Source organism: Streptomyces sp. 549 (assembly GCF_030124175.1).
Taxonomy (GTDB): domain Bacteria; phylum Actinomycetota; class Actinomycetes; order Streptomycetales; family Streptomycetaceae; genus Streptomyces.
Genome location: NZ_JASKMT010000032.1, coordinates 1 through 56,246 on the forward strand (window position 1 = coordinate 1; position 56,246 = coordinate 56,246).

General features: G+C 71.9%; 54 protein-coding genes, 1 tRNA gene and 1 pseudogene (1 of these 56 running past the window's edge). 31 read left to right on the forward strand and 25 right to left on the reverse strand.

All coding sequences use genetic code 11. The features are described from left to right. Positions 1–168: 168 nt before the first annotated feature. Entirely contained in the window at positions 169–1,386 is a 1,218-nt protein-coding gene (locus tag QNO07_RS24430; protein ID WP_283994531.1) for a helix-turn-helix transcriptional regulator, read from the reverse strand. 538 nt (positions 1,387–1,924) lie between these two features. Continuing rightward, positions 1,925–2,728: an exodeoxyribonuclease III gene (locus QNO07_RS24440; protein WP_283994533.1), complete on the reverse strand. Its 804-nt coding sequence runs from the start codon at positions 2,726–2,728 to the stop codon at positions 1,925–1,927. Between the two features lie 26 nt (positions 2,729–2,754). Between QNO07_RS24440 and QNO07_RS24445 the strand changes: the two genes are divergently transcribed. The 6 genes from QNO07_RS24445 (at position 2,755) to QNO07_RS24470 (ending at position 8,568) form a co-directional block, all read left to right on the forward strand. Then, positions 2,755–3,231: a GNAT family N-acetyltransferase gene (locus tag QNO07_RS24445; RefSeq protein WP_283994534.1), complete on the forward strand. Its 477-nt coding sequence runs from the start codon at positions 2,755–2,757 to the stop codon at positions 3,229–3,231. Between the two features lie 436 nt (positions 3,232–3,667). Continuing rightward, positions 3,668–3,778: a keywimysin-related RiPP gene (locus QNO07_RS24450; RefSeq protein ID WP_283994535.1), complete on the forward strand. Its 111-nt coding sequence runs from the start codon at positions 3,668–3,670 to the stop codon at positions 3,776–3,778. A gap of 543 nt (positions 3,779–4,321) precedes the next feature. Beyond that, entirely contained in the window at positions 4,322–5,773 is a 1,452-nt protein-coding gene (locus QNO07_RS24455; protein WP_283994536.1) for an asparagine synthase-related protein, read from the forward strand. A 58-nt stretch (positions 5,774–5,831) separates the two neighbouring features. Then, positions 5,832–6,086: a lasso peptide biosynthesis PqqD family chaperone gene (locus tag QNO07_RS24460; RefSeq protein WP_283994537.1), complete on the forward strand. Its 255-nt coding sequence runs from the start codon at positions 5,832–5,834 to the stop codon at positions 6,084–6,086. A 165-nt stretch (positions 6,087–6,251) separates the two neighbouring features. After that, positions 6,252–6,668: a lasso peptide biosynthesis B2 protein gene (locus QNO07_RS24465; RefSeq protein WP_283994538.1), complete on the forward strand. Its 417-nt coding sequence runs from the start codon at positions 6,252–6,254 to the stop codon at positions 6,666–6,668. Positions 6,669–6,687: 19 nt separating this feature from the next. Continuing rightward, positions 6,688–8,568 (forward strand): ABC transporter ATP-binding protein, encoded by a 1,881-nt coding sequence (locus QNO07_RS24470; RefSeq protein ID WP_283994605.1) that lies wholly within the window; start codon positions 6,688–6,690, stop codon positions 8,566–8,568. 134 nt (positions 8,569–8,702) lie between these two features. Here QNO07_RS24470 and QNO07_RS24475 read toward each other — a convergent pair whose 3' ends face one another. The 7 genes from QNO07_RS24475 to QNO07_RS24505 all read right to left on the reverse strand — a co-directional run bounded on the left by QNO07_RS24475 (position 8,703) and on the right by QNO07_RS24505 (position 15,914). Then, positions 8,703–9,947 carry a cytochrome P450 family protein gene (locus QNO07_RS24475; RefSeq protein WP_283994539.1) on the reverse strand — a complete coding sequence of 415 codons (1,245 nt, stop codon included), beginning with the start codon at positions 9,945–9,947 and terminating at the stop codon, positions 8,703–8,705. After that, complete coding sequence (locus QNO07_RS24480; protein ID WP_283994607.1) at positions 9,944–11,197, reverse strand: cytochrome P450; 1,254 nt, start codon at positions 11,195–11,197, stop codon at positions 9,944–9,946. Before QNO07_RS24480 ends, QNO07_RS24475 begins: the two co-directional genes overlap by 4 nt. A gap of 23 nt (positions 11,198–11,220) precedes the next feature. Further along, a complete protein-coding gene (locus QNO07_RS24485) occupies positions 11,221–11,829 on the reverse strand; it encodes a GTP-binding protein (RefSeq protein ID WP_283994540.1) in 609 nt (202 codons plus the stop codon). Further along, on the reverse strand, positions 11,810–12,166 hold the full coding sequence (locus tag QNO07_RS24490) for a DUF742 domain-containing protein (RefSeq protein ID WP_283994541.1): 357 nt from the start codon (positions 12,164–12,166) through the stop codon (positions 11,810–11,812). The genes QNO07_RS24485 and QNO07_RS24490 overlap by 20 nt, the downstream gene beginning before the upstream one ends. Next, positions 12,163–12,621 carry a roadblock/LC7 domain-containing protein gene (locus tag QNO07_RS24495; protein ID WP_283994542.1) on the reverse strand — a complete coding sequence of 153 codons (459 nt, stop codon included), beginning with the start codon at positions 12,619–12,621 and terminating at the stop codon, positions 12,163–12,165. Before QNO07_RS24495 ends, QNO07_RS24490 begins: the two co-directional genes overlap by 4 nt. After that, on the reverse strand, positions 12,618–14,522 hold the full coding sequence (locus QNO07_RS24500) for an ATP-binding protein (protein WP_283994543.1): 1,905 nt from the start codon (positions 14,520–14,522) through the stop codon (positions 12,618–12,620). Before QNO07_RS24500 ends, QNO07_RS24495 begins: the two co-directional genes overlap by 4 nt. 333 nt (positions 14,523–14,855) lie before the next feature. Next, positions 14,856–15,914 carry a helix-turn-helix transcriptional regulator gene (locus QNO07_RS24505; protein WP_283994544.1) on the reverse strand — a complete coding sequence of 353 codons (1,059 nt, stop codon included), beginning with the start codon at positions 15,912–15,914 and terminating at the stop codon, positions 14,856–14,858. Here QNO07_RS24505 and QNO07_RS24510 point away from each other — a divergent pair. From QNO07_RS24510 to QNO07_RS24580, 15 genes are all read left to right on the forward strand, one after another. Beyond that, complete coding sequence (locus tag QNO07_RS24510; protein WP_283994545.1) at positions 15,913–16,266, forward strand: hypothetical protein; 354 nt, start codon at positions 15,913–15,915, stop codon at positions 16,264–16,266. The genes QNO07_RS24505 and QNO07_RS24510 overlap by 2 nt on opposite strands. An 87-nt stretch (positions 16,267–16,353) precedes the next feature. Then, positions 16,354–16,542, forward strand: a complete 189-nt coding sequence (locus QNO07_RS24515) for a lysine biosynthesis protein LysW (RefSeq protein ID WP_283994546.1) — start codon at positions 16,354–16,356, stop codon at positions 16,540–16,542. Then, positions 16,539–17,423 carry a RimK family alpha-L-glutamate ligase gene (locus tag QNO07_RS24520; protein ID WP_283994547.1) on the forward strand — a complete coding sequence of 295 codons (885 nt, stop codon included), beginning with the start codon at positions 16,539–16,541 and terminating at the stop codon, positions 17,421–17,423. The genes QNO07_RS24515 and QNO07_RS24520 overlap by 4 nt, the downstream gene beginning before the upstream one ends. A gap of 41 nt (positions 17,424–17,464) precedes the next feature. Continuing rightward, positions 17,465–18,094 carry a PLP-dependent aminotransferase family protein gene (locus QNO07_RS24525; RefSeq protein ID WP_283994548.1) on the forward strand — a complete coding sequence of 210 codons (630 nt, stop codon included), beginning with the start codon at positions 17,465–17,467 and terminating at the stop codon, positions 18,092–18,094. Continuing rightward, positions 18,091–19,410, forward strand: coding sequence for an aminotransferase class I/II-fold pyridoxal phosphate-dependent enzyme (locus QNO07_RS24530; protein ID WP_283994549.1), 1,320 nt, complete (start codon positions 18,091–18,093; stop codon positions 19,408–19,410). Before QNO07_RS24525 ends, QNO07_RS24530 begins: the two co-directional genes overlap by 4 nt. Then, positions 19,403–20,452: an N-acetyl-gamma-glutamyl-phosphate reductase gene (gene argC, locus QNO07_RS24535; protein ID WP_283994552.1), complete on the forward strand. Its 1,050-nt coding sequence runs from the start codon at positions 19,403–19,405 to the stop codon at positions 20,450–20,452. The genes QNO07_RS24530 and argC overlap by 8 nt, the downstream gene beginning before the upstream one ends. After that, positions 20,449–22,308: a M20/M25/M40 family metallo-hydrolase gene (locus QNO07_RS24540; RefSeq protein WP_283994555.1), complete on the forward strand. Its 1,860-nt coding sequence runs from the start codon at positions 20,449–20,451 to the stop codon at positions 22,306–22,308. The genes argC and QNO07_RS24540 overlap by 4 nt, the downstream gene beginning before the upstream one ends. Continuing rightward, positions 22,305–23,177: a thiamine pyrophosphate-binding protein gene (locus QNO07_RS24545; RefSeq protein ID WP_283994556.1), complete on the forward strand. Its 873-nt coding sequence runs from the start codon at positions 22,305–22,307 to the stop codon at positions 23,175–23,177. The genes QNO07_RS24540 and QNO07_RS24545 overlap by 4 nt, the downstream gene beginning before the upstream one ends. A gap of 89 nt (positions 23,178–23,266) precedes the next feature. Continuing rightward, positions 23,267–24,217, forward strand: a complete 951-nt coding sequence (locus QNO07_RS24550) for a transketolase family protein (protein ID WP_283994557.1) — start codon at positions 23,267–23,269, stop codon at positions 24,215–24,217. A gap of 93 nt (positions 24,218–24,310) precedes the next feature. Further along, a complete protein-coding gene (locus tag QNO07_RS24555) occupies positions 24,311–25,564 on the forward strand; it encodes an ATP-grasp domain-containing protein (protein WP_283994559.1) in 1,254 nt (417 codons plus the stop codon). After that, positions 25,561–26,889: an amidohydrolase family protein gene (locus QNO07_RS24560; protein WP_283994561.1), complete on the forward strand. Its 1,329-nt coding sequence runs from the start codon at positions 25,561–25,563 to the stop codon at positions 26,887–26,889. The genes QNO07_RS24555 and QNO07_RS24560 overlap by 4 nt, the downstream gene beginning before the upstream one ends. Continuing rightward, positions 26,886–28,232: an MFS transporter gene (locus tag QNO07_RS24565; protein WP_283994563.1), complete on the forward strand. Its 1,347-nt coding sequence runs from the start codon at positions 26,886–26,888 to the stop codon at positions 28,230–28,232. The genes QNO07_RS24560 and QNO07_RS24565 overlap by 4 nt, the downstream gene beginning before the upstream one ends. A gap of 55 nt (positions 28,233–28,287) precedes the next feature. Next, positions 28,288–29,232, forward strand: coding sequence for an NAD-dependent epimerase/dehydratase family protein (locus tag QNO07_RS24570; protein ID WP_283994564.1), 945 nt, complete (start codon positions 28,288–28,290; stop codon positions 29,230–29,232). Beyond that, positions 29,232–29,579 (forward strand): putative quinol monooxygenase, encoded by a 348-nt coding sequence (locus QNO07_RS24575; RefSeq protein WP_283994565.1) that lies wholly within the window; start codon positions 29,232–29,234, stop codon positions 29,577–29,579. The genes QNO07_RS24570 and QNO07_RS24575 overlap by 1 nt, the downstream gene beginning before the upstream one ends. Next, the gene (locus QNO07_RS24580; protein ID WP_283994566.1) at positions 29,576–30,853 is read left to right on the forward strand and encodes an ATP-grasp domain-containing protein; all 1,278 of its coding nucleotides are present in this window, start codon (positions 29,576–29,578) and stop codon (positions 30,851–30,853) included. Before QNO07_RS24575 ends, QNO07_RS24580 begins: the two co-directional genes overlap by 4 nt. A gap of 78 nt (positions 30,854–30,931) precedes the next feature. On the opposite strand, the gene QNO07_RS24585 is transcribed toward QNO07_RS24580, so the two are convergent. Further along, positions 30,932–31,534 (reverse strand): DUF2867 domain-containing protein, encoded by a 603-nt coding sequence (locus QNO07_RS24585; RefSeq protein WP_283994609.1) that lies wholly within the window; start codon positions 31,532–31,534, stop codon positions 30,932–30,934. Positions 31,535–31,638: 104 nt separating this feature from the next. Here QNO07_RS24585 and QNO07_RS24590 point away from each other — a divergent pair, with 104 nt between their 5' ends. Beyond that, the gene (locus QNO07_RS24590) at positions 31,639–32,196 is read left to right on the forward strand and encodes a TetR/AcrR family transcriptional regulator (RefSeq protein ID WP_283994568.1); all 558 of its coding nucleotides are present in this window, start codon (positions 31,639–31,641) and stop codon (positions 32,194–32,196) included. A 249-nt stretch (positions 32,197–32,445) separates the two neighbouring features. On the opposite strand, the gene QNO07_RS24595 is transcribed toward QNO07_RS24590, so the two are convergent. The 3 genes from QNO07_RS24595 to QNO07_RS24605 all read right to left on the reverse strand — a co-directional run bounded on the left by QNO07_RS24595 (position 32,446) and on the right by QNO07_RS24605 (position 33,919). Continuing rightward, positions 32,446–32,634 carry a CYTH domain-containing protein gene (locus tag QNO07_RS24595; protein ID WP_283994569.1) on the reverse strand — a complete coding sequence of 63 codons (189 nt, stop codon included), beginning with the start codon at positions 32,632–32,634 and terminating at the stop codon, positions 32,446–32,448. A 106-nt stretch (positions 32,635–32,740) separates the two neighbouring features. Next, positions 32,741–33,622: a barstar family protein gene (locus QNO07_RS24600; RefSeq protein WP_283994571.1), complete on the reverse strand. Its 882-nt coding sequence runs from the start codon at positions 33,620–33,622 to the stop codon at positions 32,741–32,743. Positions 33,623–33,631: 9 nt separating this feature from the next. Further along, complete coding sequence (locus QNO07_RS24605) at positions 33,632–33,919, reverse strand: hypothetical protein (RefSeq protein WP_283994572.1); 288 nt, start codon at positions 33,917–33,919, stop codon at positions 33,632–33,634. Between the two features lie 403 nt (positions 33,920–34,322). On the opposite strand from QNO07_RS24605, the gene QNO07_RS24610 reads away from it, so the two are divergent. Then, positions 34,323–35,900 (forward strand): DHA2 family efflux MFS transporter permease subunit, encoded by a 1,578-nt coding sequence (locus QNO07_RS24610; protein WP_283994573.1) that lies wholly within the window; start codon positions 34,323–34,325, stop codon positions 35,898–35,900. A 198-nt stretch (positions 35,901–36,098) separates the two neighbouring features. Here the strand turns inward: QNO07_RS24610 and QNO07_RS24615 are convergent. From QNO07_RS24615 to galU, 7 genes are all read right to left on the reverse strand, one after another. Beyond that, a tRNA-Ala gene (locus QNO07_RS24615) sits at positions 36,099–36,171 on the reverse strand. Positions 36,172–36,287: 116 nt separating this feature from the next. After that, the gene (gene sepX, locus QNO07_RS24620) at positions 36,288–37,391 is read right to left on the reverse strand and encodes a divisome protein SepX/GlpR (protein ID WP_283994574.1); all 1,104 of its coding nucleotides are present in this window, start codon (positions 37,389–37,391) and stop codon (positions 36,288–36,290) included. 173 nt (positions 37,392–37,564) lie between these two features. Further along, entirely contained in the window at positions 37,565–38,146 is a 582-nt protein-coding gene (locus QNO07_RS24625) for a GNAT family N-acetyltransferase (protein ID WP_502961926.1), read from the reverse strand. 38 nt (positions 38,147–38,184) lie between these two features. Then, on the reverse strand, positions 38,185–38,703 hold the full coding sequence (locus tag QNO07_RS24630; RefSeq protein ID WP_283994576.1) for a MogA/MoaB family molybdenum cofactor biosynthesis protein: 519 nt from the start codon (positions 38,701–38,703) through the stop codon (positions 38,185–38,187). Further along, positions 38,700–39,188 carry a cyclic pyranopterin monophosphate synthase MoaC gene (gene moaC / locus QNO07_RS24635; protein WP_283994577.1) on the reverse strand — a complete coding sequence of 163 codons (489 nt, stop codon included), beginning with the start codon at positions 39,186–39,188 and terminating at the stop codon, positions 38,700–38,702. The genes QNO07_RS24630 and moaC overlap by 4 nt, the downstream gene beginning before the upstream one ends. Positions 39,189–39,409: 221 nt before the next feature. Next, positions 39,410–40,750, reverse strand: a complete 1,341-nt coding sequence (gene glp, locus QNO07_RS24640; protein WP_283994579.1) for a molybdotransferase-like divisome protein Glp — start codon at positions 40,748–40,750, stop codon at positions 39,410–39,412. After that, complete coding sequence (gene galU, locus QNO07_RS24645; protein ID WP_283994581.1) at positions 40,747–41,658, reverse strand: UTP--glucose-1-phosphate uridylyltransferase GalU; 912 nt, start codon at positions 41,656–41,658, stop codon at positions 40,747–40,749. The genes glp and galU overlap by 4 nt, the downstream gene beginning before the upstream one ends. An 89-nt stretch (positions 41,659–41,747) precedes the next feature. Here galU and QNO07_RS24650 point away from each other — a divergent pair, with 89 nt between their 5' ends. Continuing rightward, the gene (locus QNO07_RS24650) at positions 41,748–42,350 is read left to right on the forward strand and encodes a 5-formyltetrahydrofolate cyclo-ligase (protein WP_283994582.1); all 603 of its coding nucleotides are present in this window, start codon (positions 41,748–41,750) and stop codon (positions 42,348–42,350) included. A 90-nt stretch (positions 42,351–42,440) separates the two neighbouring features. On the opposite strand, the gene QNO07_RS24655 is transcribed toward QNO07_RS24650, so the two are convergent. Next, positions 42,441–45,164: a penicillin acylase family protein gene (locus QNO07_RS24655; RefSeq protein WP_283994584.1), complete on the reverse strand. Its 2,724-nt coding sequence runs from the start codon at positions 45,162–45,164 to the stop codon at positions 42,441–42,443. Between the two features lie 296 nt (positions 45,165–45,460). On the opposite strand from QNO07_RS24655, the gene QNO07_RS24660 reads away from it, so the two are divergent. The 6 genes from QNO07_RS24660 to mscL all read left to right on the forward strand — a co-directional run bounded on the left by QNO07_RS24660 (position 45,461) and on the right by mscL (position 51,578). Beyond that, the gene (locus QNO07_RS24660) at positions 45,461–47,017 is read left to right on the forward strand and encodes a potassium/proton antiporter (protein ID WP_283994586.1); all 1,557 of its coding nucleotides are present in this window, start codon (positions 45,461–45,463) and stop codon (positions 47,015–47,017) included. A gap of 352 nt (positions 47,018–47,369) precedes the next feature. Continuing rightward, on the forward strand, positions 47,370–48,623 hold the full coding sequence (locus QNO07_RS24665) for an MFS transporter (RefSeq protein WP_502961927.1): 1,254 nt from the start codon (positions 47,370–47,372) through the stop codon (positions 48,621–48,623). A gap of 66 nt (positions 48,624–48,689) precedes the next feature. After that, positions 48,690–49,022: an FmdB family zinc ribbon protein gene (locus QNO07_RS24670; protein WP_283994589.1), complete on the forward strand. Its 333-nt coding sequence runs from the start codon at positions 48,690–48,692 to the stop codon at positions 49,020–49,022. A 161-nt stretch (positions 49,023–49,183) separates the two neighbouring features. Then, positions 49,184–50,032 (forward strand): S-methyl-5'-thioadenosine phosphorylase, encoded by an 849-nt coding sequence (locus QNO07_RS24675; protein WP_283994592.1) that lies wholly within the window; start codon positions 49,184–49,186, stop codon positions 50,030–50,032. Between the two features lie 220 nt (positions 50,033–50,252). Continuing rightward, positions 50,253–50,927 carry a hypothetical protein gene (locus QNO07_RS24680; RefSeq protein ID WP_283994594.1) on the forward strand — a complete coding sequence of 225 codons (675 nt, stop codon included), beginning with the start codon at positions 50,253–50,255 and terminating at the stop codon, positions 50,925–50,927. Between the two features lie 117 nt (positions 50,928–51,044). Beyond that, entirely contained in the window at positions 51,045–51,578 is a 534-nt protein-coding gene (gene mscL / locus QNO07_RS24685) for a large conductance mechanosensitive channel protein MscL (RefSeq protein ID WP_283994596.1), read from the forward strand. Positions 51,579–51,707: 129 nt separating this feature from the next. Here mscL and QNO07_RS24690 read toward each other — a convergent pair whose 3' ends face one another. Both QNO07_RS24690 and QNO07_RS24695 read right to left on the reverse strand, forming a co-directional pair. Next, positions 51,708–51,977 carry a hypothetical protein gene (locus QNO07_RS24690; protein WP_283994597.1) on the reverse strand — a complete coding sequence of 90 codons (270 nt, stop codon included), beginning with the start codon at positions 51,975–51,977 and terminating at the stop codon, positions 51,708–51,710. After that, positions 51,974–52,468, reverse strand: coding sequence for an AMP-binding protein (locus QNO07_RS24695; protein WP_283994599.1), 495 nt, complete (start codon positions 52,466–52,468; stop codon positions 51,974–51,976). Before QNO07_RS24695 ends, QNO07_RS24690 begins: the two co-directional genes overlap by 4 nt. A gap of 180 nt (positions 52,469–52,648) precedes the next feature. On the opposite strand from QNO07_RS24695, the gene QNO07_RS24700 reads away from it, so the two are divergent. After that, positions 52,649–53,992 carry a P1 family peptidase gene (locus QNO07_RS24700; RefSeq protein ID WP_502961928.1) on the forward strand — a complete coding sequence of 448 codons (1,344 nt, stop codon included), beginning with the start codon at positions 52,649–52,651 and terminating at the stop codon, positions 53,990–53,992. A gap of 364 nt (positions 53,993–54,356) precedes the next feature. Here the strand turns inward: QNO07_RS24700 and QNO07_RS24705 are convergent. Both QNO07_RS24705 and QNO07_RS24710 read right to left on the reverse strand, forming a co-directional pair. After that, positions 54,357–55,133: pseudogene (locus QNO07_RS24705) on the reverse strand (SAM-dependent methyltransferase); the annotation flags it as partial. Positions 55,134–55,322: 189 nt separating this feature from the next. Beyond that, on the reverse strand, positions 55,323–56,246 hold the 3' portion of the coding sequence (locus QNO07_RS24710; RefSeq protein ID WP_283994601.1) for a PTS fructose transporter subunit IIABC. The gene runs 1,095 nt beyond the window's last position; only the last 924 of its 2,019 coding nucleotides appear in the window; its start codon lies beyond the right edge, outside the window; the stop codon is at positions 55,323–55,325.

Genomic DNA, 56,246 nt, shown 5'->3' on the forward strand with positions numbered 1-56,246 from the left:
GCATGGTCACACCACCACTACGACCTCACCGCTTGACATCCAACGTCCAGGGATGTCTGACCCCGCGAGGTTCCCGGCCTGGCGGCCTGACGGACAGCCCGCCAGGCGGAGGAGGCCCGGCCTGAGCTTCCCCCGCTGTCCGGGAGGTGGCCGGGGGCTTTCGTGCGTTCAGGCGGCCTGGTGTTCGGCCAGGAGCGCGGCCACTTCCGGCACGTCCGCGTAGTCCTCCAGACGCCGCAGGATGACCCGGACCCGCTCCGCCGTCCGCTCCGATGCGACGTCGGACGCGATGGTGATTACGCGATCCGCCACCGCCGCCGCTTCCTCCGGCTCGTTCGCGTCGGCCAACGCCACGGCGAGCCAGGAGAGGTACAGCGCGAGTTCACGGGTGTGGGTCGCGTCGTAGCCGCCGAGCACCTCCCGGAGCAACGGCACCGCGCGAAGGGGCTTGCGCAACTCCGTGTAGACCCTGGATTCCATGACCCGGAGTTCCCCTGCGTCGACCCAGTAGAGGTACGCGGGGGACTCCGTGCCTTCACTGTCTTCGCTGAGCGCCTGCCCGGCTTCGCCCAGCGCGCGCATGGCCCGCTGACCGTTGTCCGTGCCTCCGGCCTTCGTGTGCGCCCAGGCCACCCGGTCCAGGTAGAGCGCGCGGGCCTTTGCCGGAGCGTCCGGCCCCGCGTCGTTCAGCGCGGCTTGTGCGAGCGTCACGCCTTCGGCTTCGCGGCCGGTGTTGCTGAGCTGGTAGGCGAGTGACCCCGCGATGTTGCCGGCCAGGGTGTGGTCCTCCGCCTGCCGTGCCGCGCTGATCCCTAGCCGGTAGATGCGTTCGGCTTCGTCGTGCCGTCCGGCGTCGCTGGCAATCCACCCGGCAATCTGGGCCAACTCGCCAATCTGCCGGAGGAGTTGGCGCCCAACTTCGCCAGTGTGGGACCCCTCCCGGTACAGCTTCACGGCGGAGCGGAGTTCCCGGAGCGCGGGCCGGATCAGGTCGCCCCCGGCTAGCACGTCATCCGCAAGCCGGAGGCCGTGAACACGCTGCTGAAGGTCGACAACCTGGCCCATGCCGACACGGCGCCCGTCACGAGCACTGAGGGGCGCCAGCGGGTCGCCTTCGGGCAGGAAGTCCGCCAGTGTCGGTAAGGGCGGTTCAGTGGGGGCCTGGGCGGCGCTGAGCGCCCCCACGGGCACGCCCAGGGCCGCAGCGAGGAACGGCAACCACTCACGCGGCTTGCGCTTACCGGTCTCCCAACGGCTGACCTCCTGCCGTCCGACCGGTTCACCGACCACGCCAGCGGCCCGGCAGATCTCACGCGCTAGCCGTGCCTGGCTCCATCCGTGTGCTTCCCGCTCCCGCCGGATATTGGCCCCGATATCGCTGCCCATGTACCGATTGTGGCCGACAGTTGGCCTACGCGTGGCCGCTAGTCCTAGATCCACTTCGGGCGGAGCCTGGGGCACATGACGGAACCGCAGCGATACCCATCCGTGCCGGTCGAACTTCCCTACGTGGAAGCCAGGTTGGAGCCTCAGCCGGTTGACGGTTGTCCGGGTTGCGCTGAGCTGGCGAAGGTCCGCGAGTGGGCACGTGCGAGCGACGACCAAACGACCATCACGGACTGTAATGTCCTGCTGGCCAGGCACCCCAACGGGCACTGATGACCTCCGCCCCGGAGAAGCCACGTAGCGCTGTCGCGAATCCTCAGCGGACGCCCCTGCCGCCCGGCGACTACTGCGGCTTGTGTGCTGGCCACCGCGCCATCTGGTGTGACGGGTGCTGCGGCTTCGAAGGGTGCGAACTCTGCGCATGGACGTACAAGCGTCCATGCCCTGCCTGTGTCGGCGGGAACGCGGAGCCGACCCGCTGGTGAGCCCCCACCCTGGCCGACCGACACCCGCACATGACGCAAGTCACATCACGGATTCAGTGATCGAAGACGACGGTAACCGGCGCATGGTCTGACCAGCGCTCTTCGTGGGACGCGACCTTCTCCACATACGCCTTCACGGCCCGCTTCGCGATGCCGGGCGTTGTGCAAACTAGGTCGATGCGCCAGCCGCTGTCGTTGTCGAAGGCGCGGCCTCGGTAGGACCACCACGAGTAGGGGCCGTCCTGGTCGGGGTGGAGGGCGCGCACCACGTCGACGAGTCCGCCGTCCGCCGGGTCGAGGACCCGGCTCAGCCACTCCCGCTCCTCGGGCAGGAAGCCGGCGTTCCTGCGGTTGGCCTTCCAGTTCCGCAGGTCCGCCTCCCGGTGGGCGATGTTCCAGTCGCCGCACACCAGCACCTCGCGGCCACCGGCGGCCGCCCGCTCGCGCAACTCCTTGAGGTAGGGCAGGAACGCCGCCATGAAGCGCTCCTTCTCGTCCTGCCGCTCGGTGCCGGCCTCACCGGACGGCAGGTAGAGGCTGGCCACCGTCAGTCCCGGCAGGTCCGCCTCCAGGTAGCGGCCCGAGTCGTCGAACTCGGTGACGCCGAAGCCCGTCCTGACCTCGTCGGGTTCGCGCCGGGTGAGCAACGCCACTCCGGCTCGGCCCTTCGCGGCGGCCGGGGCCCATGCCGCGTGCCAGCCGGCGGGCTCGCGCACGTCCGCGGTGAGCTGTCCGACCTCGGCACGGACCTCCTGTAGGCAGACCACGTCGGCGTCCGTGGCCGCCAGCCACGGCAGGTAGCCCTTCTTCGCGGCAGCCCGCAGACCGTTCACGTTGACGGTTGTCACTTTGAGCATCCCTGCACCCTACATACGATGCGGTCATGCACCTCGCGACCTTGCGCTACGACCACCCCGACGCCCAGAAACTGGACGCCGAGGTCCAGCAGGAGTACGCCGAGCGGTACGGGGACGAGGGCGACAAGACGCCCCTGGCCCCGGAGATGTTCCAGCCGCCGAACGGCCTGTTCCTGCTGGTCTACGACGGCCGGGGCCATCCCGTCGCCACTGGTGGCTGGCGTGCGCAGGAGCGCAACGACGAGGGCTACTCCGACGGCGACGCGGAGATCAAGCGCATGTTCGTGGTCCGCGAGGCCCGCGGCCAGGGCCTGGCCCGCCGGGTGCTGGCGGCGCTGGAGGACGACGCCCGGGCCGCCGGACGGGTCCGCATGGTGCTGGAGACGGGCACCATGCAGCCGGAGGCCATCGCCCTGTACACGTCGAGCGGCTACCTGCCGACCCGCAAGTTCGGCCTGTACCGGCACGAGCCGCTGAGCCGCTGCTACGCCAAGCCGCTCTGACCCGGACTCCGCAGGTTCCGCCGCCGGCCCGCGCGTGCGGGCGGTGGAACGAACTCGGCCGTCATCCAGGGACTTTCCCGTCGCCTCCCACGGCATCTGCGTACGACGCCTCCCGTCGATTCCACTCCTACCAGCAGAAAAACGCGTTCCACTTGTGACGGCAATGCGCAAGTGGGCATTGAAAATGCGCCATCTGCGCCGGGGTGCGCCCCGCGCACCGTTGCGACCACCCGATCGCACACCTAACGTGGGGCGTGGCTCCGGAACAGCGGAAGAGAATTCGTTGTGAGTCGGCCTGCTCGGGAAGTCGGACACCCGGCGGATACCGACAGGAAGACTCGGACGAAATTCCACAGAAGGAATCTCTTCGCCGACCCGGATTCCATCGCAGACGTCTGCACAGTCCCAGCCCCGAATCTGGAAGGGAAAAGCAACGATGCGCACCTACGAGCGTCCCACGCTGGCCAAGGCAGGAAGCTTCCGCAAGACGACCGGTCTCGCCGGTTCGGGTCCGAAGGACCTGCTGGGCGGCAAGCAGGCACTCTGACACGGTCGTTCGCTCCGCCCCCGGGTGACGCCCCGGAACGGCGGCGACTGAACGGGCGGCACTTCGCTCGTTGAGCCGGGTGGCGGCTGCCGGCCGCCACCCGGCTGCCTCTCCCGGCATCCGTGACGACCGGAGGTGCGTGCGCTCGTGGGGCTCTCCCCGTCCTTGACCTTTCCGCCGCTGTGGTTCGCCGTACTCCCCGACAGCGACGCGGCCACCGAGATCGCCGCACGGGCGAGAGCCGGCGCCACCCAGGAAATACCGCACTCATCGGGAAGGCCGTGGCTGGTGGGCCGCTGGCCGCAGGACTTCCTCACCCTCGGCGTAGCCGGCGAATCAAGGGTCGCCGTACTCGGTGAACACGCAGCAACTTCCACGCAGATCGAAAAGGCAGCGGCCGCAGCCTATTCACCGGAGGCACTGAATGCGCTCGCCTCCCGCTTGACCGGCAGCTTCCATCTCACCGCCAGCATTTCCGGCGACGTACGCGTACAGGGAAGTGTCACCGGCCTGCGGCGCATTTACCACGGACGGTCGGGACCGGTGGCGATCGCCGGTGACCGGGCGGACGTCGTGGCCGGCCTGCTGGAACGTGAACTCGACGAGAAGCGACTCGCCGCGCACCTGCTCACCCTGGGCCTGCTGCACCCGCTGTCCGGCCGTCCCGTCTGGCACGGCGTGGAGGACCTCCCCGGCACGCACTGGCTGAAGCTCACCGCGGACGGCCGGACCCGCCCGGTGCGGTGGTGGACACCGCCGCAGCCGGACCTGCCGCTGCGGGAGGGCGCCGAACGGTTCCGGGACGCCCTGACCGCCGCCGTCGAACTGCGCACGCGGGGCAGGCGGTTGCTGACGGCCGACCTCGGCGGCCTGGACTCCACCGCGGTCTACTGCCTGGCGGTCCGCGGCGACGCCCGCGTCGTCTCGTACACCGCCGCCACCCACGACGCGCTGGGGGACGACGTCCACTGGGCCCGCCGGACGGTCGGCGCGCTGGGGCAGTCGGAGAACCACCACGTCGTTCCGGCCGAGCGCATACCGCTGACCTTCGACGGCCTGGCGGAACTCGACGACCACCTGGACGCGCCCTCCCTCATGTCGGTCGACCGGAACCGCCGCATGAGCCTGCTGCACCTGGCCGCCGAGCAGGGATCGCCGCTGCACCTGACCGGTCTCGGCGGCGACGAACTGCTCGCCGGGGCGGCGGCCCGCCTGCACGGCATGGTCACCACACACCCGCGAACCGCCGTTCCCCTGTTGCGCGGCTACACCGCCAAGTACGGCTGGTCCCGCCGGCGGGTGCTGCGGCAACTGCTCGACCGGCGCCCCTACCGGTCCTGGCTGCGCCAGGTCGCCGCCGATCTGCGGGCCCCGCAGCAGCATCCGCTGGAACCTCTGCTCGCCTGGTCGACGGCCCCGCGCCTGCCCCCGTGGGCCACCGGCGACGCAGCCGAGGCGGTCCGCGAGCTGATCAACGCGGAGGCCGACAGCGCCGAACCGCTGGGCGGGGGCGGTCACGGGCTGCACCGTGAGCTGGTCACCATGCGGCTGGTCTCCCAGTTCGCCCGTCACATCGGCCAGATGGCCGCCCCGCTGGGTGTGGCCTGCGCGGCACCGTACTACGACGACCGGGTCGTCGAGGCGGCCCTCGCGGTCGACGACCGGGAGCGGATCACGCCGTACCGGTACAAGCCGTTGATCGTGGAGGCGATGCGCGGCGTCGTGCCCGAGGAGAGCCGAAGCCGCGCGACCAAGGCGAACGCGACGCTCGAGGAGGAGGCGGGCCTGCGCGAGCACCGCGACCAGCTGCTGGCGCTGTGCGAGCAGTCCCGACTGGGAGAACTCGGGCTGGTCGACGTCCCCACCCTTCGGGAGTGGGCAGGCCGTCCGCTGGCCGCCGAGAGCGAGAGCGAGCTGCTGCATCCCACAGTCGCCTGCGAGGTCTGGCTGCGCTCCCACGAGAGCCGCCGGACGTCCCCCTCGACCGTCACCTGAGGCGCCCGGGACCCCGGGACGCGACGCACGCCCGACAACCCGACAGAGGAGGAGCACGGTGTTCAGTCTGCGGACCGGCGTACTGATGACCGAGACGGAGTACGGCATGGCGTTGCTCGACGAGGGCAGCGGTGACTACTGGACCCTCAACCCCACCGCCGCCGCCGTGGTCAGGGCGATGCTGGACGGGCGGACAGTCGCCCAGGCGGCGGACGCGCTGGCCCGGGACTACGACGTGGACCGCGAGGCGGCCGAGCAGGACGCGACCCTCATCCTCGGTCAGCTGCGGGAGGCGGGGCTGGCCGGAACCTGACCGCTCGTCGTCACCACCCGCCGGGTCGCGGTGCCGACCGCCACCGGCTCACCCGTGCACTGCGGCACGGCCCGAAGCCCGCCCCGCGAACGGCCTCGACCACCGAACCGCCCTGGCCGCGGCAACGAACGCGCCCCCGGCCACGAGCAGAGGAGGAAGGCAGAGATGTCCACCCCGGAAGCGGTTCCCCACCGCCCCCGCACCGTCCCCCCGGGACGGCGTGCCGCCACCAGGCTGGCCGTGGGCTGCGCGCACCTGCTGGCCACGCAGCCGCCGCGCCGCATCCGTGCGCTGCTCGCGCTGCTGCGGCGCGGGGCCCGGCCGGCGACTCTGGACGAGGCCTCCGCGGCCCACAGCACGGTCGTGGCGGTGAGCCTGTCCTGCGGCGGACAGCGCGGCTGCCTGCCCCGCTCCCTCGCCGTCGTCCTGCTGTGCAGGATGCGCGGGCGGTGGCCGGTGTGGTGTGTCGGGGTGCGCGCCAGGCCCCCGTTCGCGGCCCACGCCTGGGTCGAGGCGGAGGGCGTACCCGTCGCGGAAGGCTGCACCCGGGACTACTACCAGCGCTTCTTCACGGTGGAGTGAGGCGGTGACCGCGCCGCGAATGTCCCAAGCGCGGGACGCGGAGCACCCGCCCGGCGGCCGGCACGGTCGGCGCGCCCTTGTGCGGCACCTTCGCCCGCAGCGCGCCGGCATTCTCCTCGGCACCGCTCTGGGGCTGCTCGGCAGCCTGGTCGGGCTGGTGCAGCCGCTGGCGGCGAAACGCCTGGTGGACGATCTGGGCGCCGGCGAACACGCCGTCGGCCTGCTCGTGGCGTTGAGCGTGCTGGTCGTGCTCGGTGCCGGACTGGCCGCGCTCGGCCAGTACGTCCTGGAGCGCACCGCGGAGGCCGTCGTGCACACCGCCCGCCGACGGCTGGCCTCGCGGCTGCTGCGACTGCGCCTGTCCGCGGTGGAACGGACCGAACCCGGTGACCTCATCTCCCGGGCAACCTCCGACACGACGCTGCTGCGCCAGGTCGCCACCCAGTCCGTCGCCTCGGCCGTCACCGGCTCGCTGGTGCTGGTGGCGACGGTCACCCTGATGGGGGTGCTCGACGTGGTACTGCTCGGCGTCACGTCGGGCGCGCTGGCCCTGGTGGCGGTGGCCGTCGCCGTCGTGGCGCCGCGCATCGGTCGCGCCACCCGGCAGACGCAGGAAGCGGTCGGCGGCATCGGCGCCGAGTTGGAGCGGGTCTTCGGCGCCTACCGCACGGTCAAGGCGTCCGGTGCGGAGCAGTACGAGATCGCCCGCCTGCACGAGGCCGCCGGGCGGGCCCGGCGGGCCGGAGTCCGGGCCGCGCGGTGGGAGGCCCTGTCGAACTCGTCCGGCGTGGTCGCCGTCCAGACGGCGTTCCTGCTGGTGCTCGGGGTGGGTGGCGCACGGGTCGCCTCGGGCGCCATGAGCGTGTCCACTCTTGTCGCCTTTCTGCTCTACCTGTTCTCGCTGGCGCCCCGCATCCACCAACTCGTGGACTGCGTGGCCCAGTTGCAGACCGGCATGACGGCTGCCGCGCGCATCCAGGACGTCGAGGACCTGCCGGTGGAACACTCGCGACCAGCGAACGAGACCTCGCAGCCCGGGCAGCCGACGCGGCGGCCGGAGGACGCCCGCGTGCCGGGCGCACCGCCCGCCGACGGTGTTCCCCCTCCCCCTGACGCCCGGCCTCCGGCGGCCGTCACCTTCGACAGCGTGAGCTTCGCCTACCGTGCGGGGCTGCCGGCAGTGCACCGGGAGGTCAGCTTCACCGTCCCGGCCCTGGGCATGACCGCGTTCGTCGGGCCCTCGGGAGCCGGCAAGACCACCGTCTTCTCCCTGATCGAGCGCTTCCACGAACCGGACGCCGGCCGTGTCCTCCTCGACGGCAGGGACGTACGGCAGTGGCCGCTCGACGAACTGCGCGCCTCCATCGGCTACGTGGAGCAGGACGCCCCGGTACTTGCCGGCACCCTCCGGGAGAACCTGCTCTTCGGCCTGCTCTCCGTCACCGAGGAACGACTGCACCACACCCTGCGCCAAGCCCGGCTGGACACCGTCGTCGCCCGCCTGCCGGACGGCCTCGACACGCCTGTCGGCCACCGCGGCGGCAGTCTCTCCGGGGGCGAGCGGCAACGGGTGGCCATCGCCCGTGCCCTGCTGCGCAGTCCTCGCCTGCTGCTGCTGGACGAGGCCACCTCGCAGCTCGACGCGGCCAACGAGGCCGTGCTGCGGGAGACCGTCGCCGAGGCCGCCCGCAGCACCACCGTGCTCGTCGTCGCCCACCGGCTCTCCACCGTCACCACTGCCGACCGCATCGTGGTCATGGACGGCGGGCGGGTCAGCGCGGTCGGTACGCACGCCGAACTGCTGGCGTGCGACGGCCTCTACCGCCGGCTGGCGGCCACCCAGTTTCTCGCGGCCGACCGGTTGAGCCCCGCCGCTCCCGCCCGGCCGGACACCGGCTGAGCGGGGAGCCACGCGCTCGGGGCCCGCGGGCGACGCGCGGGCGCGGAAGTCCGCGAGCGGCGGTCGGCCGTCGCGGTACCGTCCGGGACCGGACGGTACCGCGACGGCGGGTACGCGCGTCACGCGGGTGCCCGTCAGCCCTGCGTGGGGCCGTTCAGCAGCACCGGCAGCTCGAACAGGTCGTTCTGGGTGAGCGCCGGCTTGTTGCGCAGCTCGGCGTCCGGCACGGCGAGCGCCATGCGCGGGAACCGGGCGAACAGCGCAGGCAGGGCCACGCCCGCCTCCAGGCGGGAAAGCGGCGCTCCCGGGCAGACGTGCGGGCCGTGGCCGAACGCCATGTGCCGCACCGGCGACCGCGTCACGTCGAACTCCCCGGCGGTCGGGCCGTGCTGCTTCTCGTCCCTGCCGATCGCCACATAGGACGTGATCAGCGCGTCGCCCTGCGGGATGACGGTGTCCCCCACCTGGACGTCCTCGGTCGCGAACCGGATGAGCACGTGCGAGGTGGGGGTGTCGTAGCGCAGGGTCTCCTCCACGACCGCGTCCCAGGACACCTCGCCGTCCAGGACCAGCTTCAGCTGGTCGGGCCGGCCGAGCAGGGCGCGGACCGCGTTCACGATGAGGCTGATGGTCGTCTCGTGACCGGCGGCGATCATCAGCTGGAGGGTGTTCACCAGCTCCTCGTCGGTCAGCGGCTCGCCGCCCTCGTCGGCGAGGATCAGCGCGCTCGTCAGGTCGTCTCCGGGGTTCTGCTTCTTCTCCGCGACGACCTTGCCGAACAGCCCGCCCAGCTCGCCCAGCACGCCGAGGACCTCGTGCGGCGGTGTCTGGGTACTGAAGAACTTGTCGTACAGCTCCTGGAGGCGGGGCAGGTCGCCGGTGTCGATGCCCATGAGTTCACTGATCACGCCCATCGGCAGCGGGTAGGCGAACCCGGCCTTGAGGTCGACGGGACTGTCCTGCGGGCCCGCCCCCAGCGCGTCCAGCAACCGGCCGGTGATGGCCTCGATGCCCGGGCGCAGCCGCTCGACCCGCCGCGGGGTGAGGGCCTGCGCCACCTTGGTGCGCAGCCGGCGGTGCTCGGCGCCGTCGACGGTGAGCATGCTGCGGCCCGGGTTGGCCAGGCCGATCAGCGGCCAGTCGGCGGGTATCTCACCGCGGCGGAAGGCCCCCCACACCTGGATGTCCTTCACCAGCCGGCTGTCGGTCATCAGCTGCCGCGCCTCGGCGTGGTGCGTCACCGCCCACACCGGCACACCGCCCGGCAGTTCCACCCTGGCGAGTGGGCCGGCCTCGCGCAGCGCCGCGCCCTCACCGGCCAGGTCGCGGACGAGCGGGTCGAGCACGATGGGGGCACCGGACTGGGCGGGACAGGTCATCTGACGCCTCCTGAGGCGGGGGTCGGGGTGAAGTGGACGGGCAGCGCCGACATTCCGCGCAGCCACGGAGAGGGACGGCGGGTCAACTCGGTTGCCGCGACGGTCAGATCGATGTCGGGCAGCCGGTCGAGCAGCACCTCGATGCCGGTGCGGGCGATCGTCTCCGCGATCTCCTGCGCCGGGAACGGGCAGCGGTGCTCACCGTGGCCGAAGGAGAAGAACGCGCTGTTGCCGCCGGTGAAACCGCCGTGTGCGGAACGGTCGTTGTGGATCTGCGGGTCCGCGTTGGCCCCGGCGAGGCCGAGCAGCACCAGGTCGCCGCGCCGCACGTGCCGGCCGCCGAGCTGGGTGTCGCGGGACGCCCAGCGCCCGGCGACGTTCTGCGTGGGGGTGTCCTCCCACAGCACCTCGTTCATCGCCTCGGCGATGCTGTGCCGGCCGCCGGACATGGACGCGGCGAACCGGTCGTCGACCAGCATCAGCCGCAGCGAGTTCCCCACCCAGTCGGCGGTCGGCTGGTGGCCCGCCGCCGACATGACCATGAGGTCCTGGAGGATCTCCTCGTCGGAGTAGCCCGCCTCGGACGTCAGCATCCGGGAGACCACGTCGGCACCCGGCCGGGCCCGCTTGGCGGCCACCAGCCGCTGCATCGACCCGACGAGGTGCTGCTGGCCCTTCAGCGCGTCCGCGCCGCCGTCGATCATGTCGTTGAGCGCCTTCGCGAGGCCGGGCCCCTCGGCGTCGGGGAAGCCGTAGAGGCGGGCCAGGACCATGATCGGCAGCAGCATCGCGTAGTCGCCGATCAGATCGGCCTCACCGGTGCCGCAGAACCGGTCGATCAGACCGTCCGCGAACCGCTCGCAGTGGCGCCGCAGTTCGATGGTGTCCACGCCGTCCAGGGCCTCACTGACCATGGCGTGGCGGTGCTGGTGCGCCTCGCCGACGGTGTAGAGGATGGACGGCTGGCGGCGGCCGATCATCGGCAGCAGCGGCCAGTCGGCGGGGATGTCGTCCCACTGGTTCCACAACTCGGAGTCGCGGCTGAACAGTTCGGGGTCGCCGGTGACCTGGTGCAGCTCGCGGTAGGCGATCACCAGCCAGGCCGGCACCTCGCCCGGCAGCATCACCGGGACCACCGCGCCGTGTTCGCGGCGCATGCCGCGGTACAGCTCGGCCGGTTCGACGAGGAACTGCGGGCCCCACAGCGGCACGGCGGACCCGTGCGCGGGGCAGCCCGGCGGAGGCGACATCGCGGAGGAGGCGGAGGGCGTCGTCACGGTGTGGTCTCCCGGGCGGAGGAGAGGGCGTGCAGGTGCTCGACCAGGGTGATCAGCACGTTCTTGCTGGACTCGCGGGACCGGGCGTCGCAGTCGACGAGCGGCACGCGCTCCGACAGGTCAAGTGCCTCCCTGACCTGCTCGGCGGTGTGCGGCGGGCCGCCGAAGTCGTTGCGCGCCACGATGAAGGGCGTGCCGAGCTGCTCCAGCCGGTCGATGGCGTACCAGGAGTCGGCGAGCCGCCGGGTGTCGACGAGCACGACCGCGCCGAGCGTGCCCGCGAAGAGGCGGTCCCACAGGAACCAGAAGCGTTCCTGGCCGGGAGCGCCGAACAGGTACAGCACGGTCTGCTCGTTGAGGCTGATCCGGCCGAAGTCGAACGCGACGGTGGTGGACGTCTTCGCCCGCACCCCGGCCAGGTCGTCGACGCCCTGGCCGGCCTGCGTCATCGTCTCCTCGGTGTTCAGCGGACGGATCTCGCTGACCGAGCGGACCATCGTCGTCTTGCCCACACCGAAGCCGCCGACCACGACGATCTTCAGCCCGGTGTCGGCGGTGCTGCTGAGCGGAGGACGGACGGCTGGTTCAGAGGTTGCGGAGTCCAACGAGCACCTGCTCCAGGATGGTGGGGTCGGGTAGTTGCGCCCCGGGGCCCGCGGGGCGCGGGTGGCGGGCGGTGATGCGTCCGGTGGCCTGGAGGTCCGACAGCAGGATGCGCACGATGCTCACCGGCAGCCGCAGGTCCGCGGCGATCTCCACCACCGCGACCGGGGTCCGGCACATCCGCAGGATCGCGGCGTGCTCGGACTGCATGCCGGGCGTCGGGTCGCACTCGCTGACGACCAGTGTGACCAGGTCGAAGGCCGCCGAGTCGGACCGGCTGCGGCCTCCGGTGAGCGTGTACAGCCGGTCGGGGTCCTCGTCCCGGCCCGGCCGGCTCATGCCTGCCCGCCGCCCGCGCCCGGTTCGCGCGGTGGCGTACTCAGGTACTCACCCAGCTGCTCGACGAGCTCGTTCATGTTGTGGCCGATCAGGCCGACGTCGGCGTCCTCGTCGGCGATGACGGCCAGGTGTGCGCCCTCGCCCGCCTCCACGATGAACAGGATGCCGCCGTAGAACTCCGTCATGGCCTGGCGGACTCCGCCGGTGCCGTCGCCGAACTCCACGGAGGCACCCTGGGACAGGCTCTGGATGCCCGCCGCGATCGCGGCGAGCTGGTCGGCCTGGTCGGCGGACAGCTCCGGGGTGTGGCACAGCTTCAGACCGTCCCGGGAGAGCACCAGGGCGTGCCGGGCCCCGGCGGTCCGCTCCAGCAGGCTCTCCAGCAGCCAGTCCAGTTCGGCGGCCGTACCCGTGCCGGGCAGGTGGTGCGGTGCCCGTGGGGATGGTGCAGTCATCGGGGGTCGTCCTCCGGTTGAGAAGAAGCCGGTTCAGTGGCGGGTGCAGCGGGTGAGTCGGGTGCTGCGGGTGCGTAAGGGGCTGGGGACGTGTGAGGTCCTGGGGACGCGTGGGGTGCTGCCGGTGCCGTCGGAGGCGCGGACGACGCGTCGAGTGCGGACGCGCCAGGGGTGGACGCGTCAGGGGTGGACGCGTCAGGGGTGGACGCGGACTCCGGGTCGCCGGTGCGGGCGGGGTCGCCGGTGCGGCCCTTGAGTGCGCGGCGGAAGGTGCCGAACCGGGCGGCGGAGTCGGCCGCGGTACGCCCGGGCTTCGCGGCGTCCGGGCGCGGCAGGGCGACGGGCTGCCGGGCGGTGGCGAGCGTACGTCCCCGCCGCCGCTTGGGCAGGCCGCTCTCGCCGTACTCCGGCGGCCCGTCCAGGTCGGGCGCCGGCGCGTGCGCCGGGTCGGGCTCGCCGCCCGAGGCGGCGGACCGCCGCGGCAACCCGCCCGGGGTGGCGGGGGTGCCGTGCGCAGGCGTGCCGTGCGCGGGGGTGCCGTGCGCGGGGGTGCCGGAGGCGGGGGTCGCGGGCGGGGTGGTGCCGCTGCGGCTGGGCAGCGGGGACGAGGGCAGGTCCGGCCACGGTTCGCGCGGCGCGGGCAGCGGTTCCGGGGCCCTGGCGGTGGCCGTGGCGGACGAGGCGCCGCGCTGGCGCGGCAGTCCCTCCGCCACGGTCGGCTGGCCAGTCTCGGCGCCCGGCCGGGCCTCCACCGACCGGGCTTCCACCGGCCGGGGCTCCACCGACCGCGGGCGGCTGTCCCCGGCACGCGGCCGGGTGATCAGCTCCTGCGGCACCCGGACCAGGACGCCGGTACCGCCGCGGGCCGACGGGCGGAAGGACACCGTGAGCCCGTGCTTGCGGGCCAGGCAGCCCACGACGGCGAGACCCAGCCGCGTCCCCGACAGCGACGTCAGGTCCAGCGGCTCCCCGGACACGGCCCGTTCCGCTCGGCGCAGTGCGAAGTCGCTCATCACCAGTCCGCTGTCCTCGACGGTGATGACCACTCCCGCGGGCACCTCCTCCACGTACACGTGGACCTCGGCGGTGGGCGGCGAGAAGTTGGCGGCGTTGTCGAGCAGTTCGGCCAGGGCGTGCATGACGCCCTCGGCGGCGTGACCGGCGATGGCGACCTCGGTGGTGGAGTGCAGCCGCACCCGCTGGTAGCCGGCGATGCGCCCCATGGCGCCGCGCATGATGCTCTCCATGACGATGGGCTTCGCCCAACGCCGTCCGGAACGTGCGCCGGTGAGCACCGCGATGCTGTCCGCGAGCCGGCCGGCCTGCGCGGTGCGGTGGTCGATGTGCAGCAGGTCCCCGAGCACCGCCTCGTCGGAGTGCCGGTGCTCCATGTCCCGCAGGTCGGCCAGCATGCCGGTGGCCAGCGCCTGCATGCGCCCGGCGGCGCTGGCGCAGGCCGCCATGGCCGACGCCCGACCGCTCTCGCTGCGGCCCAGTTCCTCGGCGAAGTTGCGCAGCAGCAACCGGTGTGACTCCAGCGGCGGCTGGGCGAGGTCGGCGAGCGCCGTCTCCGCCGAGGTGCCCTCACGCAGCCGCTCCACGAGTGCGGGCACGGTGCGCTCGGCGAGGCGCGCCGACTCGTGCTCCAGGTCGGCGATGTCCTCCCGCAGTTGCTGCGCGCGCTGGCCCTGCCGGACCACGGTCACCGCGGCGGCGCACAGCAGTACCGCCACCGCTCCCGCGGCCGATGCCACGGGCGTTCTCATCGAGGCCGGGGAGAGCAGCACCGCCACCGCGACGCCGGCTCCGGTCACCGCGGCGGCGACGAGCAGGGCGAGCAGCGGCGGCTTGAGCGGAGGCCGCTCCGTCCGCCGACGCGCGGGCAGGGTGTGCGCTGTCATCAATCGTTGTCCTCGTGGACGGAAGGTGGCAGAAGTCGACTCGTCCAGACCCGCTTCCGCTCAATTCGGAGCCACTATAAGTGAATTCCCGAACACAGCGCCCTGTGATGGATCTTCCTTCGATCACAGGGGCCCTCGGGCGCACCACGGGCGTCCGCCCCATCACATCCGGGCAGCGACTCACGCCGCTGCACGCCCGGTTCACAGGACCGACCTCACAACAGACCTACCGGCCTGAGACGTTGCGCGACGCGCAACGCCCACGCGCCCGGCCACGCCCCCGCGGGGCCGGGCGCGCGTCGGCGTGCGCGCTCCCGCGCGGACGCCCCGAGGTCAGCAGCTGCGGACAGCGCCCGGCGACGCGTCACCCCGGGCCCGGCCGGGCGGGGGCGGGGGAACCGCCGGGTGGTCGGGCGAGGGCGGGTCGAGAAGACCGGCCTGCGCGATGAGGTAGGCGAGTTGGGCCCGGCTGTTGCTGCCGAGGAGGTCGGACGCCTTCTTGATGTGCGTGGCGATCGTCCGGGTGCTCATACCCAGCCGGCTGGCGATGGCCGAGTCCGTGTAGCCGTCGACCATGAGGCGCAGCACGTTCAAGCGCGTCGCCTCGGTGAGGAGTTGCGGGCGCTGGTGCTCGGTCCTGTAGGTGACCGGTTCCGCGCGTTCCCACACATGCTCGAAGATCGACGCCAGGTAGTGCACGACACCGCTGTCCCGGATCATGACCGCGGACATGTGGCGGGCGCCCTGGCTGTCGGGAATGAAGGCCAGGGACCGGTCGTAGACGATCAGTCGGTCGAAGACCTCGTCGACGGTGCGCACCTCCACGCCGGCTTCCGTGACGCGCTTGACATAGTCGAGCGTGGGGCCGTGGGCCCGCACGGTGTGCTGGTACAGCGTGCGCTGGGCGATACCGCGGTCAGACGCCTCCAGCGCGCGGGGAAGCGCCTCCGCCAGCATCTCCGCGGGGTGCCCACCTCCGGGCTGGGCAGTGAGTACCTCACGCTCGCATGACTGCACGGCGTGCTCCAAGGCAGCGCTGATGACCGAGGGTCCGCTCAGTCGCTGGACGGAGGTGGACATCTCCTGCCGTATGCGCCGGTAGACGTCCTCCACCTGCAACATCACGGTGCGCATGGCGTTGAGCGCCTGCTGCTGCTCCATCATCGCCCGCTCCACCGGATGGGCCAGCGCCGCGGCTGCGACGTCGGGAGGCACCGGAACGAGTGTGCCCTGGTCGTCAGCGGCGGGCGTCAGAAGGCCCAGCACCTCCAGGCACGAGGGTGCCTCCCCCTGCGCTGAGCCGGTCGCGAGTGCCGCCTCGTAGTAGGTGAGGCCCTCGGGGCAGACAGTGGTGCGGAGCTGCGCACCGGTCTGAGAACCCTCAAGGCGCATGTCCGAACTGCCCGCTATAGAACACAATGTTTCCCCCTCCTTCATGATTCTGCAATGCCTGATCCTGATGCCTGTGATCACTTCACGCAAGCTCCGTGCCCGGTGCATGCTTCCTGTAACGAAGCCAGCGAACAGCTGGCCATTCGGAACACTGGGGGGACCAGAAGTGAAGTCCGATGCATTTTTGAACGCCATGAGAGCGCTCGCTGCCACCGCGCTCGCCACCATCGCGCTGGTTGGTTTCTCCGCCCTTCAGGGGGGCGTTGAGGGCAGCGATGTGACCAACCAGGCAACCACAACGTCGCTGGTCAGCAAGGCCGTCGTTCTGGGACATCAAAGCTGGGGCCCATGAGCCGTCTCGCGAACCGCGACTTCCGCGCGGTTTGAGGACCACGCTTCGCATCAGGACGCATGCCGATTTTTGCAAGGAGATTCCATAATGACCACCGCCATTGCGGCACCCAAGTGCCTTGTGTGCGACACCGAATTCGCGGTTCAGGCCGACTGGGAAAAGGGTGAGATCACCGAGTGCGCCGCGTGCGGCCAAGAGCACGAGGTGGTGCAGAAAACTGACGGCCTCGTCCGTCTGGACCTGGCACCGGAGATCGAGGAGGACTGGGGCGAGTGACCCAGCACGCAGAGGTCCTTGTCTCGGCGACCATGCTGAGGCCCGACGAGAAGCTTCTTCTCCAGGCCTTGCGCGCCGAGGGACTGGCAGCGGCTCCGCTGCTTCGGGAAGACCTTGCGGGGGTGGTGGCGGGCGACACGCGCCCGCCCGGCCTCGCACTCATCAGGAACCTGTCCCACCGCGACGCCGTCAGCGTCTCGCGCAGGCTTGAGCACAGCGGCGTGACCACGCTCAACCGTGCCGCAACCATCGAGACGTGCAACGACAAGGGGCTCCAGTCCCTGGTCTTCGCGCGGCACGGCATTCCGCACCCCCTCACCCTGCACGCCTTCAGTTACGACCAGGTGCGTGAGTCCGTGGCGCGGCTCGGCCTGCCCGCCGTCGTCAAGCCCGTCAGCGGCTCCTGGGGGCGCGGCGTCACGCGGATGATCAACCCCGAGTGCGTGGACGCGTGGGTGGGTGGTCGGGAGTCCACCGACGCCGCGGGCAAGCTCTTCCCGGTCGTCGTGCAGGAGTACGTCGACAAGCCGGGCCACGACCTGCGCGTGGTGGTCGTCGGCCGGACGCCCGTCGTCGCGATCCAGCGGGTCTCGCCCGACTGGCGCACCAACACGCACCTCGGGGCGGAGGTGCGCCGGACCGAGATCACCCCGCGGATCGAGAAACTCTGCGCGCAGGTCGTCGACGTCCTCGGTGACGGCTTCTACGGGGTCGACCTCGTCGAGGACCGGACCACCGGGGAACTGCTGGTCCTCGAGGTCAACGCCAACCCCGACTTCGCCCGCTCCTCCGCACAGCACGGCGTGAACGTGGCCCGCCACCTGGCCGCGTACGCCGTGGAGTTGCTCGAACCCACCACCGCCGCGCCGCTCTCCGCCTGAGGCGGAGACACCGGAAGAGCCCGGAGACACCGGAGAAGACCATGGAACTGTTCGACACCTCGACGGTGCTCACCCGCGTTCTCACGTCGGGCGTGGTGATGAGCATCGAGAAGAGCGACCGGGAGCTGCCCGGCCTCGAACGGCTGCTCAGCAAGCAGACCGGCCGCGCCAAGGCGGCCCTGTTCAACAGCAGGACCGGCGCCCTCCACGGCGCCCTCGCCGGCCAGGGCGTCGGACACGGCGACGCCGTGTCCGTGACCACGACCGACCGCACGACGCTCGCGTTCCTCGCCTGGCTCGGCGTCACGGTCACAGCCGACGGCCCCGCCGCGTACGACCACGTCTCGCTCACCACGGAGAACGCCGACCGCCTGCCGCAGCTCGCCTCGGCTGCCACCGCCCCCGCGCTGGTGGTGGACCTGACCGGCCTCGGCTTCGGGCCCGCCGCCGCCGTACTCACCGACGACACCGCCGTCTGGGCTCGCGCCGAGCGACTGAAGATCTTCGGCGCATACGACCTCCGGACCATGTGGACGCAGGAGGAGGCCGACGCGGACCTGGTACCCGGCGTCCAGTTCAACTACCGGCTGAGCCCCCTGGTGGCCGCCTGCGCCCGGATGGCCCTCACCCAGGCGGCCATGCCGGCCGCCGCCCACGGAGCACGCTCATGATCACTGACTTTCCGGCAGCGCCGCTGCCCCTGCCGTCCGAGGCGGAGCTCGACGAGGAGCTCGCCGCGCTGGGCGGTGACGCCCTGATCCCCAAAGCCCTGCGCCGCACCCTCTTCCCCGTCATCACCAAGGAGGACGTGTTCAACCTGATGCTGGCCCAGCGTCAGGACCCGCAGAAGGTCGTCAGCGACTTCGCCGACGCCTACCGCGACTACGTCGGGGCCAACCACGCCCTGCCCACCGCGAGCGGCACCTCCAGCCTGCACATGGCGCTTGTGGGCGCCGGCGTGCAACCGGGTGACGAGGTCATCGTCCCGGCGTTCACCTTCATCGCCACGGCCCAGGCGGTCGTCGCCGCGCACGCCGTCCCGGTGTTCGTGGACATCGACCCCGTCACGTACTGCATGGACCCGGAGGCCGCCGCCTCGGCGATCACCGAACGCACCCGTGCGCTGATGCCCGTACACGTCCACGGCCTCCCGGCCGACGTGCCCGCGCTGCGCGCGCTCGCCGACCGGCACGGCATAGCCCTGGTCGAGGACGCCTCGCACGCCCACTCGGCGAGGATCGGCGACCGGGTGGCCGGGTCCCTCGGCGACGCAGCCGGACAGAGCCTGATGGCCGACAAGAACTTCCCGCTCGGCGGCGAGGGCGGTATCGCCTTCTTCAGCACCCCTGAAGCCCACGACCGGGCCGTCACGTACCTGGAGCGGCACGGCATCGACTACGGCATGTCCTGGATCGCCGCGGCGTTCGGCGCCAGCCAGCTCAGGCGGCTGCCGTACTACGACCGGATCCGCGCCCGCAATGCCGCGCTCCTCGGCGAGGCCCTCGACGGGACCGGCCTGTTCAGCCCGCCGCACGTCCCGGACGGGCACGTCCACGCGTACAACATGTACCGGATCACCCTGCGGCCGGAGGCCGCGGGCCTCGACGACCTGCCCGTGCACGCGGTCAAGGAGGCCGTACACGAACTGCTCGTCGCGGAAGGCGTGCCCGCCCGCGAGTGGCAGAACACCCCCATTCCGTGCCACCTGCCCTTCCGGTCCCGCGACGGCTTCGGCAACGGCTACCCGTTCTCGCTCAACCCCGGCGCCGTGCGGGACCACCGCCCGGAGGACTTCCCGGTGACCCTCGGCATGCTCGACAGCACCCTGGTGCTCTGCCGTGAGCTGCGCTCACCCGTCGAGTACGAGCGCGCCCTGCGGTACGCCGACGCCTTCCGCAAGGTGGCCCGACGGCCCGACGCCATTCGCAAGCGCGTCGAGGCCGGCGACTACCGGCGCCCGTACGAGAAGGCGGCCCGCCTTGGCTGACAACGACAAGAAGGTACGGGTCGCCGTCGTCGGCGCCAGCGGCTACACCGGCGGCGAAGTCGTCCGGCTGTTGCTGGAGCACCCCGGCGTGGAACTGGCCTTCCTCTCCGCCGAGCGCAACGCGGGTGCCGCGCTCGGCTCCGTGCACCCCTGGCTGCGCAACCACCCGGCCGCCGCCGGTCTCAGGTTCCGGCCTCTGGCCGAGCTGGAGGACGTGGACATGGCCTTCGGCTGCCTGCCCACCGGCGCCCTGCCCGAGCAGCTGCCCGTCATCGCGGAACGGGCCGAGCGGGTCCTCAACCTCGGCGGCGACTTCCGGCTCCGCGAAAGCGGGGACGTCGAGTCGTACTACCCGAAGACCGCTGGGAACCCGCCGCAGGAGGACTTCGCCTACTACGTACCGGAGTTGAGCCCCTCCGTCCCGAAGAGCCGGTTCATCAGCCTGCCCGGCTGCATGGCCGTCGCCTCCGTCTACGCGCTCTACCCGCTGTTCGCCGCATCCCTGGTCGAGCACCGGGTCGTCGTCGACGCCAAGACCGGTTCCACCGGCGGCGGACGTGGCAGCGGCGAACCGCCGGCCGAGCGCAGCGGGAACTTCCGCGTGCACAAGCTCCACGGCCACCGCCACGCGCCCGAGATCAGCCAGGCCATAGCCGAGTTCACCGGCACAGCCATGGACCTGCGGTTCGCCACGCACAGCCTGGACGTGTCACGCGGCATCATGGTCACCGCCTACACCGACCTCCGGCCGGGGGTCACCCCGCTGGACGTCAAGCGGGCCTACGCCAAGGCCTACGTCGGCAAGCCGTTCGTGCGGGTGCGCACCGCGCCCAGGGCGCCGCAGGACTTCCCGATGCTGAAGGCCGTCGTCGGCTCCAACGTGGCCGAGGTCGCCGTCGCCGTCCGCGACGGCCAGTGCGTCGCGGTGGCCGCGCTGGACAACCTCGTCAAGGGCGCCGCCGGCCAGGCCATCCAATCCATGAACCTGATCTGCGGCTTCGACGAGACCGCGGGCCTGCCCACCACGGCGGTGTCACCATGACGGCGAAACCCCTGTACGTGATCAAGGCCGGCAGCGCGACCCTCGACGTGGGGGCCGTCCACCGGGAGGTCGCTCTGCTGGTGACCCGCGGTGCCCGGGTGCTGCTGGTGGCCGGCGGCGCGACCGGAATCGAGCGGCACTACCGGTCCGCCGGACGCCCTATGCCCCAACTGCGGCTGGCCAACGGCGACTCGGTCCGCTACTGCCGGCCCGAGGAGATGCGGCATCTGGTCGACGCGTACGAGCAGGTCACGCTGCCGTCCGTCGAGCAGGGCCTCGCCGCACACGGACTGCGGGTGTTCACCGCGGTCGCATCGAGAGGCGGCCTGGTCAGCGGTCGCGCCAACAGGCCGCTCAAGGCCCTCAACGCCGACGACCGCCCAGTGATCGTCCGCGACCACCGGGCCGGGGTCCCCTCGGATGTCGACACCGTCCAACTGGCCGCGCTGCTCGACGCGTACGACGTGGTCTGCGTCTCCCCGCCGGTACGCGACGAAGCCGGCGGTACCCCGCTGAACGTGGACGCCGACGTCCTGGCCGCCGTGCTGAGCAACGCCCTGGACGCCGACCACCTGCGCCTGGTGACCGGCAGCGCCGGGCTGCTGACCGACCCCAACGACCCGGGCTCCACCCTGCTCGACGCCTACCCGGGCGACGGGGCGCGGTACGCCGGCGGCAGGATGCGCCAGAAGGTGCGGGCCGCCGAGATGGCCCTCTCCGGCAGCGCCGACGTCGCCATCGCCGGCCCGCACACGATGGCCGAACCGGAGAACTGGACCCGCTTCTGGCGCACCCGCGAGCCGGGGGCCGACCTCGGGCTGCTCACCAAGGTCGTCTCCGTGCCGTCGGTCTCGGGCGACGAGGCGGAACTGGCCGCGTACCTCGCTGACTGGTGCCGGGAGCGCGGCCTGGACGCCGAGGTCGATGCTGCGGGCAACCTGGTGGCGACCCGCGGCCGAGGTCCCCGGCGGCTGCTTCTGCTCGGCCACCTCGACACGGTGCCGCACCGCTGGCCGGCCGAGTGGCGCGGCGACGAACTGTGGGGCCGGGGCAGTGTGGACGCCAAGGGCAGCCTCGCCAACTTCCTGGAGGTCCTGGCACACGCGCAGATACCGGAGGACGGCCAGCTGCGTGTGGTCGGCGCGGTCGAGGAGGAGGTGTCCTCGTCCAAGGGCGCCTTCCACGCCCGCGACCACTACCCCGCAGACGCCGTGGTCATCGGGGAGCCAAGCGGGTCGGGGACGCTGACGCTCGGCTACTTCGGACTGTTCAAGCTGCGGGTCACCGCGTCAGTGCCCAGCGGCCACTCGGCCGGCATGGACGCGGTCTCGGCGCCCGACCTGCTGGTGAGGGCCCTCGACGACATCCGCTCAGCGGTGCTCAAGGAGGCGTCCGACGCGCTCAGCGCCATCATCGACGTCAGCAGTGAGACGGGACGTGCCCGGCACCGGGCCGTGGGCGTCCTCAACTTCCGGGTCCCGCCGTCCGCCGGCCTGGAGCACCTGCGCACCGTCGCCCTCGGCGCAGGCGACCGGGAGGGCGTGGACGTCGAGGTCCTGCGAGCCACTCCCGGCCACGCCGGCGGCCGGTCGAGCACACTCGTCAAGGTGTTCAGCCGGGCCTTCGGCCAGGCCGACATCCGCCCCCGGTTCGTGGTGAAGAAGGGCACCTCCGACATGAACACCCTGGCCACGACCTGGAGGGACGTTCCGATGGTGGCGTACGGGCCGGGTGACTCCACGCTCGACCACACCGACGAGGAGCGGATCGGCAGCATGGAGTACCGCACCGCCCGTTCCGTTCTCGCCGACGCCGTGAACCGCTGGTTCGCCCTGGACGAGGGGCTCGCCCGATGACCGCCGTGCACGAGGCTCCGGTCCACGTGCGCCAGGACCGCGTCGGCGAGCCGTTCCCCGCCGACGCGCACACCGGCCACGCGGCGGCGACGGTCGCCCTGCTCACCGAACGTGCCGCACACGCGCGGCGGCTCGTCGTCGACATGGCCGCAGGGCCGCGCGGCTGCCACCTCGGTGGCAGCCTGTCCGTCCTCGACATCCTGGTCGCCGCCCTGCACCGCGCCCAGGCGGGCGACGGAACGGAGGTGGTGCTCAGCAAGGGCCACGCTGCCGCCGGTCTCTACGCTGCCCTGCACGTCAGCGGGGTGCTGCCGGAGAACCCGGCACCGCTGTACGGGCTGGCCGGGCACCCGTACACCGGGCACCCCGGGCCGAAGGTCCCCGGCGTGCGCTTCCCCACCGGCAGCCTCGGCCACGGCGTGCCCTACGCGGCCGGTTGGGCGATGGCCCGCAGGCTCGGCGGGCACGGCGGACTGGGGATCGCGGTCGCGGGGGACGGCGAACTGCAGGAGGGCCTGGTCTGGGAGAGCGTCCAGGTGGCCGCCGCGCAGCGGCTCGGCAACTTCGTGCTCGTCGTGGACCGCAACGGCGGCCAGAACGACGGGCTTGTTGAGGACATCTCGCCACTGCCCCGGCTGACCGAGCGCTTTGCCGCCTTCGGTTTCGACACGGCCGAGGTGGACGGGCACGATCTGGCCGCGCTGACCGAACTGTTCGCGCGCGACCGGTCGGGCGCGAACCGGCCGCTCGCGGTGCTCGCCGACACCGTCAAGGGCAAGGGCGTCCGCGCGGTCGAAGGCAAGGCGGCCTCGCACTACGTCACGATCGACGCGGCCCGCGCCGCCAAGTGGAAGCGAACCATCCGATGACCGTGACAAGCAGTGGCTCCGGCAGAGGCTCCGGCAAAGGCAGTGGCCGTGGCACCGGCAGTGGCGACGGCACCACCGTGTCCAGCCCGGTGAGCACTGCGGTCCGCCCGTCCCGCCCGTTGCTGAGCGGCCGTGACGCCTACCGCGCCGAGCTCACCGAGATGGCCGCGCACGACCCTCGCGTGCTCTGCCTCGAAGCCGACCTCGGCGGCAAGAACCACCCCTTCGCGATGGCCCACCCGGACCGCTTCTTCAATCTGGGCATCGCCGAGGGCGCCATGATCGACATGGCGACGGGCCTCGCGGCCGCCGGCTACCGGCCGTTCGTCTCCACCTTCGCTCCGTTCGCCGCGCTGCGCGCCGCCGAGAGCCTCAAGCTGACGCTCGGCTACCTCCAGGCCGGCGTCACCGTCGTCGCTCCCTACGCCGGTGTGTCCGGCGCCTGGTTCGGCACCACACACCACTGCCTGGAGGACCTGGCAGTCCTGCGCAGCATTCCGGGCGTCACCATCGCGGCTCCGTACGGCGAGGAGGAGACACGCGCAGTCGTGCGGGCAGCGGTGCACAGCGGCAAGCCCCACTACATCCGCACGGGCCGCAACGCGGCCTACACCTCCCTCACAGGTGACCGAGCAGCCGGCGCCGACGGACACGGGGGTGGAATCCCGCCCGTCGTGTGGGACGCCCGGGGCGCATCCGACGCCACGTGCCTGGTCTCCGTCGGCGAGGAGGGCACCCGCCTGGCGCTGGCCGCGCGGGAGCTGCTGCCCGGCCTGGCCCACGCCCACCTGGTCCACCTCGACCACGCGTGGCTGGTCCGCTCAGCCGCGGAACTGACCCGGCACCACCGCCGGTTCGTGGTCGTCGAGGAGCACCGCGCCGAGGGCGGCGCCGCCGAGGCACTGGCACTCCTGCTGCCCGGCAGCGAAGTCGTCGGGGTCAACGCGGGACACGACTGGCCCTGTGAGGGAGGCGACCACCACGAGGTCCTGGCCCGGCTGGGTCTCGACCTCGACGCCGTGCTCGCCGCCGCCACCTGACCGCGTCTCCCGGCCTGAGCCCGTGGGAGCACACCGGCCCGACCGAAGCGCCGCTCCCGCCTCAACCACCCACTTCCTGCAAGGAGTTCCGCCATGCACATCCTCATGATCGAGTGCAATCCGAACGGCGTCCAGGGCATCGCCAACGCCTTGGAGCTGGGCCATGACGTCACGCTGGTGTCCGCCGACCCCGGCTTCTACCTGGCGGCCTCCCCGCTCGCCGAGAGCGCCTTCGCGCACCCCCGCTGCCAGGTCGTCACCAGCACCGAGGCCTTCTCCATCAACGGGCTGGAACAGCTCGCCAAGGAGATCCACGCGGCGAACCCGGTGCACGGCGTCACCACCTACAGCGAGTACCACACGGTGCACACGGCGACCGTGGCCCGCGCGCTCGGCCTCCCCGGCATGAACGTCGACGGCGCGCTCAACGCCCGGCACAAGCACCGCACCCGCCTCACCCTGGACGGCACCGGCATCCGCCAGCCGCGCTTCGCCCACGTCGACGATCCGACCAGGATCGAGGCCGCCGTACGCGAGGTCGGGTTCCCCTGCGTGGTCAAACCGTCCGACGGCACCGCCAGCCTGCACGTCCTGCACCTCAGGGGTGAGGAGGACCTGCGCGACTACCTGGCCGAGTTGGCGCGGGTGACTGACTACGGGCGCGGCGTGGTGCGCATCCCGGACATCCTCGTCGAGGAGTTCGTCACCGGCGAGCTGGTCTCCGTCGAGTCCTGTGTGCTGGCCGGCGGTGAGGTCGTCAACCTGGGCCTCACCGACCGCCCGCTGAGCGGGTTCCCGCACTTCATCGAGATGGGTGCCACCTACTTCCGGGGCCATCCGCTCCAGGACGAGCTGTTCCGGCTGACGACCGAGGTGTTGCGGGAGCTGGGTGTGGACTTCGGTTTCATCCACACCGAGTTCCTCCTCCACGAGGACGGCCCAGTGCTGTGCGAGGTCAACGGACGGCTGATCGGCGGCATCGTCCCGACCCTGATGCAGATCTCCTCCGGGGTCGACGCCTACCTGGAGGTGATCCGGCAGGCCCTAGGCGAGCGCCCCGAACTCCCCTTCCCCGGCGCCACGACGGCCGGCGGCCACTGGTTCGGCGCACCTATCGCCGGAACCGTCGAGTCCATCGGCTTCGACGCGCTGACCGGCCTGCCCGGCTATCACAGCGCCCAGGCGTACAAGAAGCCCGGAACCGAGGTGAACCGCCTGGCCAAGAGCAACTTCGACTGGATCGGCCACCTCATCTTCACAGGAGAGAACCGCGACATGGTCAACGAGCGCTGCGAAGAGGCACTGGAGCGGGTCGAGTTGCGGATGAAGCTCGAGGTCGCCCGGTGAGCGCGGCCCCCGTCCGCCAGGAGGCCGGGACCCTCACCGTGCGCGGCGTCGCGATCCCCGCGCTGGCCGGCGGGGAGTTGTTCGACGTGACGGTCGAGGACGGCGTTTTCACCGCCCTCTCCCCCGTCGGCCGCCGCGTCGGCGGGGAGCCCGAGCTGTGGCCCGGCTACACCGAGACCCACGCCCATGTCTCACTGCCCGCCAACTGGGACGACTCCGTCGACGAGCCGCGGATCGTCGCCCTCCAGTACCTGTACCACGGCGTCACCCAGGTCGTGGACATGTTCGGCTTCCCACTGGTGGACGAGGGCTGGCAGGCCGGCCGAGAGGGCTCACCCTGGCCCTACCCCGAGCTGGTCCACTGCGGGTACGCGGTCACCGCGGTCACCGACGGGGCCGGTCTGCACGGCCACGGTGTGGAGTTCCCGGCGCCGGTGCACATGCTCGCAGTGGAGTCCGACCTGGAACACGCGCTGCGCTCCAACGCCGCGCGCGGCGGCGCCTTCCTGAAGGTCATGTTCACCGACGGAACGGAACAGCCTGGCAGCCGGGTCCGGTTCACCCGGTTGTCCGAGCGGGTGCTGAGGTTCACCGCCCGTATCGCGGCCGAGCGCGGGGTGACCGCGGTCGTCGACTGCAACACCCTGGAGGAGACGCGTTTCGCCTACACGTGCGGCTTCCGCCTGTTCGCCCACACGGTGCGGGACCGGACGCTCGACGACGTCGACTGGAAGGAACTGGAAGGCGCCCGCTTCGTCTCCACACTCGCCGGACTGCGGCCGATGATCATGAGCCGCGAGGAGTTCCTCGCCGAGTACGGTCGGCAGGGCTTCCTCGAAACCCAGGACCCCCGCAACCTGGATTTCGTCCGAACCGTCGGGCAGCCCTTCGGGCTTGAGTACGGCTGCCAGGAGACGCGCACGGCGGCGCTCGCCGACATGCGCCGCAACGCGCTCGCTGCGCTGCGGCAGGGGAACCTGCTCGTGGGCACCGACTCCGGCAACCTCGGTGCGTACCACGGCTACTCGTTCCTGAGCGAACTCGGCCTGCTCGCCGGCGACGACGAGGAACTGTCCGAACTGCTGCGCCACCAGGCCACGGTCGGGGGCCGGCGCTACTTCGACGAGCTGAACGGCGTCCGCTCCGACGAGCCACTCCTGCGCACCGGGGCCGCCGCCACGTTCAACGTGCACGCCGCCGGCGGCGCGTTGTCGGCGCTTCCCCTGGCCACCGTCGTGAACGGAGTGCCGATCGACCGTGCCGCGCTCGCCTCCGCCATCTCCCAACTCCGCTCCACCGCATCAAAAGGAAAGGTCATCCTGTGACCACCGAGCGCAGACGCGCCCTCTTCGGGATCAACGCGGGAATCTTCCTCGCCCACATCGGGAACTTCATCTGGTTCCCCATCCTCGTCGCCTCACTCGGCGGCACCGACAGCGGCTTCTGGGCCGGCGTGGTCATGTGTATGACGTACGTCGGGCGGTTGGCCGCCACCTTCTCCTACGAGGGCCTGTCCGATCGCCTGGGCATCCGCGGGGCGGTGTTCGTCGGTACCGGCCTGGAGGCGGTGTCGCTGGGGCTGATGGGCTTCACCAGCGGCGTGGCCGTCTACAGCGTTCTGGCACTGTTCATCGGTTTCGGCTCCGGAACGGCGTTTCCGGGGCTGAAGAACATTCTCGTGTCATACCCGGAGGACGAGCGGGCGAAGGCCTTCTCGACCTTCCAGATGTCGGCCCAGGTCGGCCTGTTCGGCGGCGCGCTGGCCGGCGGGCTGCTCATCGGGATGGACCTGCGGACCGTGTTCACCGCGGTGTTCGTGCTCTTCCTCGGCTTCTGCCTGACGGCGTCGTTGTTCATCCCCAGGGACGGATTCCAGGCTGACGGCACCGCGGCCACCGCTGCGGACCCCGCAGACGAGCGGGCGCCGCTGTTCAGTCTGGCCGCGCTCAGGTCGGTGGAGGTGGGCGGAGCCACCCGCTACTTCCTGCTCTCGGCGGCGTTCTGGTTCCTGTCCCTGTGCTTCGTCGTCGGAATCCCGCTGCACATGGGGCAGTTCGTCCCGCAGTTGGCGCCCTCCTCGCCGTTCTGGATCACCGGACTGAGCCTGCTCGTCCTCCAGTACCCGGTCTTCAAACTGGCGATCAAGCACCTGCGGCCGGGTGTGGTCATGGGTGTCGGCCTGTCCGGCATGGCCGTCGCCTTCGTCCTCTTCGGCTCCGGACCGGCCGCGTTGTGGGCCGTGGCCCTCGGCTGCTTCGTCGTCGTCTTCGGAGAGATCCTCTTCGTTCCGTCCTTCGACATGTGGGTCGCACGGAAGGTCCCCGAGGCGCAGCTCTCCCGAGCCATGGGCGCCATGCACTTCTTCCGAAGCGCCGGAAACATGGCCGGTGCCCTGCTGGCGGGAGTCATGTTCGACCTCTCACTCTCCACCGGCCTGACGGGAGCGAACTGGTTCGTGGCCGCCGCGGTGGCCGTGGTCTGCGCGGGGATCTGCTTCGCCAGCCGCGACGACGCGCCGTCCGGCCGGGACGGTCGGGACGGCCAGGACGGTCGGGACGGTCGGGACGGCCAGGACGGTCGGGACGGTCGGGACGGTCGGGACGGTCGGGACGGTCGGGACGAGACGCCCGAGGAAGCAGCCAAGCTGACCGAGTCGGCCGAGGCATGACCCGCTTCCCACGCTCCCGAACAGACAGATGGACGACAAAGGAGAAAGGCGAACCATGGCTGGGATCTGCGTGATCGGCGGCACCCGCTTCTTCGGAAAGCTCTTGGTGAGGCGCCTGATCGACGAGGGCCACCAGATCACCCTGGTCACCCGGGGCCGGGCCGGCGACCCGTTCGGCTCCGCCGTGCGGCGCCTGCACGCGGACGTCAACCAGCCGGGCCAACTGGCCACCGCGGTGAAAGGAGAGCGTTTCGACACCGTGATCCACCAGGCCTGCTACACGCCGAACGCCGCACTCGACGCCTGCGCGGCGTTCGGGAAGCGGGCCGGCAGGTTCGTCCTCACCAGCAGCATGGAGGTGTACAACGCCGAGACGTTCCGCCACCAGACCCCCGCTCCCCCCATGAGCGCCTTCGCCCGCGAGGACGAACTCCGCCCCGAGCAGGGTGAGTACGACGCCGGCCTCCCGTGGGACGACCTCGACTTCGTGGGACGCAACTACGGCGAGGGCAAGCGGCAGGCGGAGAGCGCCCTCGTGCGCAACGCTGACGTCCCCGTCACCGTCGCCCGGGTCGCCCACGTCCTGGCCGCCGCGGACGACTTCACCGGGCGGCTGCGGTTCCACGTCGACCGCGCCCGCGCCGGGGAACCGGTCACGGTCCACACCCGTCCGGGCCGCACGTCCCTGGTGCACGCTCCTGACGTCGCCGCGGCGCTCTCCCGGGCCGCCACCTCCGACCTGGCGGGCGTCGTCAACGTCGCCTCCCCCGACCCCGCGAACGTGTACGACGTCTGCGCCGCGGTGGACAGGGCAACAGGGCGGGACACTCTCGTCGTCGAGAGGGACTCGCCGGGAGGCGACCCGGCGCTCTCGCCCTACTCCTGTGCGACCGACTTCGGCATGGACACGGCTCGGGCGGTCTCGCTCGGCTTCGACCTCGCCCCGGTGAGCCGGTGGCTGCCGGAGATCGCACGCATCGCCGCACAGGAGAGCAGCTGATGTTCGACCTGATCGTCATCGTCCGAGTGCCTGACCCCGCCGACGTCGCCCCGGTAGCCGACGCGTTCACCCGGATGCGCTCGCTGTGCCTCGCCGAGGAGGGCTGCATCAGCTGGGAGGCCTACCGGTCGCAATCGGAGGAGGGCCACTTCGTGCTCGTCGAACGGTGGGCGAGCCGCGCCCGCTGGGAGGCGCACGGCGAAGGACCGGCCATTCAGGACATCTACCTCCCCGAGGTGCTTCCGCGCGTGGAACGCGAGGTCCATCCGAGCATCCCCCTGCGCCCCCGTCCCGGCACCCGCACCACCGCCGCCACCACGCCACCGACCGAAGGATCACCGACATGACCAAGCGGCACCGCATCGCCGTCGTCGGAGGCCGCCCCGCCCCCGTGCACGGCGCCAGGGAGACCGGCATCGACATCACTCTGGTCCACGCCGAGGGACAGTTCGACCCGGCAGAGGCCGAGCCGCACTGCACCCGCATCCTGACCTGTGACATCACCCGGACCAGCGCGCTGCTCGAACTGCTGCGACCGCTGCACGAGGCCGAACCCTTCGACCGCGTCCTGACCACCACCGAACTCTCCGCCGTGGCGGTGGGTGAGGTCAACGCCGAACTCGGCCTGCCCGGCACCCCGCCGGAGGTGTCCCGCGTCATCCAGGACAAGGCACTGACCCGGCAGGCTCTGGACCGGCACGGACTGAGCCCGGTCCGCCACCGGCGGATAGGCAGCGCCGCTGAAGCGGTCGAGTTCCTGGCGGAGGTCGGCGACCGGATCGTGCTGAAGCCCGCGCAGGGAGCGGGCAGTCTGCACATCAACGTAGTGAGCGACGCGGAGAGCGCCGCCCGTGCCGTACGGGACATCGAGGACTTCGGCTACGGCGGTGTCCTGGCAGAGGAGTACCTGGAGGGCCCGGTCGTCAGCGTGGAGGCGTTCTCCTCCCAGGGCCGCCACGTGGTGCTGGGCGTCAGCGAGTACCAGGTCAACGAGCACTTCGTCGAGTGGGAGTGCAGCGTTCCCAGCGATGCCGCGCTGCCTGACCTCGCGGAGCTGCACCAGGTGACCGCCGCCGTGCTGGACGCCGTCGGACTGACCGACGGTCCCTCGCACAGTGAGTTCGTGCTCACGCCGGCCGGCCCCCGGCTGCTGGAGACCCACAACCGGCTCTCGGGCGCCGGCATCCCCGAAATGGTGCACCGCGCCACCGGCTGGGACCCCGCCCGGCTGTTCATGACCGTGCCCCTGGGCATCGACCGGTTGCCCGAGGAAGCGCCGACAGCGAAGCAGGGGGCGGCAATCCGTTTCCTGGACGCCGCCCCGGGCCGGATCAGGGCCATCGTCGGCGTCGAGGAACTGCCTGTGCCCGTGCGCCGGGTGCCGCCCGGGAAACAGCACCCGCACATGATCCCGTTCCTGCAGGACTTCGCGGATGCGGACGCCGGAGCGGTGATCGGCAAGCACGCGGGGGACACGGTGTCGGCAATGGACTCACTACTGGCCTCCGACCGGGGCTACGTCTTCGCCACCGCCCCGAGCCGTGCGGATGCCGTCCGACGCTGCGCCGAGTTGGCAGGCCGGATATGCTTCCACGTCGAGCCGGAGGGCCCAGCTGGATGAGGGCTGTTCGCACCCCGAGCCGTGGCCTGAAGTCGTCCGCAGTGTGACCCGCGGGGCCCGGGATGCGGGGCCCCGGCGTCAACGTGCCGAGCGACGCGCCGCGTTGTCCTGCCACTCCCGGCCGATCGATCGCACCAGCGCCGGGTACACCCCCAGGTACCGGAAGGGCTTGATGCCGAGCATGTAAAGGGAGCCGAGAAGGCCGTTGGGCTTCACCAGAACGGCCATCTGACCGCGGTAGCCACCACCCCTCCCGTCGGGGACCCAGCCGATGTGCATCACGCCGTGCATGGTCTTGTTGGCGTACTCGGCGGCCCACTCGTCGTGCGTCTGGAAGACCGAGGTGAAGGGCGCCGCGCTGAGGTCGGGCCCTCGCGGCCCCTCACGCAGGTCATCAGGCAGCCGGACGCGCAGCGTCTCGACCCGGCCGCCGACGCCCAGGTCCGGCTTGTCCCAGCCGAGCAGCGCGCCGAGCTTCCAGCGCACCGCGAAGAGGAAGCGGCCCACGGGGTTGCCGCCGTGCGGGCCGCCCTCGCCGTCCGCCAGCTGCTGGACCAGGTGGTGCAGGTCGTCCGGCCCGCCCGGCGTCGGCAGCACCCACACGTCCTCAAGCCGGAAGTCGCCTGCGATCTCGTGGATCCGCCAGGGACGGGACGTGTGACTGGTGGAGGGAAGTCGCAGATCGCTCACGGTGGACCCCTGTCTATACGGTGGCGTATAGACAGAGCATAGACCCATCTATACGGCTCCGTATACTGGGCGGGACATCCAAGGGGAGACACGGCATGGGCACGATCCGGACACCGCGGAACAAGTGGATCGAGGAGGGGCTGCGGGCGCTCGCCGACGGCGGCCCCGAGGCCGTCAGGGTCGAGGCCCTCGCGCAGGCGCTCGGCGTCAGCAAGGGCGGCTTCTACGGCTACTTCCGCAACCGCGCAGCCCTGCTGGAGGAGATGCTCAGCACCTGGGAGCACGGGGTCACCGAGGACGTCATCGAGCGGATCGAACGCGACGGAGGCGACGCCCGCGCGCGGCTCGGGCGCCTCTTCGAGTTCGTGGGGCCGGAAGGGACTTCCGTGACCAGCCCCGGGGTCGAGCTCGCGATCCGCGACTGGGCACGGCGGGACGAAGACGTCGCGCAGTGCCTCCGCCGGGCCGACAACCGACGCATGGACTACCTGCGCGAGCTCTACGGGGCCTTCTGCTCCGACGAGGGCGATGTCGAGGCCCGCTGCCTGATCACCTTCTCCCTGCGCATCGGCGACCACCTCATCGCAGCTGACAACGGCCCGCGCAGCCGCACGGAAGTCTTCTCCGCGGTCAGGAACCGGTTGCTGGACTGAACCCACACCACGCCACGCCCGCCCAGGTACCACCGGCTCAAGGGCAGCCTGGCACACGGCACCCATCGCGGGCAGACCTGTGAGCAGTGGCAGATCGAAGGTGACCAGCGGCGGCCGCATCTGGCACCTCCTCGACACCGCGCGGGAGACCGGCTGGATCACCTTCGCAGGCACAGGACGCCCCCCGTTGCTCAAGTGCCGACCTGTTCGGGACAGTTGCATCGCCGTGACCACTACGGGGTGGTCCTGTCAGCTGTCCCCCGTCACGTAGCTGTCCAGGTCCGGTGTGTCGAAGTAGTCGGACCGGTAGCCGAACTCGCGGCGCTCCTCGATTTCGAGCACCCTGAAATCGTCCGCGAGGCCGGAGAGCACGAGGGGCAGATCGGCGATCGGCAGGATGTACTTGCGGTCCACCGGCAGCACCAGAACGCGCCGCACACGCGGACCACCGCCCGAGGGTGTGTCACTGCCGCTGGGGAGTCCATCGCCAGACGATGAAGGCCCCGCAGCGGTTACGCGTACCCCTCAAGGCACCGCCGCGTTCTCACAGACGGTTGGCGTTGAGCCATTCGTCGCTGTTCCACAGGACGGGCGTGGCGCCGACGGGTTCGAATCGGATGTCCGGGTCGTTGCTGTGGAGCAGGCAGAAGAAGCGGCGCTGAAGCACCGCCGCGCGGCGGGCCTGGTCGGCGACGATGTCCAGAACGGTCTGGGCCGCTCGCGGGCAAGCGGCCGTGAAGCGGTCGTAGTCGGTGATGGACAGGACGAGCCCAGTGCCTTCTTGTGCATCGTCGTACGGGCCGTAGCAGGCCACATCGCCGAGACAGTCGTTGAGCGCGTTGAGGTTGTGGCCGTAGTAGTCGGGGAACTTCAGCGCGGCGGCAACGTCCCTGTGCATGTCCTGCTCGGAAGCCCACTCGCCGGCGGCGAGGTGGGCGACGCGGAAGCCGCGCTCTTCGAGCCGCAGTTCGGCTTCTGTGAGGAGCCCTCGGCGCCAGAAGAGGGTGACGAAGGTGTTGTTCATGTACTCGATGCCGGGAAAGCGCGTCGGGTCAGCGCCAGGTGCTGGGTCCTGGGAGGATTCACTCCGGTATGCGTCCAGGAGGCGGAAGAACTCCTCGACCGGAGTCGAGCCTGCGGGGGTGTTGCGTTCGATCTCGGCTGCCCAGGTGAGGGAGTCGGCGATGCCGCGTTGCTCTTGGAGCCAGCGGTAGAAGTCGCCCTCGGGCCAGAAAGCGAAGGGCTCCTCTACGCCGTGCACACCGAGCGCTGCCCGGTAGCCGACGAGCAAGGACTGCAGGTGCGGGAGCGATCCGCCGGGAACCCACATGCCGGGCCGGAGCCGGACCCGGTCCAGGAAGTCGTACACGTCCGCGCAGTCCTGCCAGTGCTTGGCAGTGGGACGTGGGCTGTCTTCGGTCGGCATGCTCCGACCCTATGGTGCGAACGGATGTCGTCGTCCGTCGGAGGGTTGCGAGCGCAGGGCGATCGAGGCCCCAGCCCGGACCGCACCCTGGGCCACCGACTGGTTCTCGACCACGAACAGCAGCACCGGGGCATCCAGGGCATCCGCCGAGGCGAACGCAGCGAACGGATCGCGGGCCGGGAACCGTACTTCCTCGAGCTCAAGGAGTCCGCCGACGAGCAGGGCGCGATCAGGCTCCAGTGCCCGGCCAGCGGGCCCTCGTCCGCCGTGGTGTGTCCCCGCTTCAACCAGGTCCACCGCGTCCCGGCTCCCCCGGCGGCCGTGGTCGACCCCACCGACAAGCGGGCCACCGCCGCACACACGATCACCGTCCGGACCGTCCAGCTCCGTGTTCGCTGTGCCGCACACCCCGACGACCTCGGCCCTGAAGTGCCGCGTGAGGTGCACCGCGGCTGTCCCGACGTGCCCGAGGCACCGTCGACGAGGTTCGGCGGCCCGGCCCGCAGGTTCGCCGTGTCACGTCTGGCACACGGACATGTTCGGCGCGTTTCATGGGCGTCGAGGAAAGTGAGAGTTCAGCCCTGGTACGCGTTGTGCTCCGCATGTCGTCCTGGCCGTGGACGATGTGCGGAGCCGCTCTCGTCGGGGCCGTTCCCGTGTCCTGCCCGGGACGCCGGTCGCCACGGATTAGCGTGTGACGATGCGTCACACGAAGCGCCCGACCCCTACCGCATGGACGCTGACGCAGAGACTGACCGTCGTCGCGACCGGGCTCGGTCTCTTCATGGTCTTCCTCGACGCGCTGATCGCGAACGTGGCCCTGCCGGACATCCAGCGGGACTTCGGTGTGGGCGAGTCCGGCCTGCAGTGGGTGGTCGCCGCGTACTCCATCGGCATGGCCGTGTTCATCATGGCCGGTGCCACCGCGGCCGACCGGTTCGGGCGCAGGCTCCTGTTCCTGGCCGGCATCTCCGTGTTCACCGCCGCTTCCATGGCCGCGGGCCTGGCCCCGGGACTCGCCGCGCTGGCGATCGCCCGCGCGGTGCAGGGGATCGCCGCAGCGACAGTGACCGTGACCTCGCTGGCGCTGGTGAGCGCCGCCTTCCCCGACGACGCCGAGCGGGCCAAGGCCATCGGGCTGTGGACCGGAGTGGCGAGCGTCGCCACCGCCCTGGGACCCACCATCGGCGGTGTCCTGACCGAGAGCATCAGCTGGCAGGCCGTGTTCATGGTCAACGCACCCGTCGGCGTGCTGGTCCTGGCGCTGACCGCCCGATACGTCGCCGAGTCCCGTGAGGAGCGGCCCCGCAGGTTCGACTGGGGCGGCCAACTGCTGTTCGCCGTGGCCATCGGCACCCTGGCCTGCGGGCTCATCCAGGGCCAGAACGCCGGATGGGCGTCCTCTGAGATCCTGACCCTGCTCGCCGTCGGCGTGGTGGGACTTGTCCTCTTCGCCCGGTACGAATACCGCAATCCCAGCCCGATGATGGACGTCCGCCTCTTCAGCCACCGCACCTACGCCGTGGGTATGGCCACGATCTTCTCGGCGTTCTTCAGCGCATACGGAATGCTGCTGGTCGTCACGCAGTACTTCCAGAACGTCGAGGACTACTCGCCTGAGCTGGCCGGCCTGCTGATCCTTCCGTTCTCCTTCAACATCATGCTGCTCTCCCCGATCGCCGGCCGGCTGGTCGCGCGGTTCGGGCCCCTGCCGATCGCCAGAATCGGCCAGCCTCTGCTGGTCGCAGGGCTGGCCGTCATCGCCCTGGGGATGCCGGTTTCCGTGGCCGTCGTCGCGGTGGGACTGTTTCTCTGCGGTGCTGGTGTGGCCCTACTCGCCACCTCGGTCACCGCCCTGGCCATAAGCTCGGTACCGGTGGACCGGGCCGGAATGGCCTCGGGCATCATGAGCGCCCAGCGGGCCATCGGCTCCACCTTCGGCTTCGCGATCCTCGGCAGCATCCTTGCCATCTGGCTGGGGAAGACGCTCAGCGCCAATCTTCGCCAGGCCGTCCCGGACGACCAGGCCCGCCAGGCGATCGCCGACCGGATCATCCAGGAGGCCAACCCTCACGCCTACGCGTCCGAGGTCGGCCCGGGCAGACCACTGCCCGCGCCCTCACCCGAGCAGCGTGAGGCCATCGTGGACGCGGCGACACAGGATTTCGTGCAGGCCTGCCAGGTGAGTGTCGGCGCGGCCGCCGTTCTCTGCGCGGTGACCATGACGCTGCTGTGGACCGTCGCCGGACGCGATGCGGACGCCCCCGCTGCACGCTGAACCCCCGGAGAAGAGGCGCCGCCCGGATTCCCTGAGGAGGCCGCCGTCGGTGTACCGCGCCGCCTTCAGCGGGGATGCTTCCACGCGCCCCGGACACCCTCGAACAGCCCCCGGAAACGCAGAGATCCCGCCCGATCAGCCAGATCGGACGGGATCTCGTGAACCGCTCCTGAGCAAGCTCAGGACCAGTTTGTTCTGTGGACCTGAGGGGATTCGAACCCCTGACCCCCTCGTTGCGAACGAGGTGCGCTACCAACTGCGCTACAGGCCCTTGGAACGATTGGAACTCTAGCACCCAGGTCGCTGCGGGTGAAAATCCGTACCGGTCCGCACCTCGCCCGGTCGCCGTCCCGGCCGGTGGCCGGGGCCCGCGGTGCGAGGACGGGGTCACTCGTTGGCGGCGCGGCGGCGTTCCTGTTCGGCGTTCTGGTCGAAGAGCGGGGTGCGGGCGCGCTGACGGCCGCGGCGGGGCTGGCGGCGGGGCTCGGCGGCTGAGGGGGCCGGGGGTGCCGGCGGGTCGGCGGAGGTGGAGCGGGCCGAGCTCCAGGCGTCCGCGGCGCCGAGGTCGACGCCTGCGGCGCTGCGCGGGGCGACGGGGGCGTTCACGTAGGTGGGGAGCGGCACCGGGACGGGGTCCCAGCCGTCGCCCTGCGGATCACGGCCGCGCTGCTGGTCGACCCACTCGGCATGGTCGGTCTGCTCGACCAGGACACGCCGGTCGTCGGCGGGCGTGGCGACGGGCGCGGGCCGGTGGTCGGGCTCCGGCGCGGCGGCGTCCGCTCCGGCGCGCGCGTCGCGGCGGCGCTCGTGCAGGCGGCGCGCGGCCGACTCCGCGCGCTGGTTGTCGAGCCGGACGGCGAAGCGGCGGCGCTCCTGCGCCCGCAGGTACACGATGTAGGCGCTGAGCAGGATCGCCGGGATGCCCGGGGCCCAGAGCAGGCGCAGTCCGCCGACGGCGGCGATGACCGCGCCGAAGGTGAACGCCAGGAAGAGCACCATGGTGGTGCGGCGGCGGCGGGCCAGTACCTTGGCGCGCTTGCCGCGCTCCTTGGAGGCCTGCGGCGGGCGGTGGTGCAGTTCGGTCAGGGCCTCGGCGTCGACGGAGACCGAGGCGGGGACCTTGCGGGAGCCGGAGGCCGAGACCGGCGCCGGCTGCGGCGACAGGACCGGCACGGCGCTCGGCTCGGCCACGCCGGGGGACCCGGATGCGGGATCGCCGAGGTCCCGGGCGTGCACCGCTTCGTCTGCGGCGTGCACCCGGCCGGGGTCGTCACCGTCGGCGGCCGGTTCCAGGGCCTCCTCGCGCGCCTCCCGCTCCCTGGCGTGGCGCCGTTCCATCGCGGCACGACCCGACAGGAGCCGGATGGCGGTGCTGAAGCGCTCCGTCGGACGGGAGTCGTTCAACTCGTCCTGACGGCGGAGCCACATCGGCACCAGGTAGGCGGCCCAGGCCCCGACGATGACTGCGTAGATGAGGCCGCTGCTGCTCACGCTTCACACGGTAGAGGGGTTTTGGCCGAAGCATCCGCCAATTGGCGCGGTGTGTCGCACGATCCGGCTCATATATCGAGCATTTTTTGTGATTGCGGGACCTGCGGACCTCTTATGTGGTCGGTTGGGGCGGCCGATTCCCTCGAATGGCCCCGGAAAAGCGAACACGTATTCTATTTATGCGGTGTTCCGGGTTGTGCCTGGTGCCAGCGGGTCAGCAGCCCCTCCGGGACCTCCTCGGCGGTCAGCGCGAACACCAGGTGGTCCCGCCAGGCACCGTCGATGTGCAGATACCTCGGCCGCACGCCCTCCTCGCGGAAGCCGAGTTTCTCCACCACCCGGCGACTGGGAGCGTTCTCGGGTCGAATGCACACCTCGACCCTGTGCAGACCGACGTTGCGGAAGCAGTGATCGACGGTGAGAGCGACGGCGGTCGGTGTGACGCCGCGCCCGGCGACGGCCTGGTCCACCCAGTAGCCGATGTGCCCGGAGCACATCGAGCCCCAGGTGATGCCCGCCACTGTCAGCTGGCCGACCAGCCGGCCCTGGTACAGCACCACGAACGGCAGCATGCGCCCGGCGTGCGCCTCCGCGCGCAGGTGGCGCACCATCTGCCGGTAGGTCGGGCGCTGCGGCGGCAGGTGGCCGGGCGGGGTGGGCGGCACGGTGGCTTCCCACGGCCGCAGCCAGTTGCGGTTGCGCTGGTTCACCTCGCGCCAGGCACGGTGGTCGCGCAGCCTTATCGGGCGGAGCATGGTGTCACCGTCCGCCAGTTCCACCGGCCACACGGCGTTCAGTTCGTGTCCCCTCTGGGATGGTCGCCACCGCGCAGCTGGTCGACGGCGTGCGGAAGGATCTCCGCAAGCACGCTCAAGCCGTCCTTGACTCCGCCCCGCGAGCCGGGAAGGTTCACGATGAGGGTCCGGTCGGCGACTCCCGCCAGCCCGCGCGACAGTGCGGCGGTGGGGACCTTCACCCGGCCTGCGGCACGCACGGCCTCGGGAATGCCGGGGATCTCCCGGTCGAGCACCAGACGGGTGGTCTCCGGGGTGCGGTCGGTGGGGCTGATCCCGGTACCGCCGGTGGTCACGACCACGTCGTAGCCGGCGGCGACCGCTGCCCGCAGCACCTCCTCCACGGGCGGTCCGTCGGGGACGACGCTGGGCCCGTCGGTGGTGAAGCCCATCGCGCGCAGGCCCTCGACCAGCAGCGGACCACCGGTGTCGGCGTAGACGCCGGCCGACGCCCGATTGGAGACGGTCACGGCCAGCGCCCGCGGGGGCGTGTCCGGGCCGGAGTCGGCGGTGGTCATTCCCGGCTCCAGTCGCCGGACCGTCCCCCGGACTTCGCCTCGACACGGACGTCGGTGATGACGGCCTCCTTGTCGACGGCCTTGACCATGTCGACGACGGTCAGCGCGGCCACCGACACGGCGGTGAGAGCTTCCATCTCCACGCCGGTGCGGTCGGTGGTGCGCACCGACGCGCTGATCTCCACCGCGTCGTCGGCCACCGCAAGGTCGACCGTCACACCGGACACGGCCAGTGGGTGGCAGAGCGGGATCAGGTCCGGGGTGCGCTTGGCGCCCATGATGCCCGCGATGCGGGCGGTGGCGAGCGCGTCGCCCTTGGGCAGCGTGCCCTCCGGGGAGTCGCCGCGCAGCAGGGCGACGACCTGCGACGAGACCAGCACGCGCCCGGTGGCTCGGGCGGTGCGCGCGGTGACGTCCTTGGCGGAGACGTCGACCATCCGGGCGGCCCCGGAGTCGTCGATGTGCGTGAGGTGCTGGCTCTTCATGAGCAGACACCGTACCCGTCGGGCTTCGCCTCCGTCCCGCGCGACCACGCCGGGCGGACGCACCGCACCACAGCCCGGGTCACAGGGACCGGGGCGCAAGGGGCGGGTGACCGGGGCGGGTGACCGGGCCGGGTCGCAGCTCAGGGTCGCCGCCGCGCGTCCCCGGACCGTCCGCCCCGGACCGTCCGCCCCCGGTGCGCGGTCGCCCGTCCGGTGTGCGGTCAGTGCAGCAGCAGGACGTCGAGTTCGGTGCCGGGCGCGACCTCGGTGGTCTCCTCCGGCACGACGATCAGCGCGTCGGCCCGGGCGAGCGCGGCGATGAGGTGGGAGCCGGCGCCGCCGAGCGGCTCGACCGTGCCCGTCCGCTCGTCCGCGCCCGGCGGCCGGTAACGGCCGCGCAGGAACTGACGCTTGCCGGCGGGTGAGGTGAGCGGCTCGTCGGCGTTGACGCGGGCCCTGACCACCGGGCGGTGGACGGTGGCGCAGCCGCGCAGCGCCCGGATCACCGGGCGGACGAACAGCTCGAACGACACGTAGGAGCTGACGGGGTTGCCGGGCAGCGCCAGCAGCGGCGTGCGGTCCTCGCCGACGAGGCCGAAGCCCTGGGGCTTGCCGGGCTGCATGGCGAGCCGCCGGAAGTCCACACCGCTGGAGACGACGACGTCGGGCCCGTCGTCCCCGGCGCCGGGCCGGGTGTCGATGCCGCTGAGCGCCTCCTTGACGACGTCGTAGGCGCCGACGCTGACGCCGCCGCTGGTGACGAGCACGTCGGCCCTGACCAGCTGGTCCTCGACGGTGGCGCGCAGGGTCTCGGCGTCGTCGGCGACGACACCGACCCGGTAGGCGAGGGCTCCCGCGTCCCGGGCGGCGGCGGCCAGCTGGTAGCTGTTGGAGTCGTGGATCTGGCCCGGCCCCAGCGGCTGGCCCGGCGGCACCAGTTCGCTGCCGGTGGAGAGCACCACGACCCGCGGCCGGGGCCGCACGGTGACGGAGCCCAGGCCGAGGGCGGCGAGCAGTCCGATCTGCGGCGGGCCCAGCACGCTGCCCGCGGTGAGCGCGACCTCGCCGGCCTGCACGTCGCTGCCGCGGCCCCTGACGTACTGCCGGGGCTTGACCGGGCGGTGCACCCGCACCTCACCGGTGGCGCCGCCCGGGTCGGCGCTGTGCGCGGTCATCGAGGTGGCGGGGCCGCCGCCGGTGCCGCCGTCCGTCCACTCCACGGGGACGACGGCTTCGGCACCGGGCGGCAGCGGTGCGCCCGTCATGATCCGGGCTGCCTGGCCGGGCGAGACGGTGGGCAGTTCGCCGCTGCCCGCCGCGACGTCACCGACGACGGTGAGGACCGCCGGGAACTCCTCGCTCGCGCCCTCGACATCGGCCGTCCGGACGGCGTAGCCGTCCATGGAGCTGTTGTCGAAGGGCGGTAGGGAGGCCGGTACGAGGACGTCCTCGACCAGGACGCAGTCCTGGGCGTCCGGCAGCGGGAGCTCGATGGGCTCCAGCGGCCGTACCGCGGCGAGGATGTCCTCCAGGTGTTCGTCGACCGACCAGGTCCTGCTCACCGGCTCTGCATCTCCTCGCTGACGTATGCGCGCAGCCAGGCCCGGAAGTCCGGGCCCAGGTCCTCACGTTCGCATGCCAGTCTGACAATGGCACGCAGGTAGTCGGCGCGGTCACCGGTGTCGTAGCGGCGTCCGCGGAAGACGACGCCGTGCACGGGGCCGCCGATGGAGGGGTCGGTGGCCATCGTCTGGAGGGCGTCGGTGATCTGGATCTCGCCGCCGCGTCCGGGCTCGGTCTTGGCGATGACCTCGAAGACGGCCGGGTCGAGCACGTACCGGCCGATGATGGCGAGGTTGCTGGGGGCGTCGGCCGCGTCGGGCTTCTCCACCAGGCCGGTGACCCGCACCACGTCGTCGTCGCCGGTGGGCGCGGCGGCGGCGCAGCCGTAGAGGTGGATGCTGGAGGGGTCGACCTCCATCAGCGCGATGACGCTGCCGCCGTGCTCCTGCTGGACGTCCGTCATCCGGGTGAGCAGCGCGTCACGCGGGTCGATCAGGTCGTCGCCGAGCAGCACCGCGAAGGGCTGGTCGCCGACGTGCGGCGCGGCGCACAGCACGGCGTGGCCCAGGCCCTTGGGGTCGCCCTGGCGCACGTAGTGCATGGTGGCCAGGTCGGTGGACTCCTGGGCCTTGCGCAGCCGGTCGTCGTCGCCCTTGGCGTGCAGGATCTGCTCAAGCTCGTAGTTGCGGTCGAAGTGGTCCTCGAGGGAGCGCTTGTTACGCCCGGTAATCATGAGAACGTCGGAGAGGCCGGCGTTGACCGCTTCCTCGACCACGTACTGGATCGCGGGCTTGTCGACGACCGGCAGCATCTCCTTGGGAGTCGCCTTGGTGGCGGGGAGGAAGCGAGTTCCCAGGCCGGCGGCTGGAATGACAGCCTTGCTGATCCGGGCACGTGAAGTAGTCATGTCCGGCACCATAACCGCTGACATTGTGCGGAAGATAAGGGTCCGGTGCCTCTGTTGCGGTATGCGGACAATGAAGGGAGTGACACACGGTGAGCACCGACGCTGTCAAACGTACGTTGCGGCAAGATCTCCTACGGGTGAGATCCGGGCTGACCGGCGACGACGTGGCGGTGGCGGCCGAGCAACTCGCCCGGCGGGCACTGGCCTTGCCGGAGCTGGCGGACGCCGGAACGGTCGCAGCGTACGTCTCGGTGGGCGCCGAGCCGGGCACCCGCGCGCTCCTGGACGCGCTGCGCGCGCGGGGCGCACGGGTCCTGCTTCCGGTGCTGCTGCCGGACAACGACCTCGACTGGGCCGCCTACCGCGGGCCGGACTCCCTGATACCGGCCGGGCGCGGCATGCGGGAGCCGGACGGGGAGCGGCTGGGCCCCGACGCGGTGCTCGACGCGGACGCCGTGCTGCTCCCCGGGCTGGCGGTGGACCGGCGCGGCTTGCGGCTGGGCCGGGGCGGCGGCTCCTACGACCGCGTGCTGGCCCGCCTGGCGGCTGCGGGGGCACACCCGTCGCTGCTGGTGCTGCTGCACGACGGCGAGCTGCTGGACGCGGTGCCGGCCGAAGCGCACGACCGGCCCGTCCAGGCGGCCGTCACGCCGTCCGGTGTGACCCGCTTCCCTGCCGGCGCCGCCCTGTGAGGCCCTGACCGCCGCCCCGCCCCCACAACGATGCGGTGGGGACGATGCGGTGGGGGCGTCAGGGCGTCAGGGCGTCAGGGCGTCAGGGCGTCAGGGCGTCAGGGCCATCGTGTCCTCGGTGGCCTTGTCGACCGCGTCGCGGCTGAAGGCCCAGGGCAGCAGCTCGCCCTTGGCCCACTTCCCGGTCTGGTCGGTGTAGTGGGAGTGGAACGCGTGGCCCGAGGCACCGGTGAGGTTGATCCACCGGGACTTGTCCAGGTCGTCGAGGTTGACGACCATGCGCATCGACGGCACCCAGGTGACGCCGTAGCCGCCCGCCGCGTTCCAGCCGGAGGCGTCCACCGCGTCCTTGCCGCCGGCCAGCTCCCACGGGCCGCGGTTGAGCAGCCGCTGCACCAGGTCGGGGCCCTCCTTGCCGAGGGTCTGGTTCTCCAGCATCAGCCGGTGCAGGCGGCCCCAGCTCCAGGTGTCGATGTTCTTGCCCAGTTTGGTGGTCAGCTCCCAGCGGGCGTCCTTCATGGCACGGGCCAGCAGCTCGTCGCGGTTCTCCGCGTCCGGGTTCTCGCGGTTGCCGCGCGCCTGCCACCACTCGTTCTCCGGGTCGTCGAGCAGGCCGCGGACCACCTCGGCCCAGCGGTCGCCGCCGTCGGGCTGCGCGGTGGTGCGGCTGCGCTGGCCGCACTCGCGCACGGTCCTGGCGGTGCCGTCGAGGTCCTCCAGCGGCCCGGAGTCGTCCGCCGGGCGGACCCGCAGGCACTGGCCCTTCAGGCGCAGTTCCCTGGGCAGCTTGTTGCCGAAGGACAGCATCAGCAGGTTGCGCCAGACGCCGTTGAAGTAGGCCGCGGCTGCGGAGTCCGCCGACTGGGAGTAGTCCCAGCCCTCCAGGAGCTGCTGGGCCTCGCGGACGTACGGGTCCTTGACGTCGATCTTCAGCAGGTGCGGCACGAGCAGCTTGGCGATCTCGCTGCTGTTGTCGGTCTGCATGGACTGCATGTCGTCCATGGAGATCTTGCCGTCGTCCTTGGTCTTCGACTGGATCAGGTCGTTGATGCGCTGGCTGCGGGTGCCGTAGCTCCAGTCCTCGGTGAGCAGGTACGGGTAGCTGCGCTGGTCGACGACCGCCTGGTTGGCGGTGACGATGTAGCCGCGGTCGGGGTTGTACTCGAACGGCAGCGCCGACTGCGGCACGTATCCCGTCCAGCGGTACTCGGAGTCCCAGCCCGGCGCGGGGTAGCGGCCGTCGCCCTTGCCGCGGACCGGGATGCGGCCCGGGGCCTGGTAGCCGATGTTGCCCTTGGTGTCGGCGTAGATCAGGTTCTGCGACGGCACCGCGAAGTCCTTGGCGGCGGCCTGGAACTGGGCGAAGTCCTGAGCCCGGTTCAGCTTGAAGACCGCGTCCATCGTCCGGCCGGCCTCCAGCGCGGTCCAGCGCAGCGACACCGCGTAGCCCTTGCCGCGGTCGGGCGCGACGCCCTTCACGGGGGCGCTGTCGCCGACCCGGCCGAGTTCGGTGTTGCGGTCGGAGACGATGGGCCCGTTGCGGGTGCTGCGCACGGTGATCTGCCGGTCGGTGCCGCCGGCGACCTTCAGCGTCTCCTTGCGGGTCGTGTACGGCTTGTAGGAGCCGTCACTGAGGACCTTGCCGTCCTGGATCTTCTCCAGGTAGAGGTCGGTGACGTCGGCGCCCAGGTTGGTCATGCCCCAGGAGATGTCCTGGTTGTGGCCGATGACCACGCCCGGCATGCCGGCGAACGTGAACCCGGAGACGTCGAAGGGGCATTCGCGGGTGACCTGGGTGCAGTGCAGGCCCATCTGGTACCAGACCGAGGGCAACTGCGGTGCGAGGTGCGGGTCGTTGGCGAGCAGCGGCTTGCCGCTGGTGGTGTGCTCGCCGGCGATGACCCACGAGTTGGAGCCGATGCCGCTGCCGTTGGGGCCGAGCAGGTCGGGCAGGTCGTCCAGGGTCCGCGACAGCGCGGCCAGTTGGGTCTGCAGCTCGCCGCCGCCCTCGCCGGTGCCCGCCGTGCCGTCGGCGTCGCCCGAGGCGGGGGTGCCGTCCGGGTCGAACGCCTCGTTGCCGTCCGCGCCGGTGGAGACCGCGCCGTCCTCGACGATCGGCTTGTTGCGGTCGTAGGGGTAGGACGGGTACAGGTCCTCGACCTGCTTGTCGGTGAGCCGCCCGGCGAGCAGCGAGCGGTCGATCTCGTCGCGCAGGTTGCCGCGCAGGTCCCAGGCCATCGCCTTGAGCCAGGCCACGGAGTCGACCGGCGTCCAGGGCTCCGGCTCGTATTCGCTGTTGACGAATCCGAGCGCCGCGTACTCCACGGACAGCCCGGAGCCGCCGCGGCTCTCCAGGTAGGAGTTGACGCCGGCCGAGTATGCCTGGAGGTACTTCTTGCTCTGCGGGGAGAGCTTGGTGTCGTACTCCTCCTGCGCCACGTCGCGCCAGCCGAGCGTGCGCAGGAAGGCGTCGGTCTCGACCTGGCTCTCACCGAAGAGCTCCGACAGGCGGCCCGCGGTGGTGTGGCGGCGGACGTCCATCTCCCAGAAGCGGTCCTGGGCCTGCACGTAGCCCTGGGCCATGAACAGGTCCTCGGCGCTGCCCGCGTACACCTGCGGGATGCCGTGGGCGTCCCGCTTGACGTTCACCGTGCCCGAGAGGCCGTCGAGTTTGATCGAACCGGTCGTCTCGGGGAAGGAGTCGCGGACGGTGCTGACCGTCCAGAACGTGCCGCCGCCGACCCCCGCCACGAGCAGCAGCACCAGCGTGAGCACGAGCAGGCGGGCACGTCGGAACCGTTTCTTGGCGGGCATCGCTGTCCTTCGAGGGCAGGTGGGGACCATCCGGATCGCCGGGATCCGTGCTGGGGCAACTCTAGGCGCCGCGCTGTGCGGTCCGTACGCCGCCCGTGGACGGAGGGGAACGCGCGGGGCCGCGACGCGCACCGCGGCGTACGTGGCGAACCAGGCAATTGTTAGTCTAGGCAACGAAACTTTGACGCTTTCTTAGCGCCCCGCGTTCCACCGAGCGCCGCGGGCACCGGTGCGATTCGGAGGAACGGCCCCTGACTGTCGACCGCCTCAACCAACTCCTGCTGGTCTGCGCACTGGTGCTCATCGTGGCGGTCGCCGCGGTCCGGCTCTCCTCCCGCACGGGCCTGCCCAGCCTGCTCATCTACCTCGGCATCGGCATCGCCCTGGGCCAGGACGGCCTGGGGGTCCGCTTCGACGACGCGGAGCTGACCCAGGTGCTCGGCTACGCCGCGCTCGTGCTGATCCTGGCGGAGGGCGGGCTGGCCACCCGGTGGCGCGACATCCGGCCGGCGGTGCCCGCCGCCGCGGTCCTGTCGACGGCGGGTGTCGGCATCAGCGTGCTCGTCACCGCGGCCGGGGCGCACTACGTCATCGGGCTGGACTGGCAACCGGCCCTCATCCTGGGCGCGGTGGTGTCGTCGACGGACGCCGCGGCGGTCTTCTCGGTGCTGCGCACGGTGTCGCTGCCCAAGCGCCTCAGCGGCATGCTGGAGGCCGAGTCCGGCTTCAACGACGCCCCCGTGGTCATCCTGGTGGTGGCGTTCTCCGCGCTGGACCAGGCGCCGGCGCCCTGGTACCTGCTGGTGGGCAAGATCGCGCTGCAGCTGGTCATCGGCTTCGCGGTCGGCGTCGCGGTCGGCAAGCTGGGCGAGACCGGTCTGCGGCAGGTGGCGCTCCCCCAGGCCGGCCTCTACCCGATCGCGGTGACCGCGCTGTGCGTGCTGGCGTACGCGGGCGGCGCGCTCGCGCAGGGCAGTGGCTTCCTGGCCGTGTACGTGGCCGCGCTGATCCTCGGCAACGCCCGGCTGCCGCACCGCCCGGCGGTGCGCGGCTTCGCCGACGGACTGGCCTGGATGGCGCAGATCGGGCTGTTCGTCCTGCTGGGCCTGCTGGTGTCGCCCGGCGACCTGCTGGCCGACTTCTGGCCCGCGGTCGCGGTCGGCCTCGTCCTGACGGTGGTGGCCCGGCCGCTGTCGGTGGTGCTGTGCCTGCTGCCGTTCAAACGGCCCTGGCAGGAGCACACCCTGCTGTCCTGGGCCGGGCTGCGCGGCGCGGTCCCCATCGTGCTGGCCACCATTCCCATGGTGGCCGGGGTCGAGGACAGCTCGCGGATCTTCAACATCGTCTTCGTGCTGGTCTCGGTGTTCACCCTGGTCCAGGGACCGACGCTGCCGTGGCTGGCCCGGAAGCTGAAGCTGGGCGGCGAGAACACCGTCGACGTGGAGATCGAGTCGGCCCCGCTGGAGCGCCTGCGCGGCCACCTGCTGTCCGTCTCGATCCCGGAGGCGTCCCGTATGCACGGCGTGGAGGTCGGTGAGCTGCGGCTGCCGCCGGGGGCGGCGGTGACGCTGGTGGTCCGCGACGGGCAGAGCTTCGTGCCGCTGCCGACGACCGTGCTCGCCCGCGGAGACGACCTGCTGGTCGTGGCGACCGACCCGGTGCGCGACGCCGCCGAGCGGCGGCTGCTGGCCGTCGGGCGCGGCGGCAAGCTGGCGGACTGGCTGGGCGGGCGCAGCCGGGCCGTCCGGCCCCGGCGCCCGGGCGGCACCGGCCCGAAGGGCGGCGAGCGGCGGGACGGCAAGCGCGGAGGGAAGCGGGACGGGACGGACGAAGGCCGGTCCGGGCTGCGGTGAGCGGCGCCAGCCTGGTGAGGAGGCGTCGGCCCGGTCCGAGGCCACAGCCTGGTGCAGGCGACGGCCTGGTGCGGGCGTGCTGGGGGTCGGGGCGGTGCGGGGCCTTGCGGTCGGCGCCCCCTGCCTCGTCCGACCTTGGATTGCCAGGTGGACGGTTGCCGTTACACTGGCAACGAAAGACGTGAATTCCAACCCTGCCTGACGCAGAGCTGGCGCCGCCGCGCGGCTGAACACCCGCCCGCGGCCACTGCGCAAGAGGACAGCTCTCGGTGCCGTACGGACGCAGCCGTACCGCACTACCAGGCGGCAGAAAGGCCCGGCCGTGGCGTCCAAGCCCGGCTACCGTCTGTTGTTGCGCACCCCTGGTGCCTGGTCGTTCCTACTGCCCGGCTTCCTGGCCCGGCAGCCCTTCGCCATGCTGACCATCGGCATCGTGCTGCTGGTCCAGCACACCACCGGCTCGTTCGCGGTGGCCGGCTCGGTCTCGGCCGTCACCGGCGTCGCCATGGCCCTGTGCGCACCGCAGGTCGGCAAGCTCGCCGACCGCTTCGGGCAGCGGGCGGTACTGCTGCCCGGTGCGCTGCTGCACGCCGCGGCCGTGTCCGCGCTGATCTGGCTCGCACTGGCCGACGCCCCGCTGTGGGCGCTGCTGCTGACCGCCGTACCGGCCGGCGCGTCCGTGCCGCAGGTCGGCCCGATGGTCCGTGCCCGCTGGGCGAACAAGCTCAGCGGCGGCCCCCTGATGCCCACCGCGGCGGCCTTCGAGTCGGTGACCGACGAGTTCACCTTCGTCGTCGGCCCGGTCCTGGCGACCGCGCTGTGCACCGGCGTGCACCCGGCGGCCGGGCTGGTCGCCGAGGCGGCGCTGACCGTCGTCGGCGGCCTGCTCTTCGCCGCGCAGACCCGCACCGCACCGCCCGTCCACCGCACCCCGCGCGTCGCCGGACAGCGCCGCGTCACCGCCCTGTCCGTACCGGGCGTGCGGGTACTCATCGCCGCGTTCCTGGGCATCGGCACGGTCTTCGGCGGCATGCAGGTGTCCCTGACCGCCTTCACCCAGGGCATCGGCCAGCCCGGCGCCAACGGCCTGCTGTACGGCGTCTTCGCGGGCGGCAACATGCTCGCCGGTGTGGCCTGCGGCGTCATCGCCTGGCGCTCGCTGCCCCAGAGCCGGCTGCCCGTCGCCTACGGCGCGCTGGCACTGGCCACCGTGCCGCTGTGGTTCGCCGCGTCGGCCGGTTCGGTGCCGCTGGTCGGCGCCGCCGGGCTGCTCACGGGACTTGCCATCGCCCCCGCCCTGATCACCGGCTTCACCCTGGTGGAGTCGCTCGTTCCGGCCGGTGCCCGCACCGAGGCGTTCACCTGGCTGACCGGAGCGGTCGCCCTCGGGCAGGCCGCCGCCGCCGGCGCCGCGGGCCAACTCGCCGACTCCTTCGGCGCGGCCAGCGGTTTCGCCGTGCCGCTGGCCGGCACCGGCCTGGCCGTGCTCACCGTCGTGGCGCTGCGCCGGCACCTCACACCGGCGCCCCAGGAGGCGTCCGCGGGCGCCGAGAGCCGGGTGGTGGCACGTGGCGCCGGTCACCGTGTCCCGGTTGCAGTGGACTAAGACGCGGGAATGCTGCACCATGGAGCGTCGTTAGCACTCCACAGGGAAGAGTGCCAGGAGGAGCAAGTGCCGACCTATCAGTACCAGTGCACCGAGTGTGGCGAGGGCCTCGAGGCGGTGCAGAAGTTCACCGACGACGCACTCACCGATTGCCCGAGCTGCGAGGGGCGCCTGAAGAAGGTGTTCTCGGCGGTCGGCATCGTCTTCAAGGGCTCCGGCTTCTACCGGAACGACAGCCGCGGCTCGTCGTCCTCCAGCAGCCCGGCCTCCGCAGGCGCTTCCGGCACCGCGAAGAAGGGCGAGAGCAAGAGCGACAGCTCCGGTTCCGGCTCCTCGGGTTCGTCCTCGTCGAGCACGTCGGGTTCCTCGACATCCACGGCGAGCACCCCGGCCGCCTGACGCACCCGGCCGCCCGGCGGCGGCCTCCAGCGCAACCGGCCCTGCCGCCCCACGGCGGCGGGGCCGTCCGCCTGCCCGTGTGGCGAAGGCGTCGCCGCCGCCAGCGGCGCCGGTCGGCGGGCGGAAGGCGCCCGCGAGTGGACGGCTTATAGGCTGCCGCCATGACGGGACAGGGCACGGCAGCAGCGCAGGCGGAGATCGGTGTCATCGGCGGATCGGGGTTCTACTCCTTCCTGGAGGACGTGACCGAGGTGCCGGTGGACACCCCCTACGGCACGCCCAGCGACTCGCTGTTCCTCGGCGAACTGGCCGGACGGAAGGTCGCCTTCCTCCCCCGCCACGGCCGCTCCCATCACCTGCCGCCGCACCGCATCAACTTCCGCGCCAACCTGTGGGCGCTGCGGTCCGTCGGCGTCCGGCAGGTCCTCGCGCCCTGCGCGGTGGGCGGGCTCCGGCCGGAGTACGGCCCCGGCACCCTCGTCGTGCCCGACCAGGTCGTGGACCGCACCAAGTCCCGCGCGCAGACCTTCTACGACGGCGAACCCCTGCCCGACGGGCAGCGGCCCAACGTGGTGCACCTGACCTTCGCCGACCCCTACTGCGAGGCGGGCCGTCAGGCCTCGCTGGCCGCGGCCCGCGGACGCGACTGGGAGCCCGTCGACGGCGGCACGATGGTCGTCATCGAGGGTCCGCGCTTCTCCACCCGCGCCGAGTCCCGCTGGCACGCCGCCCAGGGCTGGTCCGTCGTCGGCATGACCGGCCACCCCGAAGCGGTACTCGCCCGTGAACTCGCCCTCTGCTACAGCTCGCTGGCGCTGGTCACGGACCTGGACGCCGGCGCCGAGACCGGCGGCGGCGTCTCCCACCAGGAGGTGCTGCAGGTCTTCGGCGAGAACGTCTCACGCCTGCGCGAGGTGCTCTTCGACGCGGTCGCCGGCCTGCCCGGGAACCGCACCTGCGCCTGCCCGGACGCTCTCACCGGCATGGACACCGGCATCACGCTCCCTTAGCCGCACCGGGCTCGCCCCTGGGCGGGGCCGGTGCGTCCGGTGGTGCCCGTGACCCGTGTTGGCAGGAACGGTGGATACCTGAGTGGCAGCGTGAGGGGCGCGTGACCCCTGTGGGTGGCGGAGTTGTCCACACCCCGGGGGTTGTCCACAGCCCTCAGCGGGATCGGCCGGGAGACGGCACGGTGGAACCACCTCAGTCCCCGACCGAAGGCGCACCGCGATGCAGCCCGACCTCTCCTGCCCTCCGCCTCCGACCGAAGTCCCGATGTTCCCGCCGCTGCGCCCAGCGCTCTCCCGGCGGTACCGCTGGCGCCGGGCCCTGCGTCCGCGCCGCCGCACCGCCGCCGTCGGCCTGGCCGTGGCGGCAGCCGCGCTCGCCGTCTCCGGCCACGCCGCCCAGCCCCCGACCGCCGTCGGGGCGGCGCCGCCCGGCCCGGCCCACGGCACCACCGCCGACGCGCCCGCCGCCCCTCCCGGCGCGCCCCGGCCGCCCGGTGGGGCCCACGGCGACGGCACGAGTGCCGGGGGCGGGGAGGGCGCCGGGCCGGCCGCGGTAGCGCACGTCTCCGCACCGGTGCGGATCGGCGACGCGGCCGCCGTCCGACTGCTGAGCGCCGGTGACCGGGTGGACGTCCTGGCCATGACGGCCCCCGCCCCCGCAGGCCCCACCTCCGCGGGCCGCACCTCCGCGGCCGGCTCCGACCCGGCCTCCGGCAGCGCTCCGGCGGCCCGCTCGCTGGCCCGCTGCGCGCGCGTGGTGCAGATCCCCATCGAAGAGGAGAACACCTGGTCCGGCGTGGAGGGCGCGCTCGTCGTGCTGGACGTGCCGCGGCCCACCGCCTCCCGCATCGCGGGGGCTGCCGCCGCGGGACCGCTGGCGGTGGCCCTGTGCTGATCCGCACTGGTGCTCCAGCGTCCGTCCCAACGAAGTCACCGGATTGGACATCCCGGCCCGCGCTCGGGCAGCGTGCCGGAAGTCCGGTTCGTTGGAAGAGTGCGGGAAGGCAGTGCGGTGAGCGAGCAGAAGCCGGGAGTCCTGGCGGGGTTCAAGGAATTCCTCATGCGGGGCAATGTGGTGGAGCTGGCGGTGGCCGTGGTCATCGGCGCGGCCTTCACCAAGATCGTGAACGCGGTCGTGGAGGGCGCCATCAACCCGGTCGTCGGCGCGCTCGGGCCGAAGGACCTGGAGAAGTACCAGTCCTGCCTGAAGGCCCCGTGCCAGGTCAGCCCGGCCAGTGGCGAGATCGAGGGCATCGTCGTCAAGTGGGGTGTGGTGCTCAGCGCCTCGATCACCTTCCTGATCACCGCAGCGGTGGTCTACTTCCTGATGATCCTGCCGATGAACAAGTACAAGGCGCGTCTCGACGCGAGGAAGCCGGTGGACAACTCCGAGCCGGACCCGACCGAGGTCCAGCTGCTCATCGAGATCCGGGACACGCTGATCGCCCAGCGCGCCGCCGGTCAGCCCGCGACCACCACCGTCGGTGGCCAGCGCGGCGACTCCGGCAGCCCGCAGGAGAGCCGCCCAACCGACCTGGCGAAGTAGGTCCACGGCAACCGCCGCACCCGCGCCGCACCGCGCGGGTGCGCGACGGGCGGGTGCGCGACGGGCAGCTCGCCCTCTCGGGCCGCACGCCGTCAGCCGCCGGCATCCGACCGCTGGGTGCGGCCGGGGTCAGATGTGGTGCGGGGGCTTCTCGTCCAGGAACCGGGCCAGGTCTCCCGCACTGCTCGCCGGGCGTTCTCCCCAGCCGCTGTCGCTGTCGTCCGAGGACTGCTGGCTCAGCGGGTCTCCGAAGTCGAGCGCGGCCCGCTTGGCCTCTGGCTGCGACGGCTCACCCTGCGCCTCGGCCCCAGCGGAGGTCTGCGCTTCGGAGATCTGCGATGCGGGGGTCTGCGATGCCGAGTCCGGGGCCGGACGGTCGGTTCGGGCGGGTTCGCTCATGGCTCCAGGGTATCGAGCGCCTCGTGCCACCACCGGTCACGTCCGGGCCGCCACGGCACAGGCCGCCCCAGGCGGTGCACCACGAGCACGGTCCGCACAGCGGGGCAGCCGATGACCGCCCGGTCGATCATCGCCTTGGCCGGATAGCTGCGATCACCCAGCCGCATGGCGTCCGCGGTCACCACCACGCGCGCGCCCGACTCCCGAATCCGTTCCCGCAACGGCTCCACGTGGTCCTCCACGCCCAACGACACCCGCAGTGCGTCCAACCGGCCGCAGGCCATGGTGACGGCGACCGACTCGGGCACCATCGGCAGCAGAGCCGCCACCCGCTCCCCCGACCCGGTACCGAGCGCGGAGAGCACACCCGCCGCCCGCCGGGCCTGGTCGACGAGGCGCAGGTGGATGAACTCCGCCTGCGGCGGCTCGGCAGGCGTGAGCCTGCGGAGCGGGACGGGCTGACCGGAGGTGTGGCGCTGATCGACCGACATGTGTCGTACCTTTCCCGGAGCCGATGAACGTCTGATCAACGTCCGCTGGACGGGGGCGGCTTGGGCCGCCGCCAACACAACACGGGCCGCGCAGGCGGGCCGCGCGCCCACCCCGACGCGGGGGCGGCGGCGGGCCGACGCGTGCTGACGACGCGGGCCGCGGACTGGTACCCATGTCCTGTGGCTGACACACAGGGCAGGACATCGCAGGACGCGCTGACGGACGTACCCGGCATGCGGGTCGGGCACGCACAGAGAAAGGAGGACGGGGCCCTGACGGGCACCACCGTTGTACTCGCGCCGCAGGGCGGCGCGGTCGCGGCCGTGGACGTGCGGGGCGGCGGCCCAGGCACCCGGGAGACGGACGCGCTCGACCCCCGCAACCTGGTGCAGCGCATCGACTCGGTGGTGCTCACCGGAGGCAGCGCCTTCGGCCTGGACGCGGTGACGGGCGTGGCGGCCTGGCTGGAGGAACAGGGCCGAGGAGTGCGGGTTGGCCCGCAACCGCACCAGGTGGTCCCGGTGGTGCCCGCCGCCTGCCTCTTCGACCTGGGGCGCGGTGGGGACTGGCAGGCACGTCCGGACGCCGCGCTCGGCCGGGAGGCGGCGATGCGGGCGGCGAAGCAGCGGGTGGCAACGGCGGACGGGGTGCCCGAGCAGGGCAACGTCGGAGCGGGAACGGGGGCGGTGGCCGGTGGGCTGAAGGGCGGAGTAGGCACGGCAAGCACCGTGGTGAAGTCGGGCGCGGTGGTCGGCGTACTCGTGGTGGTGAACGCAGTCGGCTCGGTCGTCGAACCCGGCTCCGGGGCCCTGTACGGGGAGCTGGTCGACGGTAGTGCGGTGCGCCCGGCTGCGGACCGGCATGCGGAGGCGCAGCGGCGGCTGGCCGAGGCGGTGGAGGCCTCGGACCCCTCACCACTGAACACGACGCTGGCCGTCGTCGCCACCGACGCCGCGCTGTCGAAGGCGCAGGTGCAGAAGCTGGCGGGAACCGCGCACGACGGGCTGGCTCGTGCGATCCGTCCCGTGCACCTGATGTACGACGGCGACACCGTCTTCGCCCTGGCCACCGGCACCCACCAAGCGCCGGACGCCCCCGCGGCCACGGGCGGCCGAGTGGCGGGCGGCCCGGTGCCGGCGATGGGCGACCCGGCGAGCGCTGCGGGTGCCGGTGACGCGGCGGGTGCCGGTGACGCGGGTACGGGTGCGGGTGCGGGTGACGCGGCGGCGGTCAGTGCACCGGCGGAGGGGCGAGAGGGGGAGGGGGGCGGGGGCGGGGGCCCTGAAGTGGCGCCGAACACAGCCGCTCGGGATGCCCGTACAGCCCCGGGAGCCGCTCCGGTCACGTCCCCCGGGGTCGTGGTCGGTCCCGGGGAGGTGAACGACCTGCTGGCCGCAGCCGCCGACACGCTGACCCGGGCCGTCGTCAAGGCCGTGCTCGCCGCCGAGTCGGTGACCGGGCCCGGCGGCGTCTTCCCCTCCTACCGCGACCTCTACGGACGTGAGGGGGGCCCGCAGCTCTGACCTCCTCCCGATACCCCGGCGACCCCGACCCCAGCGTCCCCGCCCCCAGCGATCACGACCTCCCGGACCGGAACAGCGCCGGGACCGGAGAAGGGCCCGGGACGGGAGAAGGGCCCGGGACCTGGGCCGGTCAGGGTTTGCGGGCGACCGCGCCGTACTGCGGTACGACGTGCGGCACGTCCCCGACACCGACCGGAGTCCCGCCCACCGGTTCGGCTGCCCCGGCACCGGGTGCCCGGCCGGCCCCGGTGGCGGACGCCGGGCCCCGGGTGGCTTCGGAGCCCGCGGTGGCTTCGGAGCCCGCGGTGGCTTCGGAGCCCGGGATGGCTTCGGAGCCCGGGATGGCTTCGGAGCCCGGGATGGCTTCGGCCCGCCAGCGTGAGCAGGGCACCAGACCGGGCTCCAGCAGCTCCAACCCGTCGAGGAAGCGTCGGATCTCGGTGCCGGTACGGGCGGTGATGGGCGGGGTGGCGTTCTCGTTCCAGAACCGCATCGCCTCCGCCTGGGAGGCGCCGCCAAGTTCCTCGTCGGTGGTGGGGTGGGTGAGCACCAGGTAGCTGCCGGAGGGCACTGCGGCCATCAGCTGGCGCGCGATGTCCTGCGCTTTGGCGGTGTCCAGGACGAAGTTGAGGATGCCCAGCAGCATGACGGCGACCGGCTGCCCGAAGTCCAGCGTGGCGCGGGCCGCCCGCAGGATCTCCTCCGGGTCGTGGGCGTCGGCGTCGAGGTACGCGGTGCGGCCCTGCGGCGTGCTGGTGAGCAGGGCGCGGGCGTGGGTGAGCACGAGCGGGTCGTTGTCGACGTACACGACGCGGGACTCCGGCGCGGACCGCTGGGCGACCTCGTGGGTGTTGTCCACGGTGGGCAGACCGGTGCCTATGTCGAGGAACTGCCGGATTCCCGCGTCTGCCGTGAGGTGCCGAACCGCGCGGGTCAGGAACCGCCGGTCGGCTCGGGCCACGTCGACGATGCCGGGGAACATCGACCGCACGTGGTCGCCGGCCCGGCGGTCGGCCTCGTAGTTGTCCTTGCCGCCGAGCCAGTAGTTCCAGACCCGTGCGTTGTGGGCGACGTGGGGGTCGACTTCGGGCGCCTGCTTGTCCGTCACACGTCCTCCTGGATGACCGTCGGTGACGGCCATCATGCCTCGGAGGCAGGCGTCCCTGCTGCCCTCTTCCGCCTCAACAGACCTGCATATCAACGCTGTTGAGGAGAAAGCCCACCGGTCCGGCCCTTCCCCGCACCGGAAGTACCACGGCACCGCCCCCGGCCGGCGGGGGGCCGGTCGGGGACGGTGCGGTGGTGGATTCGGTGGCGCCTGCGGCCCGGGTCAGGCCGGGAGGGCCGCCTCCGCGGACTTGGCCTCGGCCGGGGCCACGGTCGCCGGGGCGGTCTTGCCGACGCCCTTGAGCAGGATGACGAGCGTGGCGCTGATGACGGTGCCGACGGCGATCGCCACCAGGTACAGCAGCGGGCTGCCGATCAGCGGCACGACGAACGCACCGCCGTGCGGGGCGCGCAGGGTGGAGCCGAACGCCATGCTCAGCGCGCCGGTCACAGCGCCACCGGCCATGACGGACGGGATGACCCGCAGCGGGTCGGCGGCGGCGAACGGAATGGCGCCCTCGGTGATGAAGGAGGCGCCCAGGACCCAGGCGGCCTTGCCGTTGTCGCGTTCGGTCTTGTTGAAGAGCTTGCCGCGCACGGTCGTGGCGAGCGCCAGGGCCAGCGGCGGGACCATACCGGCGGCCATCACCGCGGCCATGACCGTCAGCGCGCCGTCGCTGGGATCGGCGACGGAGATGCCCCCGGCGGCGAAGGTGTAGGCGACCTTGTTGACCGGGCCGCCCAGGTCGAAGCACATCATGAGGCCGAGCAGGGCACCGAGCAGGACGGCGTTGGCGCCGCTGAGGCCGCTCAGCCAGTCGGTGAGGGCCGACTGGGCGGAGGCGATGGGCTTGCCGACCAGCACGAACATCAGGAAGCCGACGACCGCCGAGGAGATCAGCGGGATCACCACCACGGGCATGATGCCGCGCAGTACGTCGGGGATCGGGAGTCGCTGGATGGCCATGACGACGGCACCCGCGAGCAGACCGGCGACGAGGCCGCCGAGGAAGCCCGCCTCGATGGTGAGCGCGATGGCGCCGCCGACGAAGCCGGGCACGAGGCCTGGCCGGTCGGCCATTCCGTACGCGATGTAGCCGGCGAGCACCGGCACCAGGAAGCCGAAGGCGGCGGCGCCGACCTGGAA

Coding starts and splice junctions, on each gene's coding strand:
- galU (WP_283994581.1), bottom strand. CDS start 41,658: ATGACTACTTCACGTGCCCGGATCAGCAAGGCTGTCATTCCAGCCGCC.
- QNO07_RS24515 (WP_283994546.1), top strand. CDS start 16,354: ATGACCACCGCCATTGCGGCACCCAAGTGCCTTGTGTGCGACACCGAA.
- QNO07_RS24445 (WP_283994534.1), top strand. CDS start 2,755: ATGCACCTCGCGACCTTGCGCTACGACCACCCCGACGCCCAGAAACTG.
- QNO07_RS24470 (WP_283994605.1), top strand. CDS start 6,688: ATGTCCCAAGCGCGGGACGCGGAGCACCCGCCCGGCGGCCGGCACGGT.
- QNO07_RS24440 (WP_283994533.1), bottom strand. CDS start 2,728: ATGCTCAAAGTGACAACCGTCAACGTGAACGGTCTGCGGGCTGCCGCG.
- QNO07_RS24480 (WP_283994607.1), bottom strand. CDS start 11,197: ATGTCGCCTCCGCCGGGCTGCCCCGCGCACGGGTCCGCCGTGCCGCTG.
- QNO07_RS24655 (WP_283994584.1), bottom strand. CDS start 45,164: ATGCCCGCCAAGAAACGGTTCCGACGTGCCCGCCTGCTCGTGCTCACG.
- QNO07_RS24625 (WP_502961926.1), bottom strand. CDS start 38,146: ATGCTCCGCCCGATAAGGCTGCGCGACCACCGTGCCTGGCGCGAGGTG.
- QNO07_RS24695 (WP_283994599.1), bottom strand. CDS start 52,468: ATGTCGGTCGATCAGCGCCACACCTCCGGTCAGCCCGTCCCGCTCCGC.
- QNO07_RS24495 (WP_283994542.1), bottom strand. CDS start 12,621: ATGACTGCACCATCCCCACGGGCACCGCACCACCTGCCCGGCACGGGT.
- QNO07_RS24450 (WP_283994535.1), top strand. CDS start 3,668: ATGCGCACCTACGAGCGTCCCACGCTGGCCAAGGCAGGAAGCTTCCGC.
- QNO07_RS24530 (WP_283994549.1), top strand. CDS start 18,091: ATGATCACTGACTTTCCGGCAGCGCCGCTGCCCCTGCCGTCCGAGGCG.
- QNO07_RS24500 (WP_283994543.1), bottom strand. CDS start 14,522: ATGACAGCGCACACCCTGCCCGCGCGTCGGCGGACGGAGCGGCCTCCG.
- QNO07_RS24505 (WP_283994544.1), bottom strand. CDS start 15,914: ATGCGCCTTGAGGGTTCTCAGACCGGTGCGCAGCTCCGCACCACTGTC.
- QNO07_RS24675 (WP_283994592.1), top strand. CDS start 49,184: ATGACGGGACAGGGCACGGCAGCAGCGCAGGCGGAGATCGGTGTCATC.
- QNO07_RS24430 (WP_283994531.1), bottom strand. CDS start 1,386: ATGGGCAGCGATATCGGGGCCAATATCCGGCGGGAGCGGGAAGCACAC.
- QNO07_RS24690 (WP_283994597.1), bottom strand. CDS start 51,977: ATGAGCGAACCCGCCCGAACCGACCGTCCGGCCCCGGACTCGGCATCG.
- QNO07_RS24490 (WP_283994541.1), bottom strand. CDS start 12,166: ATGAGCCGGCCGGGCCGGGACGAGGACCCCGACCGGCTGTACACGCTC.
- QNO07_RS24510 (WP_283994545.1), top strand. CDS start 15,913: ATGTCCGAACTGCCCGCTATAGAACACAATGTTTCCCCCTCCTTCATG.
- QNO07_RS24555 (WP_283994559.1), top strand. CDS start 24,311: ATGCACATCCTCATGATCGAGTGCAATCCGAACGGCGTCCAGGGCATC.
- QNO07_RS24580 (WP_283994566.1), top strand. CDS start 29,576: ATGACCAAGCGGCACCGCATCGCCGTCGTCGGAGGCCGCCCCGCCCCC.
- QNO07_RS24630 (WP_283994576.1), bottom strand. CDS start 38,703: ATGACCACCGCCGACTCCGGCCCGGACACGCCCCCGCGGGCGCTGGCC.
- QNO07_RS24680 (WP_283994594.1), top strand. CDS start 50,253: ATGCAGCCCGACCTCTCCTGCCCTCCGCCTCCGACCGAAGTCCCGATG.
- QNO07_RS24600 (WP_283994571.1), bottom strand. CDS start 33,622: ATGCCGACCGAAGACAGCCCACGTCCCACTGCCAAGCACTGGCAGGAC.
- QNO07_RS24545 (WP_283994556.1), top strand. CDS start 22,305: ATGACCGCCGTGCACGAGGCTCCGGTCCACGTGCGCCAGGACCGCGTC.
- QNO07_RS24465 (WP_283994538.1), top strand. CDS start 6,252: ATGTCCACCCCGGAAGCGGTTCCCCACCGCCCCCGCACCGTCCCCCCG.
- moaC (WP_283994577.1), bottom strand. CDS start 39,188: ATGAAGAGCCAGCACCTCACGCACATCGACGACTCCGGGGCCGCCCGG.
- QNO07_RS24570 (WP_283994564.1), top strand. CDS start 28,288: ATGGCTGGGATCTGCGTGATCGGCGGCACCCGCTTCTTCGGAAAGCTC.
- QNO07_RS24475 (WP_283994539.1), bottom strand. CDS start 9,947: ATGACCTGTCCCGCCCAGTCCGGTGCCCCCATCGTGCTCGACCCGCTC.
- QNO07_RS24525 (WP_283994548.1), top strand. CDS start 17,465: ATGGAACTGTTCGACACCTCGACGGTGCTCACCCGCGTTCTCACGTCG.
- QNO07_RS24590 (WP_283994568.1), top strand. CDS start 31,639: ATGGGCACGATCCGGACACCGCGGAACAAGTGGATCGAGGAGGGGCTG.
- QNO07_RS24575 (WP_283994565.1), top strand. CDS start 29,232: ATGTTCGACCTGATCGTCATCGTCCGAGTGCCTGACCCCGCCGACGTC.
- QNO07_RS24610 (WP_283994573.1), top strand. CDS start 34,323: ATGCGTCACACGAAGCGCCCGACCCCTACCGCATGGACGCTGACGCAG.
- QNO07_RS24540 (WP_283994555.1), top strand. CDS start 20,449: ATGACGGCGAAACCCCTGTACGTGATCAAGGCCGGCAGCGCGACCCTC.